Raw genomic sequence first — 44,250 nt, 5'->3', positions numbered from 1 at the left:
CCCCCCCCCCGACACCCTGGTGCACGGACCCGACTTCCGCCTTGCCTGGTCGAGCGGATACGACCTCGGCTGGAAGGCCGCGGCCGTGAATCTGGCGGATGTCGCTGCGATGGGCGCACGTCCGACGGCACTCCTCGTCGCGTTGGCCGTGCCCGCCGATCTCCGACTCTCCTTCGTGGAAAGGCTCGCAGACGGCTTCCGGGACGCCTGTGACGCCCTCGCGCCCGGTTGTGCGGTCGTCGGAGGGGATCTGACGGTGTCGGATGTGCTGACGGTCGCTGTGACGGCGCTCGGAGATCTCGAAGGCAGGGCGCCGGTGACCCGCAGCGGGGCGCGTCCTGGCGACGTCGTCGCGGTGGCGGGAGAACTCGGCCACGCCGCGCACGGACTGGCGGTGCTGTTCGGACGCTTTCGTGACGGAGACGTACCGGTGGCGGTCGACCCGGCGATGCTCGCCGCAGGGGAGAGCGCGGCGGTGGCCGCGCAATTGCGCCCCTCTCCGCCGATCGGACTCGGTGCGGTCGCCGCAGCGGCCGGCGCCAGCGCGATGATGGATGTGTCGGACGGGCTCGCCCTCGACGCCCGGCGGATGGCTGCGGCCTCCGAGGTCACCATCGCGCTCGACCGCGAGACGCTCGGTGATGACCCCGAGCGTGCGATCGCCGGTGGCGAGGACCATGCGCTGCTCGCGACTTTCCCCGCGGATGCGCTTCCGCCGGGCTTCCGTGCGATCGGACGGGTGCTTCCGCGCGGCGAGGAGGACCTGCTGTGCGACGGTTCGCCGGTCGAGGTCAGCGGGTGGGACCCCTATCGCGACTGGGACTCGGTCTCGGGCTGAGCGTCGGACGTCTTCGGCTCGTCGTCCGCCCGGGGCTCGGCCCACCAGAGGGCGGTGTCGCCGTAGGTCTTCTCCCGGAACAGGTCGAGGCCGGCGGCGGGAAAGTCCGGTGGCGTGGATCGGCGTGCACGTTCGACCACGACGACGGCATCGGGGGACAGGAGCGGCGCGAGCGCGACGAGATCCGCTGTCATCGCGGCATCGTCGAGGTCGTACGGCGGATCGCTGAAGACCAGATCGAAGGGGCCGGTCGCCCGCTGCAGGAACGTGCGGACCGCGCCCTCGTGCACACGGCCCGGCGCCATGCCGCCGGCCTTCGCCACGGCCGCGGCATTGCGGCGCACGATCGCGGCAGCCTGCCGTCCGCGCTCCACGAACTCCGCCGACGCCGCGCCCCGGCTCAGCGACTCGAGGCCGAGAGCACCGGAACCTGCATACAGGTCGAGGACCCGGGCTCCGTCGATGGCACTCAGTGACTCGAGCGCGCCGAAGAGCGACTCACGCACACGGTCGCTTGTGGGGCGCGTTCCCGCACCGGGTACGTCGAGTCGAGTGCCCCTGGCTCTGCCCGCGATGATCCTCGTCACCCGTTCACGATACGACAGCAGCGGTACGGCCGGTGTCGGTCGGGTTCCCTAGACTCGGAGCATGTCGCTCTCGCTCGATTCCTCGCTGGAGGACGCGCTCGGCGCGGCGTCTGCCAAGACGCTCGGTCGTGCGTTCGCCATGCGGAGCGTCGGTGACCTCCTGGCGCACTACCCGCGCCGGTACGCCGACCCGGGTGAGCTCACCCCGATCCGTGATCTGCCGCTCGGGGAGACGGTGACCATCGTGGCAGAGGTGCTCTCATCGAGCTTCCGGCGCATGCGCAACCGTCCGGGAGCCATGGTCGACGTGGTGATCGGAGACGGCATCGGACGCATGTCGCTCACGTTCTTCGCGAAGAACGTCGGGGCCGCGGAATGGCGCTCCAAAGATCTCGCCGTCGGACGGCGGGGAGTGTTCTCCGGAAAGGTCGGAGAGTTCAACGGAGTGACGCAGTTCGCGCATCCGGAGTACGAGCTCTTCGACGATGAAGACTCCGCGCGGCGGAGCGCAGACGCGCGTGCGGCTGTTCCCATCCCGATCTATCCGGCCACCTCGACGATCCAGACCTGGCAGATCGCCCGGCTCATCGGACGGGTGCTGGACGACCTCGCCGAGGTGCCCGACCCGCTGACGAAGGACATCCGCGAGAGCGAAGAGCTGCTCACGGCCGGCGAGGCGCTCGAACGTATCCACCGCCCGCGGACGCGCAACGACATCGATCCGGCGGTCCGCACTCTCCGGATGCATGAGGCTCTCATTTTGCAGACGGCGCTCCTGCAGCAGCGGGATGCGGTCCGGGCGCTCTCGGCGACGGCTCGTCCAGCCGGTCCCGGCGGACTCCTGGAGCGCTTCGACGCGGCGATGCCCTACACGCTGACGCCCGATCAGGAGACGGTCGGCGCGCAGATCGCGGCCGACCTGATGGGATCCTGGCCGATGAACCGGCTCGTCCAGGGTGAGGTCGGTTCGGGTAAGACCCTCGTCGCGCTGCGGGCGATGCTGCAGGTCGCCGAGAGCGGAGGCCAGGCCGCTCTGATCGCCCCCACTGAAGTTCTGGCCGGCCAACATCTGCGTTCGATCGCGAAGATGCTGGGCCCGGAACTGGCGCCGCTGCTGATGCCCACGCTGCTGACCGGGCAGCTTCCCGCTGCCGAGAGACGCAAGGCCGCCCTCCGGGTCGCCTCGGGTCAGGCGCTCATCGTGGTCGGCACGCACGCCTTGCTGGGGGAGAAGACCACCTTCGCCGATCTCGGCCTCGTGGTGGTGGACGAGCAGCACCGCTTCGGCGTCGAACAGCGTGAGGCACTTCGCGCCAAGGGGTCGAGTCCGCACGCACTGGTCCTCACGGCGACGCCGATCCCGCGAACGGTGGCGATGACGGTGTTCGGCGACCTCGACACCTCGGTCATCCGGACGATGCCGGCCGGCCGTGCAGGCATCGAGTCCTTCGTGGCACCGCTGGCCGAGCACCCGGGATGGTTCAACCGGGTCTGGGAGCGCGCGGCAGAGGAGATCGCACAGGGCCGCCAGGTCTTCGCCGTGTGCGCCGCGATCGATACCGCCAAGAAGACCGCGGAGGCCGGTGAGCAGCCGCCTCTCGCCCCCGATGGGGCCTCCGGCCCCCGGTGGGGGGTGGTGCAGCTCGACGAGGCGCTGGCGACGCATCCGACGCTCGGCGGGATCCGTCGTGCCGTGCTCCACGGCCGGATGCCTTCGGAAGAGAAGGATGCGGTGATGCAGGCGTTCGCGCGCGGTGACATCGATCTGCTCCTGGCGACCACGGTCATCGAGGTCGGCGTCGATGTGCCGAATGCATCGACGATGATCGTGCTCGATGCCGACAGGTTCGGTGTGTCCCAGCTGCATCAGCTGCGAGGGCGCGTCGGCCGTGGCGGCGTGCCTGGTCTCTGCTTGCTGGTCACCGAAGCGGAATCCGGCTCCCTCGCGCGGGATCGCGTCGACGCGGTCGCGGCGACGCTCGACGGGTTCGCACTGGCAGAGGTCGACCTGGAATTGCGCGGCGAGGGCGATGTGCTCGGCGCGGCGCAAGCCGGGGTGCGTTCCTCGCTGAAGCTCCTCCGTGTCGTGAAGGATGCGGGTCTCATCACCCGAGCGCGTGAACTGGCCGAGACGATCCTCGTGGCCGATCCTGCTCTCGACGCGCATCCGGGCCTGCGTGAGGCCATCGCCCGCCGCGTGAGTGACGAGGACCGTGCGGCGCTCGCGAAGAACTGAGGTGCGCGCGAGGTGCCCTAGGCTGGTGGCATGAGCAGCAGGATCGCCGTCGTCCCGGGTTCCTTCGATCCGCCGACCCTGGGTCATCTCGATGTGATCCGTCGGGCCGCGGCCCTGTACGACGAGCTCCACGTGCTCGTGGTGCACAACCCGGGCAAGGAGGCGATGCTCCCGATCGCACAGCGCCTGTCGCTGCTGGAGCGTTCGATCGCCGACGACGGGATGTCGGGGAACATCGTGATCGGGTCATGGACCATGGGTCTGCTGGTCGACTATGCGCGCGATGTCGGCGCCGGTGTGCTCGTGAAGGGCATCCGCTCCCAGATCGACGTCGCGTACGAGTCTCCGATGGCGATCGTGAATCGGCACCTTGCCGGCATCGAGACCGTGTTCCTGCTGCCCGATCCCTCGCATGCGATGGTCTCGAGCTCCCTGGTGCGTCAGGTCGCTTCGCTTGGCGGCGACGTCGCACCGTTCGTTCCGCCGGCGGTTGCCGACTTCCTCGACACGGGCGCCCGCGGAATCTGACCGCCGTTCCTGAGTACGGGCTCGGCGCGACCCTGGGGCGACCCGAGTAGCATGGCGGAGTGCGCTCTCGAATGAACGGTCCCTTCGTGCTCCCCGTCCGCGACATCGTCCGGCGACCGGGGGAGATGCGTGAACACGAGTTCTCCGTGGCTCTCAAAGAGGCATGGGGAGAGGGCATCGTGACGTTCGAAGCCGGCTCCGAGATGGCCCTCGACGTGCGGCTGGAGTCCGTTCACGAGGGGATTCTCGTGTCCGGAACGGCCGATGCAGAATACGTCGGCGTCTGCGGCAGATGCCTGATCGACATCGCCCGGCCCGTCGAAGTCGAGTTCCAGGAGCTTTTCGCGTATCCTGGTGAGGAAGAAACTGACTTCGAGGTTCAAGACGACCACGTGGATCTTGAAACTCTCGTCAGGGATGCGGCCGTATTGTCGCTTCCTTTTCAGCCGGTGTGTCAGCCGGATTGCCCGGGTCTCGACCCGAAAACGGGTGAGCGACTGGCCGTGAGCACCGGAACGGAGCAGGTGGCTCCCATCGATCCTCGATGGAGTGCGCTCCAGAACATCACAGACCAAGACGGCGCGGAAGAATCTCGCGCCGCCGAGAAAGAAGAGAGCTAGTCATGGCTGGTAACCCCCCGAAGCGCAAGGTTTCCCGTTCGAACACCCGCTCGCGCCGCGCGCAGTGGAAGGCGGCTCCCGTCGCCCTCGTCAAGACCATCGAGAACGGTCAGGTCGTCTACAGCCGTCCGCACCAGGCGAAGGTCGTCACGGACTCGCAGGGCACCGAGCTCTTCCTGGAGTACAAGGGCCGCAAGGTCGCCGACGTCTGAGTCGCGAACCGTGACGGAGGTCCCCGGGGGGACGAGACCTCTCCCAGATAAGCTCCGCGTCGAGATCGACGCGGAGCTTCTGGGGTTGGCCCTCACCCACCGCTCCTACGCGTATGAGCACGGCGGGATACCGCACAACGAGCGCCTGGAGTTCCTCGGCGACTCGGTGCTCGGGCAGGCGGTGACCGTCATGCTGTTCACCACGCACCCGGACCTCGACGAGGGTGAACTGGCGAAGCGACGTGCGAGCGTCGTCTCGACCGTCGCACTTGCAGAGGTGGCGCGGGGGATCGATCTCGGCAGTCACCTGTTGCTCGGACGCGGAGAAGAGCAGACCGGTGGTCGCGACAAGGATTCGATCCTCGCCGACACCATGGAAGCGGTGATCGGGGCCACCTATCTCTCCGCAGGACCGGATGCGGCCACGGAACTCGTGCTGCGTCTCACGAAGCCGCTGCTCGCCGACCCGGAGCGCTACGGCGCGGCGATGGATCCCAAGACGAGTCTGCAGGAACTCGCCGCCCGCGTCGGTGCGACGCCGCCCCAGTACTCGATCGAGGCGAGCGGTCCCGATCATGACCGTCGTTTCACGGCGACCGTCGTGGTCGGTGACGTGACCATGACCGGCACCGGCAGCAGCAAGAAGACCGCGGAGATGGCGGCTGCCCTCAGCGCCTGGCGCACGCTCAGCGCGCGTGCCTGAGCTCCCTGAAGTCGAGGTCGTCCGCGCCGGCCTCGCGCCGGCCGCTGTCGGATCCCTGATCACCTCGGTGAGCGTGCTCGATGAACGCGCGCTCACGCGGCACTCCGCCGGCGCCGAGGATTTCGTCGTCCGGCTCGAGGGGCGACATTTCGCCGCGGCCTCTCGCCGGGGGAAGTTCCTCTGGCTTCCGCTCGATGATGACGACTCCGCGTTGATCGCGCACCTGGGGATGAGTGGGCAGATGCTCCTGCGCGCGCCGGAGGCTACCGCGGAGCGACACGAACGTGTGCGCATCGGCATCGAGCATCCCGAACATGGCGAACTCGCTATCGTGTTCGCAGACCAGCGCACCTTCGGCTCGCTCGCGGTCGACGCCCTGGTGGACGACGGCGGTTCGAGGATTCCGACCCAAGTCGTCCACATCGCCCGCGACCCGCTCGATCGCCGCTTCGACGACGACGCCTTCCGCGCGGCGCTCGCCCGGCGTGGCAGCGCGATCAAGCGGGTCCTCCTCGATCAGGGCGTGGTGAGCGGTATCGGCAACATCTACGCCGACGAGTCCCTCTGGGCGGCGCGCATCCACCCCGAGACCCCCGCGGCCCGCCTGTCGACGCCGTCGGTGCGCAGACTGCTGGCCGAAGTGCGCAGCGTGCTGGAGAAGGCACTTGCCGAGGGCGGGACGAGTTTCGACGCCCAGTACGTCAACGTCAACGGGCAGGCGGGTTATTTTGCTCACTCCCTCAACGCCTACGGGCGACAGGGAGAACCCTGCGCACGATGCGGCACGAGTATCCGTCGTGTGTCGTTCATGAACCGCTCATCGCATTTCTGCCCGTCCTGCCAGCGTCGGCGCTGAACTCTTCGCGTCACGCGGTCCGGAACGCCTTTCGCAGAAGCGGACGGGTCGCCCAGGTGCTGGCCCACACGAGGGCGATGCCGACACCGACCACAGCGCTGATCGTCAGCACCGACACGGGCGCGGTGATCACGGCGATCCCGACGAGCGGGAACACCAGGAGCGCCGCGACCAGAGCCGAGCCGATCGCCGTGACGAGCAGGGGAGACATGATCGCGCGACGGCGGGCACGATCCACCGTCTCCACCGGCATGCCCAGGTGATGGAGGCTGCGATGCAGCTCCCGCTGGTCGAGCACGTCCGATGCCTGATTGACCCCGACGGAGGCGGCGACCATGAGGAAAGAGCCGATCAACGTGATGATGAGACCCGTGCGGATATCACGGGCGAGGGCGAAGTCGGCGGCGGATGCATCCGCGCTCGTCATCACATTCATCAGCGCGACGCCGGTGCCTGCGAACACGGCCATGAAGCTCGCCATCGCGATGCCGCCGACCTGACGCCAGGCCGCTTTCGGTGAGTCGAGAACGATGCGTGCCGCGAGCAACCGCTCGGGCTGTTCGGCACGACGCAGCTGGCGGGACGCCGAGACCTTGAGAACCCAGGGGCCGATCACGTTGAGGACGGCCAGGGCGGCGCCGAACAGTCCGGCGAGGACGACGACGGTGATGACGAAGCCGCCGATCGACGGGAACACCGAGATCAGCACGAAGGCGATGGCGATGGCGCCGGCAGCGAGAAGGGCGCGGATCCAGTGCACGCTCGACACGGTCGTGCGGGTCCGGACACCGAGTGGTGAGATCACGACGCGACGGAGGCCGATGACCGCACTCGCGGACGCGAGCACGAGCACACCGGCGAAGACGAGGGCGATCAGTGGCGGTGGAAGGATGACCGCGCCGAACCCGAGCGGTTCGCCCCGGAAGGGGATGAGCCCGATCAGAGGGCTGATCGCGAGGTGCCCGAGGACACCGGCGAGTGCTCCGGCGGCGGCGACGAGGGCAGACTCGGCGACCGTGACCACGGTGACGCCACCGGGAGTGACCCCCAGCAGGCGAAGTGTCGAGAGTCGTTCGTCACGGCGCCGCGCCGACAGGCGTGCCGCCGCGCCGCCGAGCGAAATCAGCGGGACGACGAGAAGCACGAGGGCGATCGCGGCGAGCGCCTGATACAGAGGGGCGTAGTCATCGGACCACCCCCAGAACGACTGGGCTCCACCGATCACCGTCAGGACGAGCGTCGTCACGACACCGAACGCGATGACCGGGAGCGCGAGCACGCTGTTCTGCCCGGGAGCAGGGCGCAGCAGCATGGACAGGACGTTACCGTTCACGCGGCCACCGCCGAGGGGATGATGCGACCGTCGCGGACGGCGATCGTCCGGGTGCAGCGCGCGGCGACATCGGGGTCGTGGGTCACGACGACGAGTGTCCGCCCTTGACCTGTCGTCGACCACAGGAGTGCGTCCATCACCTCGGACGACGTCTGCGAGTCGAGGGCGCCGGTCGGTTCGTCGGCGAAGACCAGCTCTGCACCGGTGGCCTGCGCACGGGCGATGGCCACCCGCTGGGCCTGCCCGCCCGACAGCTCGCCGATCCGACGCTCCTCCATCCCGGCGAGCCCGAGCGCGGCGAGCCAGGAGGCCGCGTGCGGGACGGCATCCCGTCGCCGGACACCGTTGATCATGGAGGCGAGGGCGACGTTCTCCACGGCGGTGAGCTCCGGGATGAGGAGTCCCTGCTGGAAGACGAAGCCGAACCGCTCGCGCCGGAGCCGGGAACGGGCGGACTCCCCGAGGGCGGTGACCTCGATCGGCGCGCCTTCGGCCGGACGGAAGACGACACTTCCCGCATCGGGCGCGGTGATACCTGCCAGAACGTGCAGGAGCGTTGTCTTGCCGGAACCGGAGGCACCCATGATCGCGACGGACTCGCCGCGACCGATCGCGAGGTCGACACCGGCGAGTGCGCGGGTCATCCCGAAGGTCTTGCTGAGGGCGTGGGCTTCGATCACAGGAACATTCATGATCCCAGCCTCTCCGCAGCCCCGCCCTGGGTCGTCGGCCTGGCGGATGACGATGCGGACCCGAGGTCATCCCGTCGAATGAGATCGGGCCCGCACGTGTCTCAGAGAGCGCGCTGCCAGCCGCCGGCGTAGGACACCGGGACGAAGCCGATCGCCTCATTGATGTTCAGCATCGGCCGGTTCTCCTCCGCGTTGAAGGTGGAGACCACGGTGGAATCCGGCATCAGCTCCCGCCAGCGGAGCAGATTCGCACACTTCACGATCGTGCCGAGACGATGCCCCCGGTGGTCCTTACTGACCAGAGTGCCGAACTGGTGCGTGACCCCGGTGCGGTCGGCCGCGATGAGAAGCTCGTTGTAGGCGACGAGCTCTCCGGTGGACACGTGTTCGACGGCGACGACCGAGACGGCCTGACCTGCACCGAGGAGACGCGCTTCGCGGCGCACGACGCGCTCCGCGTCCCAGGCCTCCTCCGGGAAGTCCATGTCGCCGCTCGGCGCATCCGTCGACAGCCGCGCGAGGACCCCGGCGAAGCCGTCCCGCAGCTCCGGCGGGGTCGGCATGTTCCACTCGATGACGCGATAGTCGGCTCCGGCCACTGCGAGCGCGTCGTCCAGCGCGGTGCGCAAGGGGGCAGGGTCGCTCCGGAGGTCGAACTCGCTGTTGCGCTCGACCTGCTCCAGGACGAACCCGTTCGCCTCGGCCAGGTCGGAGAGCGGGGTCGCCGGGATGCGACCCCACCCGGTGCGCGGAACGAGCATCCGGTCGGCTTCCTTCGGCCGGTGGAGGCTCCAGAGCTGCAGAAGACTCCGACCACGCGCACGCGCTTCCGCTTCGGCGCGGGCGAGCAGGGCATCCTCGACGCCCCGGCCCCAGTGCGCTTCCGGCACCAGCAGGTCGAGCTCCGCGGCATGCGCCTCGGCCTCCTGCGCGAAGGAGACCGTGATCATCCCGACGATCTCGTCGTCCACGCGGGCGACGAAACCGAGGTCGAGTGAATCGGTGTCGTCCTGCCAGTCCGGGAGCATCTGCGCGGCGTCCGGAGCGAGATCGGGCAGACCGACCTGCTCGTCGCAGATTCGCCGGTTGAGTTCGCCGTATGCGCGGAAGTCCGCGGCGTCGTCATCGTCCAGGGAGACCGGCACCACCAGGGGGGTGATCGTCGGTTCGATGGTCGTCATGTCTTTTCCTTCGAGTGGGGCTTCCGAGGGAGCCGGTGTGTGGAGCGGGTGCCCGCATCCGCCCGTGACGAGCACGGGCGGATGCGGCGCGGGGGATGGGGGAGCTGTCACAGCCGGACGTCCGTCAGCGCATCCCCCGCTGCATGTCGAACGTCAGCAGGGCGGACGACTCGGCGGCGGAGCGGTGGCGCTGCTCTCCGAGGAGGAACAGCTCGGACGGGTCGATGTACAGGCCGCGGCGGTGTCGCTGCGGGCGCTGCGCCCTCTGGAACAGCCAGAGGCCGATCCGGAGGGAGAGACGATCCGCGAGCGAGAGGCGGCGCAGTTCGTCGGGACGGGGGATCTGGAGGACCTCACGGTCCTCGATATCGGGCGGGTGGGAGACGCTGCGGTGCAACGTGGTGTTCACGGTGATTCCTTCGTGAGTGACGGTGAGATGGGGTGCGGAAGCACCGACGCGCGACCGCCGAAGCAGTCGGGGACGGTGCGGAGGGATGCGGCTCCTCGGGTCTGCGAAGACGCAGATGCCGAAGGCGGCGGAAGATCCGTGATCTGGAGCAGATCAGAGGGTGGGGCGCGGAAGGACCGACCGGAGACGGCCCACTACGGGCCGGGATTCTCGGGGTGCGGTTCTAGCAGAGCGCGCTCGAGCGGACGCCGGCGGTTACCGAGAACGCAGGGCGCGGCGCGAAATGCGCGGGCGCGGCGAGGCCAGTGGCCTGTGCGTTGAGCTGAATCATCATCGGTAACCTCCTTTCGTGTGGCGATCCGCACGCCACCGTAGCGAACGCGCGCCGGAGACGTCAAGCATCTCGTCTCGGACTCGGCGTGTCGCGCCGCCATCCGGTTCCGTGGGCATCCGCGCGGGATCACCGTTCCGGCCCGGAATTCCGGTAGCGTAGCCGCGTGATTCTCCCCGGACGAGCGGTGCCCGCATGCATCTGAAGAGCCTGACGCTCAAAGGGTTCAAGTCGTTCGCGCAGCCGACGAGTTTCGTGTTCGAGCCCGGTGTGACCTGCATCGTCGGTCCGAACGGCTCCGGAAAGTCCAATGTCGTCGACGCCCTCGCCTGGGTGATGGGGGAGCAGGGGGCGAAGACCCTGCGCGGCGGCAAGATGGAGGACGTGATCTTTGCGGGCACCTCGACCCGCGGTCCGCTCGGGCGCGCCGAGGTGCAGCTCACCATCGACAATGCCGACGGCGCTCTGCCGATCGAGTACGCCGAGGTGACGATCAGCCGCACGCTGTTCCGGAACGGTTCGAGCGAGTATGCGATCAACGGCGAGGGCTGCCGTCTTCTCGACCTGCAGGAGCTCTTGAGCGACTCAGGTCTGGGGCGCGAGATGCACGTGATCGTGGGTCAAGGACGTCTGGACACGGTGTTGCAGGCCTCTCCGGAAGATCGACGGGGCTTCATCGAGGAGGCCGCCGGAATCCTCAAGCATCGGCGACGCAAGGAGAAGACCCTCCGCAAGCTCGACGCCATGCAGACCAATCTCACTCGTCTGAGCGACCTCGCCGGAGAGATCCGGCGCCAACTCAAACCCCTGGGGCGCCAGGCGGAGATCGCGCGGGAGGCGCAGACCATCGCCGCCGTGGTCCGTGATGCCAAGGCGAGGATCTTCGCCGACGACGTGGTCGCTCTGCGTACCGCTCTGGCCGACCACACGCGCACCGAGCACGAACGCCACACCGAACGCCTGGTGCTGTCGGACCAGGCGGAGACGGTGCGGGCGAGCATCGCGCGCCTCGAGCACGAGCAGAACTCGGTCGCCGTCGACGAGGCGCGCAGCGTCGCCTTCGGGCTGGAGCAGGTGCAGGAGCGGATGCGCGGCCTCTACACGCTGGCGAATCAGCGCCTCGCCTTGCTCGGATCGGAGGAGGACGACGCCGCCGTCACCACGGTCACCGTCACTCAGGCCACGATCGACGAGGCGAAGGAAGAGATCGACGTGATCTCCGCGGGGCTGGGGGATGCGCAGGACGCGGCCGCGTCGGCGAGCCGCGAAGTGGTGCAGGCCCGCGCAGAACTGGACACGCTCGACGTGGACATCGCCGAGCAGAGCGCACTCGTCTCCGAGTACGACATGCGCATCTCCGCGCTGCGTGGCACGGCCGACGCGGCCTCCTCCGCCCTCGCCGCGGTGCGTGGGGCCGTTCTCCGGCAGGAGAATGCGCTCGAAGCGGCGAACATGCGTCGTCGGGAGGCCGCGGAGGCGCTCGAGGCGATCGACGATGCCGAGGCGCCCGAGGGCACCGCCGTCGAGTACGCCGCCGCGTACGACAGTGCCCAACGCGCCTCCACGGCGGCGGAAGCGGAACGGGAGACCCTGCGCGAGCGCCTGCACACCGCTGAGCGTGAGGTCGATGCTCTGACGGCGAAGGCCGCCGCGCTGAGCAGTGCACTGGCGCTGTCCGGTGGAGCGGCAGAGGTCGTCGAAGCCGGCGGGCGGGGCGTGCGCGGGCTCGTCGGTGACTCCGTGCAGGTCCGCGCCGGCTTCGAAGCAGCGATCGCGGCGGTGCTGGGCCCGCTCGCCGAGGGCGTGCTCATCGATACCGCCGCCGATGCCTTCGCGCAGGCCGAGCAGGCGGCCGAGCATCGCCGGGGAGTGGTCGACTTCGTCGTCGCGGACGTACCTGCCCCCCGGTCCGTGGTCGTCGCACCCATCGACGGTGTCACGCCTGCGGTGGAGACCGTCACCGCCCCCGATGGTGTTCTCGGCATCCTGTCCCATGTCCTCATCGCGAACGACCTGGATGCGGCTCGTGCTGCGCGCACAGCGCTCGACACGGCGGGTGACACGTCCACGACGATCGTGACTGTCGGTGGCGATGTGATCACGGCGCACACCCTGCGAACCGGGTCCGGAGGCGAGCGCTCACGGCTCGAGCTCGCCGCGGAGCGGGATGCCGCAGCGGAACGCCTCGCCGAGGTCCAGATCGTGGTCGACTCCCTCCGTGAGGCTCGGGAGGATGCGAACGAAGCGGTGGAGACGGCCCGGCGCCAGGCGAAGGATGCGCTGCGGGCTCTCCGCGAACACGACGCCGCTCTCGCCACGCATGCGGAGCAGCTGAACCGGGTCACGGTGCGGCACGAGTCCGCGGTCGCCGAATGCGAACGACTCGAGACGGGGCTCGCCCAGGCGCAGACCGCCGTTGCCGACGCCGAGGCGAAGGCCACCGATGCGAAAGCCGCACTGGACGAGGCGATCGCCACACCGCGCCCGGTACTCGACGCTTCCGCTCGCGACGGACTCCTGGAGGCGCTCGAACTCGCCCGGGAGGGAGAACTGCGCTCACGTCTCGAGATCGAGACTCTGCGTGAGCGGGTGCGCGCCGCCCAGGCGAGGGTGGCGAGTCTCGAACGGCAACGCGAACAGGAGCGGGATGCCGCGGCGGAAGCCGCACGCCGTGCCGTGATCCGTCGCGCTCAGCGCGAGGCAGCCTCCGGGGTGGCCGACGAACTCCCGCGCATCCTCGACTCGCTCGACCGATCGGTCACCGAAGCCCGTGTCGCTCTCGCCGAAGCCGAGGCGGCGCGGTCGGCGCAGAACCAGGAACTCGTTGCCCTGCGTGCCCAGGAGACGTCGCTCCGGGAACGCCTGGCGGGGCTGACGGAGAGCGTGCACGGGCTCGAACTGCAGATCCACGAGAAGAAGCTGCACCTGAGCAGCCTGCTCGAGCGGGTGTCGTCCGAGCTGTCACTCGACGAAGATATTCTTGTAGCGGAATATGGTCCCGATCAGCTGGTTCCTCGTGATCCGGGGACGGAACAGGCCGCCGAGGACGCGCACGACGACACCGCCATCCCGTTCGATCGTCGCATCCAGCAGCGTCGTCTGGCCGAGGCGGAGCGGAAGCTCGCGCAACTCGGCCGGGTGAACCCTCTGGCGCTCGAGGAGTTCGCTGCGCTCGAACAGCGCCATGCCTTCCTCACGGAGCAGCTCGCCGACCTGACGCAGACGCGGGAGGACCTCCTGACGATCATCGCCGACCTCGACGAGCGGATGGAGACGATCTTCGCGAGCGCCTTCGAAGACACCAAGGAGGCCTTCGGCCAGGTCTTCCCGCTGCTCTTCCCGGGCGGGACCGGGAGCATCTCGCTGACCGATCCCGACAACTTGCTGACGACCGGCATCGAGGTGTCGGTGCGTCCGGTCGGGAAGAAGATCGAGAGGCTGTCGCTCCTCTCCGGCGGTGAGCGTTCGCTGGCCGCCGTCGCGCTGCTCGTGGCGATCTTCAAGGCGCGACCGAGCCCGTTCTACATCCTCGACGAGGTCGAGGCCGCGCTGGACGACGCGAACCTCGGGCGGTTGCTCACGGTGTTCGAGCAGCTGCGGGAGAGCTCCCAGCTGCTCATCATCACCCACCAGAAGCGCACGATGGAGATCGCGGATGCGCTCTACGGTGTCTCGATGCGTCAGGACGGCGTGTCTGCGGTCGTCGGGCAGCGGGTCGGAGACAGGGCGGCCGCCGCCGTCTGACCGATCGAGGTCGGCTTCGCGGTCGATTCGCCCGCGCTACCCGTAGGCTGGAGGGATGGCGGAGAAGTCTTGGTCACTCGGTCGCGCACTGCGCGGCATGTTCGTCAAACCCACGATCGATGAGACCACGTGGGAGGACCTCGAGACAGCGCTGATCACCGCGGACTTCGGTCCCGACATCAGTGAGCGCGTCGTCGAGGAACTGCGTGCGAAGGTCGACAAGTACCGCACCACCGATCCTCAGGACCTGCAGCGGATGCTGCGGGAGACCCTGGAGGAGCACTTCGCGAAGTTCGACACCACCCTCAAGCTCACCGAGCGTCCTGCCGTCGTGCTGGTCGTCGGGGTCAACGGCGTCGGCAAGACCACGACCATCGGCAAATTCACGAAGTTCCTCCGCGGCTACCAGCGCAGTGTCGTGGTCGGTGCGGCGGACACGTTCCGTGCTGCTGCGGTCGATCAGCTCGCCACGTGGGCGCAGCGCGGGGGTGCAGCGATCGTCCGCCCGCAGCAGGAAGGTCAGGATCCCGCCTCCGTCGCCTTCCAGACTGTCGAGTACGCCAAGCGCGAAGGCATCGAGATCGCGATCATCGACACCGCCGGGCGTCTGCACACCAAGGGCGGTCTCATGGACGAGCTCACCAAGGTGCGGCGGGTGATCGAGAAGCAGGCGCCCATCAGCGAGGTCCTTCTCGTCCTCGACGCGACCACCGGGCAGAACGGCGTGATGCAGGCAGAGGCTTTCCTCGAGCACGCGGGCGTCACGGGGCTCGTCCTCACCAAGCTCGACGGCTCGGCCAAGGGCGGGTTCGTGCTGGCCGTTCAAGAGCGCACCGGTATCCCGGTCAAGCTCCTCGGGCAGGGGGAGGGGATCGACGATCTCACCGGTTTCACGCCTCATGTCTTCGTCCAATCCCTGGTCGGCTGAGGACGGGACTACCGCCGTGAGCACGAGGCTGGTTTCATAGCGTTATGGCGATCGAACACGACTACTTCGGACTCCTGTCCTCGGGTCCCGACGGCTCGATCTTCTGGTCGGAGACCGTGGAGCTCGGTGACCAGAGCGTCACCGTCGATCTGACCGCTCCGGACCAGGACGATGTGTCCGCCGACGCGCTCGACATCGCCGCCGGCCTCATCGCCGGCCTCGAGAACGTGGACGGGACGGCACGTCGCGGCATGCTGGCCGAGGTGGACGACCGCACCAGCGAGGTGACCGAGTACATCCTGCAGCAGCAGGAGGCCTACGGCGACGACCTCCCTGACGTCCTCGTCGATGTGTCGGGCGACGCCGCGGTGGACATCATCCGCTCGCTCCGACTGATGAGCATGACGATCCTGGCCGACGAGCACGGCGGTTCGGAACCCTTCGCCGTGCTCGAGTACGCCCTGGACGACAGCTCGTCCGACGATGTCCTGCTCGTCAACCTCGGCTCGGACGGTTCCGTCCAGTCGGTGATGAGCGCCGACTGAGGCGCCACCGCCGCGGGTGGCGCCTGCGACCCGGGCGTGGTCAGACGGCCTGTGCGAAACCGAGGTCCGCGCTGTCCGCGATATGCGCGAGGTGCTCGGGGATCTCCCGTCCCTTCGACACCATCGACTGTGCCCACAGACGACCCGCACGGTAAGACGAGCGCACGAGGGGGCCGGCGAGGACGCCGAGGAAGCCGATGCGCTCGGCCTCTTCCTTGAACTCCACGAACTCGGCCGGCTTCACCCAGCGCGCGACGGGGTGATGGCGCGGTGACGGACGCAGGTACTGCGTGATCGTGATGATGTCGCAGCCGGCGTCATGGAGGTCGTGCAACGCCTGGACGACCTCCTCCGGTTCCTCGCCCATCCCCAGGATCAGGTTCGACTTCGTGATCAGACCGGCGTCGCGGGCCTGCGTGAGCACATCGAGTGAGCGCTCGTAGCGGAACGCCGGACGGATGCGCTTGAAGATGCGGGGCACGGTCTCGACATTGTGCGCGAACACCTCAGGGCGGGCATCGAAGATCTGCCCGAGGAAGGCCGGATCGGCGTTGTGCTCGTTCGCGAGCAGTTCGACGCCGGTGTTCGGATTGAGCTCGTGGATCTTCCGGACGGTCTCGGCGTTGAGCCAGGCGCCCGTGTCGGGGAGGTCGTCCCGCGCGACGCTCGTCACCGTGGCGTAGCGGAGGTTCATGCGCACGACGCTCTCGGCGACGCGGCGGGGCTCGTCGGTGTCGTAGGCGTCGGGCTTGCCGGTGTCGATCTGGCAGAAGTCGCAGCGGCGGGTGCACTGCGAGCCCCCGATGAGGAACGTCGCCTCCCGGTCCTCCCAGCACTCGTAGATGTTCGGGCAGCCGGCTTCCTGACACACCGTGTGCAGGTCCTCGCTCTTCACGAGAGAGTGCAGCGCCGTGTATTCGGGGCCCATCTTCGCTTTGGTCTTGATCCACTCGGGCTTGCGCTCGATGGGGGTCTCGGCGTTGCGGACCTCCAATCGGAGGAGCTTGCGTCCTTCGGGGGCGGCGGTCATGCGGGAACTCCTGCGTACTCGGTGAGGAAGGCGGTCGTGACGTGATCGATGACGTCGGCGGGGGAGATGTCGGCTCCGACGATCTCGCTCACGGTGGTGACTCCGGCATCGGTGATGCCGCACGGGATGATCCCGCGGAACCCCACGAGGCTGTTGTCGCAGTTGATCGCGAAACCGTGCATCGTGACGCCCTGCTGCACTCGCACGCCGATGGCCGCGACCTTGTCCTCCGAGAGCGGGCGACGAACCCAGACGCCGCTCCGTCCGTCGACCTGGTACCCGTCCACTCCGAGAGGGCGGAGCACGTCGATCAAGATGCGTTCCAGTCGCCGCACGTGAGCGACGACGTCCATCGGTTCGGGGAGCCGGACGATGGGATACCCGACGAGCTGGCCGGGTCCGTGCCAGGTGATCTTCCCCCCGCGGTCGACGTCGATGACGGGTGTTCCGTCCTGAGGGCGTTCGTGCGGCTCGGTGCGCTTGCCGGCGGTGTAGACCGCCTCGTGCTCGAGCAGGATCAGCGTGTCCGGTCGACTTCCGTCCACCACCTCGGTGTGAACGCGGCGCTGCAGCTCCCACCCGTCGGCGTACGGCACGAGGTCCGGAGCCAGTCCCGGAGCGAGGATGTCCAGCATGAACGTCTCCCATCAACGATTAGTTGGATCGGGTCTAACAATACTCCCGATGAGGCGTATCGGATGCATGACGGTCGCGCGCGGTAGCGTGAGGGGATGAGTTCCATCGGTCGTGCAGGGCGCCCCAAGGCGTCGTCGCGCGAGACGCTCGCGGAGGCCGCGTGCGAGCTCTTCCTTGAGCGCGGCTATGAAGGAACCTCCGTCGCCGACATCACTCAGCGGGCAGGCGTGAGCCGATCGAGCTTCTTCAATTACTTCACTTCGAAGAGCGACGTCCTGTGGTCGGGCGTCGACGAGCGGATCGGACACGCGATCGAGTCCCTCGACGAGCTGGGGAGACGGGCGACGGGCGACGCCGTCCGGGACATCCTCCTGCTCGTCGTCCGAGACTTCGCGCCCGATGCATTGGCTCTCGCGCTCCGTAACGCGGCAGCCATGGGGCTCGAGGACGAACTCGTTCGCGACACCGGTCTGCGTCTGGCGAAGCTTTCTGCAGGGGTGTCGCGCGCGGCTCGCGGTTCCGGGGTCGACGCGGTGCGTGCCGACATCCTCGGCGCCGCGCACGCCGCGGCCGTCTTCTCATCGCTGCGGGTCTGGGCCGAGCAGGGGGCCGGCCGGGGTACTCCGGAAGCCCTGCTCGCCGATGCGCTGGGGACGATCCACGACCTTCCCTGGTCGGACTGACCCCGCGAGGCGGCCGAGCTCCGTGCCGCGCTGAGCGTGGAGGCTCCGCTCGCGTAGAATCGACAGCACCATGGCTACCTTTGGCACGCTCTCCGATCGGCTCACCGAGACCTTCCGCAACCTTCGCACGAAGGGAAAGCTCACCGCGGCCGACGTCGACGGCACCGTACGGGAGATCCGTCGCGCGCTGCTCGACGCCGACGTCGCGCTCGTCGTCGTCAAGGACTTCACCGCCAGAGTGCGTGAGCGCGCGCTCGGCGACGAGGTCAACAAGGCGCTGAACCCCGCGCAGCAGGTCGTGCAGATCGTCAACGAGGAGCTCGTCCAGATCCTCGGCGGCGAGCAGCGTCGGCTGCAGTTCGCGAAGACTGCTCCGACCGTGATCATGCTCGCGGGTCTGCAGGGTTCGGGTAAGACGACGTTCGCGGGCAAGCTTGCGAAGCAGCTCGAGGGCGAAGGGCACACGCCCCTCCTGGTCGCCGCCGACCTTCAGCGCCCGAACGCCGTCAACCAGCTCCAGGTCGTGGCGGAGCAGGCCGGCGCCACCATCTACGCGCCGGAGCCCGGCAACGGCGTCGGGGATCCGGTGAAGGTCTCGCGCGATGGTGTCGAGTATGCGCGACGTCAGCAGCACGACGTCGTGATCATCGACACGGCCGGCCGTCTCGGCGTCGACGCCGAGCTCATGAAGCAGGCCGCCGACATCCGCAAGGCGGTCACCCCCGACGAGGTCCTGTTCGTCATCGACGCGATGATCGGTCAGGATGCCGTCAACACGGCCAAGGCGTTCCAGGAGGGTGTCGACTTCACCGGCGTCGTGCTGTCGAAGCTCGACGGCGACGCGCGTGGTGGCGCGGCTCTCTCCGTGGCCTCCGTGACCGGCCGTCCGATCATCTTCGCGTCGACGGGCGAGCGCCTCGAAGACCTCGAGCCGTTCCACCCCGACCGTATGGCGAGCCGGATCCTCGACCTCGGCGACATCCTGACCCTCATCGAGCAGGCCCAGCAGGCCTTCGACGAGGAAGAGGCCATGAAGATGGCCGAGAAGCTTGCGACCGAGGCCTTCACCCTCGAGGACTTCCTCGACCAGCTTCAGCAGATGAAGAAGATGGGTTCGATGAAGAAGATGCTCGGGATGCTTCCGGGCATGGGGCAGATGAAGCAGCAGCTCGAGGACTTCGACGAGCGTGAGATCGATCGCACCGAAGCCATCATCCGTTCGATGACGCCGGGGGAGCGGCGAAACCCGAAGGTGCTCAACGGCTCGCGCCGTCTGCGCATCGCCCGTGGTGCCGGCATGACGGTCACCGACGTGAACCAGCTCGTGCAGCGCTTCGAGCAGGCCGCGAAGATGATGAAGACGGTGGCCCGAGGGGGCACGCCCAACATCCCCGGTATGGGTGCGGTGCCCGGCATGGGACGTCCCGGTGCTTCCTCGAAGCGGGGGAAGGGCAAGAAGGGCAAGTCTTCCGGCGGTTCTCGTTCGGGCAACCCGGCCAAGCGCGCTGCGGAGAACGCGGGCATCACCTCCTCGGCCGCACCCACGGGGTCGGGCTTCGGGCTGGGCAATGCCCCCCAGGCTCCCAGCGAGGCCGATCTCGCGGAGATCCAGAAGCTCTTCGGCAAGGGCTGAGCCTGGTCAGCGCGGTGCGGTGAGCACGGGCGCGACCGCCGAGGCGGCGGGACGTCCCGGTCCTGCTGCCGGACGCGCAACGATCTGGCCCAGCACCAACGCGCCGAGCGTCAGCACGAACCCGATGGCCTGGAGTGGCGTGAACCACTCGCCCGCGACGAGCGCACCGAGCAGGGTCGCGACGATCGGGGAGAGCAGCGCGAGGAGCCCCGGCACGATCACCGGCAGTTGCTGGACCCCGCGGAACCAGAGCGAGTAGGCGACGATCCCGCCCACCGTGCCGAGCCACAGGTACCCCAGCGTGGCTTCACCGTCGATCCGCGATGGCACCCCTTCGACGAGCAGAGTGACCGGTAGCAGCAGAAGCCCTCCGGCGCCGAGCTGCCAGCCGGCGTAGGCCACCGGCCCGACCCCGCTCGGCCTGCCCCAGCGCTTGGTGAGGATCATCCCCATTCCGGTCGCGGTGACACCGCCCAGCGCGGCGAGGACTCCCCAGAGATCGAGATCCGCCGCAGGGCCGAGGACGACCAGGGCGACACCGCCTGCTCCGACGACGGCGGCAGCCGCGGTGAGCGGTCGGATGCGCTCCTGCAGCACGAGCGAACCGAGAGCCAGCACGATGACCGGTTGAGCACCGGCAACCGCTGCCGCCACCCCGCCGGGGAGGCGTTCGGCAGCGAGGAACAGGAGAGGGAAGAACGCGCCGATGTTGAGTGCGCCGAGTGCCATCGACTTCCACCACCACGAACCGTGCGGAAGCCGTCGGCTCAGGACGACGGCGAGAAGCCCGGCGGGGAGGGAGCGCAGGAGCGCGGCGAACAGAGGGTGCCCGGGCGGGAGGAGTTCTGTCGTCACGAGATAGGTGGTCCCCCAGGAGATCGGTGCGAGGGCGGTGAGGAGCACGAGCATCACGCGGTTCATACCCCCAGCGTGCGCGCCGTGCGCCAATGAGTCCAACGCATGTTTGTCACCGCTTGCATGAGGGTTCATCATGGATACATGGAACTCCAACAGCTCCGGTACGTGGTGGAGGTGGCTGCCACCTCCAGCTTCACCAGGGCCGCCGAGCATTGCTTCGTGACTCAATCGGCTCTCAGCCACCAGATCGCTGCACTGGAGCGGGAACTCGGCCTGCGACTGTTCATCAGGTCGAGTCGGAGCGTTCGATTGAGCGAGGCCGGCGAAGCGTTCGTCGGGCACGCGCGTGCCGCGGTCCGGGCAGCGGAGCAGGCGCGGGAGGATGCCGCCGCCGTCGACGGCGCGGTGGTGGGGACTCTCCGCATCGGTGTCATCCCGACCGTGACCGCAATCGATCTCCCCGCCGTGCTCGTGGCCTTTCGTGGACAACACCCACAAGCACGAGTCGAACTGCAGGTGGGGAACAGCGACACGCTCGTCGCCCGGCTTCGTCGCGGCGATCTCGATGTGGCGCTTCTGGGCCTGCGCGACGGCGTGGACCCGGTCGGCGTGGCATCACGTGTCCTGTCGCGTGACCGACTCGTGGCGGCGGTCCCTCGCGGGCACGCTCTTGCGGGCGCGGAAGCGATTCGGATCGAGGACCTGGCCGATCAGACCTTCGCGGACTTCCCGGCAGCGACCTCTGGCCGGGCGCAGAGCGACGCCGCGTTCACGTCCGCGGGAGTGACGAGGGATGTCGCGTTCGAAGCCGACTCGGCCACTCTCATCCTCGGGCTCGTCGAGGCGGGGCTGGCGGTCACGCTTCTCGCACGGGAGACGGTGGCGCGATCGGGCGCCGATGTCGTGACCATCGACGTGCTCGACGGTCCCCGGCGCGTCGAGTACGTGGTCTGGGACCAGGCTGCGCCCCGGACGGTGGCCAGGGCCTTCCTCGCGGTGCTGGCTGCGGTTCCGGGGGAGCACGGGGCCGAAGCCTCGTCCTCCTCGTGAGGATGCAGGAAGACGCGAGAAGCGGGTCCGGAGGTGAACTCCGACCCCGCTTCGCTTCACTCGACGCTGTTACTTGACGTCTTCGTCGACCCAGTCCATGGACTTCGTGACGGCCTTGCGCCACAACCGGAGCTGGCGGTCGCGCTCGGCTTCATCCATCGACGGCTCCCAGCGCTTGTCCTCCTGCCAGTTCGCGGAGAGGTCATCCAGACCGTTCCAGAAGCCGACGGCGAGACCGGCGGCGTAGGCGGCACCGAGCGCCGTGGTCTCGGCGACGACCGGGCGCACGACGGGGACACCGAGGACGTCCGCCTGGAACTGCATGAGCGCGTCGTTGGCGACCATGCCGCCGTCGACCTTGAGCTCCGTCAGATCCACACCGGCATCGGCGTTGACCGCATCCAGCACGTCGCGGGTCTGGAAGGCCACGGCCTCCAGCGCGGCGCGCGCGATGTGGTTCTTGTTCGCATACCGGGTGAGGCCGACGATCGCGCCCCGGGCGTCCGGACGCCAGTAGGGGGCGAACAGTCCCGAGAAAGCGGGGACGATGTAGACGCCGCCGTTGTCCTCGACCTGCTCCGCCAGCTTCTCGACCTCGGGGGCCGAGGAGATGATGCCGAGCTGGTCGCGCAGCCACTGGATGAGCGACCCGGTGACGGCGATCGATCCTTCGAGTGCGTAGTGGGTCGGTCCGTCGCCGAGCTTGTAGCCGACGGTGGTGAGCAGCCCGTTCTTCGAGTGGACGACTTCTTCGCCCGTGTTGAAGATCAGGAAGCAGCCCGTGCCGTAGGTGTTCTTGCTCTCGCCGGTCTGGAAGGCGGCCTGCCCGAACGTCGCGGCCTGCTGGTCGCCGAGGATGCCGGCGATCGGCGTCTCCCGCAGAAGCGAGGAGCTCTCCGCGGTGCCGTACACCTCGGACGAGGAACGGATCTCCGGCATCATCGAGCGCGGCACGCCGAACGCTTCGAGGATGTCATCGCGCCACTCGAGGGTTTCGAGGTCCATGAACATCGTGCGGGACGCGTTGGTGACGTCGGTCGCGTGCACGCCTCCGTCGGCGCCACCCGTGAGGTTCCAGAGAACCCAGCAGTCGGTGGTGCCGAAGAGCAGGTCGCCTGCTTCCGCCTTCTCGCGGGCCCCCTCGACGTTCTCCAGAATCCACGCGATCTTGGTCCCCGAGAAGTACGTCGCGAGGGGCAGACCGACGACCGGCTTGAACCGCTCGACACCGCCGTCGGCCGCCAGGCGGTCGACGATCTCCTGCGTGCGGGTGTCCTGCCAGACGATCGCGTTGTAGATCGGCTTGCCGGTGTTCTTGTCCCACACGACGGCGGTCTCGCGCTGGTTGGTGATACCGACGGCCGCGATGTCGTGGCGCGTCAGGTCGGCGCGGCCCAGGGCCAAGCCGATGACCTCTTGCACGTTGCGCCAGATCTCCGCCGCGTCGTGTTCGACCCAGCCGGCCTTCGGAAGGATCTGTTCGTGCTCCTTCTGTCCGGTCGCGACGATGCTGCCCTTCTTGTCGAAGATGATCGCGCGGCTCGACGTGGTTCCCTGGTCGATGGCGATGATGTAGTCAGCCACTTGTGCTCTCCTTTGAATTCCAGTGCGGATGGGGTGTCGATCAGCCGGCGAGGCCGAGCAGCACAGGCGCTGCGAGTGCGGCGATCACACCACCGATGAGCGGACCGACGACGGGAACCCACGAGTAGGACCAGTCGCTCGCGCCCTTGCCCTTGATCGGCAGGATCGCGTGAGCGATGCGCGGGCCGAGGTCACGGGCGGGGTTGATGGCGTAGCCGGTCGGACCACCGAGCGATGCGCCGATACCGACCACGAGCAGTGCGACCGGGAGCGCGGTGAGCGGTCCGAGGCCTCCGGGCGTGCCGACCTGGATGTCGCCGTAGTCCGCGAACGCGAAGATGACGAACACGAGGACGAACGTTCCGATGATCTCCGTGACGAGGTTCCACCCGTAGGAGCGGATCGCGGGACCGGTCGAGAAGACGCCGAGCTTGTTGGCGGCCTCCGGCTCCTCGTCGAAGTGCTGCTTGTAGGCGAGCCACACGACGATCGCACCGAGGATCGCGCCAAGGAGCTCAGCCGCCGTCGCGGTGAGGAACATCACGAACGAGATCTTGCCGGCGACGAAGAGTCCGATGCCGACAGCCGGGTTGATGATCGCACCGGAGTACGCGGAGACGAGCACACCGGCGAAGACCGCGAGGCCCCATCCCCAGTTGACCATCAGGAAGCCGCCGCCGAAGCCCTTGTTCTTCGCAAGGGCCACGTTGGCCACGACACCACATCCGAGGAGGACGAGCATCGCTGTGCCGACCAACTCCGAGAGGAAGTAGAGACCGAGATTCACATCAGCCATGTCTTCTTTGACCTTTCTTGTGTGTCGAGGCCCCTCTGCCCCGACACGTTATGGGGGTTGCGCCGCGAGGAGGGCGGCTGTCCGAAGTCCAGTCAGCCGCGGGTGCGGGACTGGATATCGAGTCCGTGCCGCTCGTTGAGCAGCTGACGTGTCTGGTCGAGCTCGGCGTCGTGACGCGAGCGATCCCAGCCGAGCATCGGTGCGAGCGCATCGGCGATCTCATCGAGGACCTCGGCGTCCGCGTTTCCGGTGAAGGCGATGCTGGTGCGCCGCAGCACGACGTCCTCGAGTCGACTCACCATCTCGTTGTGCACCATCCATTCGAGTTCACGGGTCGAGAGGTCGCCCTTCGCGAGCGGCTCGTCGGTACCCTGCTCGACATACTCCCAGACCTGGGCCGAGCGGGTGCCGTAGCGTGCGATCAGGCGGTCGGCACGTGCGCCGGCGCCGGCGAGGTTCTCCTGGACCCAGAGGCGCTTCGCCTTCTCCGTACGCGGGAACTCGCGGCCGCCGCCGATTGCGCGCCCGGCCGTCGAGACGGTCCTGGTACGACCGAGCAGGCCGAGCACGACATCAGAGAGCGACTCGCCGAGCGCGCGGAACGTCGTCCACTTGCCGCCGACGAGGCTCACGAGCGGTACCGCGCCCTTCTGGTCGACTTCGATGCGGTAGTCGCGGGAGACGAAGCCCGGTGCCGTGTCCTCATGACGCGGCAGCGGGCGGATACCCGAGAACTTGTAGACGATCTGGTCACGCGCCACCGGGATCGTCGGGAAGACGTGGTGGATCAGGTCGAAGAAGTAGTCGACCTCCTCCTCGGTGCACACCGGCACTTCGCGCGGGTCGGCGTCGATGTCGGTCGTGCCGACCAGGACCCGCCCCTTGAGCGGGTAGATCAGGACGATACGGCCGTCGGAGTGCTCGAAGAAGATCTCACGGCCCTGCGTGGCCTCGAGCAGCTCGGGGTGGTCGAGCACGATGTGCGACCCCTTGGTGCCGCCCATGTACTTCGTGTCCTCGCCGAGCGCATCGTTCGTCAAGTCCGTCCAGGGGCCCGAGGCGTTCACCACGACATCGGCCTGCACGGAGAACTCGGTTCCGCTCTCTCGGTCGCGGAGGATCACCTTGTCGCCGTCGCGGGCGATCGCTTCGACGTAGTTGAGCGCATGCGCGCCCGGGTGAGCTGCGCGTCCGTCCTGGAGCACGTCGAGAGCGAGACGCTCCGGGTCATGCATGGAGGCGTCGTAGTACGTCGCCGTGTACTTGATCCGCGGGTCGAGCGAAGGCAGTTCGGCCAACGACTTCTTCCGACCGAGGAAGCGGTGCCGCGGGACCATTCCGCCGTCGCGCGAGAACGTGTCATAGATCGTGAGGCCGACCTTGATGAGGAATGCGCCGCGCTCCTGCGGCTTGCCGCTCTTGTGCGTGAGGAACCGCAGGGGAGCGGAGAGGATGCCGGAGAAGGTGGAGTAGATCGGGATCGTCGTCTGCAGCGGCTTGACGTAGTGCGGGGCGATCTTGAGTAGGCCGTTGCGCTCTTCGACGGACTCGCGCACGAGGCGGAACTCACCGTTCTCGAGGTACCGGATCCCACCGTGGATCATGTGGCTCGATGCGGAGGACGCGCCGGAGGCGAAGTCGCCGCGCTCGACGAGGACGACGTCCACTCCCTGCAGTGCCAGATCGCGGAACGTGGAGATCCCGTTGATCCCGCCACCGATGACGAGGACGCTCGTACGTCCGGACTCACGGACGGTGCTGACCTCTGCGCGCTCCGCAGACGAGTGTGTGGAATCGATCATCGTCGACCCTCTCTTCCTTACTTGCCAACCAGCATCGACCTGTGTGGCATCTCGCGCAAGCCCACTGCACATATGTGCAAGGATCGGGGGTGAGGAGGTCACGATGGTCGGTCAGGCCGCGGAAACGCGCGACAGCAAGCTGATCGCGGCGCTCACCGCCGCGCAGCTCTACTACATGCAGGACAAGACGATGGAAGTCATCGCGCAGGAACTCGGCACCTCCCGATCCTCCGTGTCCCGCCTGCTGAGCTTCGCCAGGGAAAGCGGCCTGGTCGACATCCGGATCAATTCGCCGCTCGAACGTCTCGGGATGCTCGAGCAGCGCATCCGTGACCGGCACCGTGTGGCCGCGCACGTGGTGCCGATGCCGGAGATCCTCAGCGAAGTCGAACGTCTCGAGCGCGTGGCGCTCACGGCGGGTCGTCTGCTGTCACAGTTCGTCGATTCGAACATGGTCATCGGAGTCGCGTGGGGCTCGACGATCAGTGCGGTGAGCCGTGGACTCACACAGAAGGAGACGCACAACACCACGTTCGTGCAGCTCAACGGTGCCGGGAACACCCAGACGACCGGCGTCGAATACTCCAGCGACATCCTGCAGCGGTTCGGCAGTGCCTTCGGCGCGCAGGTGCAGCAGTTCCCCGTCCCTGCTTTCTTCGATGACCCGGCCACCCGGGAGGCGATGTGGAGGGAGCGGAGCACGCGGCGTGTGCTCGACCTTCAGGCCAAGATGGACGTCGCCGTCTTCAGCCTGGGTTCCCCTGCGGCGGAGGTGCCGAGCCGTGTCTACGTCGGCGGCTACCTCGGGCGGGACGACTACCGCAGCCTGCGCGAGGACCACGCGATCGGCGATGTCGCCACGGTCTTCTTCCGATCAGATGGTTCCTGGCGGGACATCCGCGTCAACGCGAGGGCGACCGGCCCCGGGCTCGATCGTCTGCGCCGTGTCCCTCGCCGGGTCTGCGTTGTCTCCGGTATCCCGAAGTTGGTGAGTCTCCGGGCTGCTCTGGCGGCCGGACTCATCACCGACGTGGTCCTCGACGAAGGTCTCGCACGCCGTCTCGTGGAGGACTGAACGGCGCCGGGAGTGTCAGTCCTCGTCGGTCGACGACTCCGGACCGGAACGGAACTCGCGGATCAGGTGCTGCACCACGGCGGTGAGATCGCCGCCCGCGGCATCGGCGACGGCGAGCTGTCGCGCGTAGCTGGCGCCGCCCTCCAGGATCGTCCCCACGCCGCCGAACTCGCGTCCGCACCCCAACTCCACCGCGACGGGGGCGAGCGACTCGAGCGTGTCGGTCAGGTGCTCCCGTACGGGGCGCTGGGTGCCTGTGGCGTCGACGATGACGCGGGCGTCGAGTCCGTAGCGTGCCGCCCGCCACTTGTTCTCGCGGTGGAACCAGGCGGGAAGTTCAGGGAGAGTCCTGCCTTCGTCGAGTTGCCGCGAGAAGTGCTCGACGAGCACCTGCACGAGTGCGGCGACGGATGCCAGCTCCGGGAGGGTGGACAGGCCGTCGCAGGCGCGTACCTCGATCGTGCCCCAGCGTGGGGCGGGGCGGATGTCCCAGCGCACCTCGGTGGCATCTTCCATGACGCCGGTCCGGACCATGTCCTCGAGGTACGACTCGTACTGCGACCAGTCGTGCAAAGGCCACGGGAGTCCTGCTGTGGGCAGCTGCTGGAAGACCAGCGCACGGTTCGACGCGTAGCCCGTGCGTTCGCCGGCCCAGAACGGGCTCGACGCCGCCAGGGCCTGCAGGTGGGGGAGGTAGCCGGCGAGTGCGTTGATGAGGGGGAAGACCTTGCGGTGGTCTTCGACTCCGATGTGCACATGGATGCCCCAGATCATCATGTTGCGTCCCCACCACTGAGTGCGCTCGATCAGGGTGTGATACCGCGACTTGTCCGAGACCTGCTGATCGAACCACTGGGCGAACGGGTGGCTTCCGGCGGACAGCAGCTCGATCCCGGCGGGGTCCGTCGCCGAACGCACGGAGGTGATCGCGTTGGCGATGTCGTCGACGGCGTGCGCCACGGAGTCGCCGATTCCACTCGTCACCTCGATCGTGTTGGTGAGAAGCTCACCCGTGACCGTGTGGCGCTCATCCGCGCTCTCCATCTCCAGCGCGGCGAGCAGTTCCGGGGCGCGCCCGACGAGGTCACCGCTGGCGGGGTCCGCCAGCATGATCTCCCATTCGAGGCCGACGGTGGAGCGGGCCGAAGAGGCGAACTCGAGTTTCACCCGCACAGTCTGGCACGGGCGCGACGCGACACGGCAACAGCAGTTTCGTCGCGTTTCGCGCCAGGCGCGTGCATCTGGCAGAATAGAGGGCTGGACCACCTGCTCGACCCTCTATCCAGCAGGTACCACTCATTTGAGCTTCCGCCGGGTGTGCACCCCACTCTCCAGGCGATCAGTTCGTTTCCTTCCACACAATTCAGGAGAATCGTGGCTGTCAAGATTCGTCTCAAGCGCCTGGGCAAGATCCGTGCGCCGTACTACCGCATCGTCGTCGCCGACTCGAAGACCAAGCGCGATGGTCGCGTGATCGAGGAGATCGGCAAGTACCACCCCACCGAGGAGCCCTCGTTCATCGAGGTCGACTCCGAGCGTGCGCAGTACTGGCTCTCCGTCGGCGCGCAGCCGACCGAGCAGGTCGCCGCCATCCTCAAGATCACGGGCGACTGGGGCAAGTTCAAGGGCGACAAGGACGCGAAGTCCACGCTCAAGGTCGCCGAGCCGAAGGCTCCCTTCGAGGTCGACGCGTCCAAGAAGTCCGTCGTCAAGCCCAAGGCCGAGAAGAAGGCGGAGGCTCCCGCTGAGGAGGCTCCCGCCGCCGCCGACGCGGAGGCCGCTGAGGCTCCCGCCGCAGACGCGGAGTAATCCGTCGTGCTCGCCGCCGCGCTCGAACACATCGTCAAGGGGATCGTCGATCACCCGGAGGATGTCCGCATCAACGAATCCACATCGCCGCGAGGCGATCTCCTCGAGGTGCGCGTGCACCCCGACGACCGTGGACGCGTGATCGGGCGCGGCGGCCGCACTGCGAAGGCCCTTCGCACGCTGGTCAGCGCTCTTGCTGACGGGCGTCGGGTCCGCGTCGATGTCGCGGACGACTGACGTGGTGTCGAAGGACCGCAATCAGGGCAAGAACCAGCTGCGCGTCGGACGTCTCGTCAAGGCGCACGGCCTGAAGGGTGGGCTCAAGCTCGAGCTCTACACCGACAACCCCGAGGGGCGATTCGTCCCCGGTGCCGGTTTCACGTTGCAGGTGCCCGAGGCATCTCCGTGGCACGGCAAGGACATCACGGTACGTGAGTATCGAGTGATGAACGGCAACCCGGTCGTTTTCTTCGAAGACGTCGACGACCGTGACGCGGCCGAGAGCCTCGTCAAGGCGATCCTCTGGATCGACCAGAACGTCGACGAGGTCGAGGACGACGCGTGGTTCGACCATCAGCTCGTGGGGCTCGATGTCGTCCGTGATGACGCCGTCATCGGTCGGGTCGTCCGTGTCGAGCACTTTCCCGCCCAGGATCTCCTCATCGTCAAGGCCGGTGAGAGCGAGGTCATGGTGCCTTTCGTCTCGGCGATCGTGCCGACCGTCGATGTCGCCGCAGGGCGTGTCGTCGTGACTCCTCCTGCGGGGCTCTTCGAGGAGCTTCCCGACGCCTCCGACACCGATCCGCAGGCGGATTCGGGCGCCGAAGCGGCCGAGTGACCGCTGATACGGTTCACCCGTGCGCATCGATGTCGTCTCCATCTTCCCGTCGTATTTCGACGGACTGACGCTCTCCCTGCTCGGTAAGGCTCAGGCGTCCGGCCTCATCGACCTCCGTGTTCGGGATCTGCGGGACTGGACCTCGGATCGCCACCGTACCGTCGATGACACACCGTACGGCGGCGGCGCCGGCATGGTGATGAAGCCCGAACCGTGGGGGCTCGCACTCGATGAGCTGACCGATGCGTCGGCATCGCATGTCGATGAGCGCCCCACCATCATCTTCCCGTCTCCCGCCGGCGAGGTGTTCACGCAGAAGACGGCCAGACAGCTCGCGACGCGTCAGCATCTCGTGTTCGGGTGCGGGCGCTATGAAGGCATCGACGAGCGCGTTTTCGAGTACGCCGCAGACCTCGGCGAGGTGCGTCTGATCAGCCTCGGCGATTACGTGCTGAACGGGGGAGAGGTCGCCGTGATGGCGATGATCGAGGCGGTCGGACGACTCATCCCCGGAGTGGTCGGCAATCCGGAGAGTCTCGTCGAGGAGTCGCACGAGGACGGCCTGCTGGAGTACCCGTCGTACACGAAGCCCGCGTCATGGCGTGAACGATCGGTGCCCGATGTCCTGCTGAGCGGTAATCATGCCGCCATCGCGGCCTGGCGTCGCGAGCAGCAGTGGGAGCGCACGCGCCGGCGTCGACCCGACCTCCTGCCACGCGACGAGACCTCGGCATCCTGACGGCGATCCCGGTCAGAGGATGCCTTCCGAGAATCGGGTGATCTCGAAGACGACTCCGTGAGGATGTCGCAGTGCCAGCGCGTTCGTCGGGTCGAGTCCTCGCAACTCCGCGCGCAGCATCCGTCCGATCATCTCGTGGCTCACCAGCAGCGGCGCGCCGGTGGCAGCCCACCCGCAGGAGCTGAGCGCCTTTCGGGCGCGCACGCGCGCCTGAGCGTAGCTCTCCCCACCGGGGAACGCCCATCCGTAGCGGTTCGCAGCCCGCTCCTCCCGGAGCGTGGGATAGAGCTCGTCGATCTCGTCCCAGGTCATCCCCGCGAGTTCGCCGTGGTCGATCTCCGCGAGTTCGGGGACCTCGATCATCTCGGCGCCGATCCGCTCCGCGATGATGGCCGCGGTCTGCGTGGCTCGTCCCAACGGGCTCGTGCACACTGTCAGGACTCCGGCGTCCCGGAGGCGCTCGGCGACGGCGTGCGCCTGCGCCACCCCTTCATCCGTCAACGGCGAATCCCGTTGTCCCTGCAGCCGGTGCTCGAGATTCCAGGTCGTCCGCCCGTGCCGAGCGAGGAAGAGACGCTCGGGGACGTGACGATCCTGCGGAATCATGGACTCAGGATGGCACACGGGCTCCCGGTCAGTCGACGCCGAGGAAAGACCTGTCCGTCAGCACGATCGGTCCGTCCGCGGTCACCGCGATGGTGTGCTCGGAGTGCGCACCTCGGGACCCGTCCGCGCTGCGCAGGGTCCATCCGTCCGGGTCGGTCACCAGCTCGTCGGTCGTCGCGAGGAACCAGGGTTCCAGGGCGAGGACGAGTCCTGCGCGCAGGGGGAAGCCGCGGCCTGCACGACCGTCGTTCGGCACATGCGGATCCCCGTGCATGGTGCGACCGACGCCGTGTCCACCGAAATCGGTGTTGATCGAGTACCCCTCGCCGTGTGCGACGGCCGCCACGGCCGCCGAGATGTCGCCGATGCGATTGCCGACGGTGGCGGTCTCGATGGCTGCTGCCAGTGCGCGCTCCGTCGTGTCGATGAGGCGCAGATCTTCGTCGCGCGCGGCGCCCACGACGAAGGAGACGGCGGAGTCGGCGACCCAGCCGTCGACGGCCACCGCGAAGTCGAGGGTCACGAGGTCACCGTCGCGCAGGGCATAGTCATGGGGGAGCCCGTGCAGCACGGCGTCGTTGACCGAGGTGCAGATGACCTTGCCGAACGGGCTCGCGCCGAAGGACGGGTGGTAGTCGATGTAGCAGGACTCCGCGCCTGCCTTGCGGATCATGTCGTGCGCGCGACGGTCGATCGAGAGGAGGTTGGTCCCGACCTTGGTCTCATCGCGCAGCGTCGCCAGCGTCTCGGCGACGAAGCGTCCTGCGGCGCGCATCTCGTCGATCTCGGCAGGGGTGCGCAGTTCGATCATCGGTTGTCCTCTCGTCATCTCCATTCTCCCTGATCCGACGCCCCGGGTTCTCCGACCGCTCTCAGCGAACATCGGGTCACGGGCACGTGTCCCGTCGTACGATCTGAGCATGTGGTTGCGACGGGCGTTCTTCCGCTGGCTTCTTCCGGCGGCGTTCCTGCTGCCGCTGTGGCTTCTGATCGGGTGGGGAGTCTTCCAGGGCGGCTGGGCGATCCTCTGGGTGTTGCTCATCGCGATGCCGTCCGTCTTCCTCGGACAGCTCCTGCTGACGCTCCTCACGCGCTCGCGTCCCTCCGTTCGCATCGAGCGCGCGGTCTCCTGGTGGGATGTGGCCGGCTTCACGCTCTGGCACGGTCTGACGATCGCGGTCGGTTTCTTCATCGACGGGGTGTTCCCGTGGGTGCTCACCGGCGCGATCGTCGTCGGCATCGCGCTCGTCTGGCTCCAGGTGTGGCAGTTGTGGCAGGAGGCCAGGGGGAGTGGCTCGCGGCTGCGCGAGACCATCACCTGGTCGACGATCCCGACCGCCGACGAGCAGGCCCCTCCGACCAGAGCGCACGAGGTCATCGTGGTGCGGGAGACCGACGGCCGCGACTGAGGTCACGGTTTTGGCCGAGCACGCCTTCCATGGCAGAATGAGTGTTTGTGCTGTGACCGGCTCTGCCACAGGGGAGCCCGCGGACGCATCAGCTCCGTACAGTTCATCCCTTTTCTTGTTCCTTTGAATACATGCATGCGACCTGTGGCGGGTGCAGAGAGAGACGATCATGCAGATCCTCGACGCCGTCGACGCGGCTTCCCTCCGTTCGGACATTCCGGACTTCTTCCCCGGTGACACCGTCAAGGTGCACGTCAACATCACCGAGGGCAACCGCTCCCGCATCCAGGTCTTCCAGGGCGTCGTCATCGGCCGCCAGGGCGACAGCGTGCGCGAGACCTTCACGGTCCGCAAGATCAGCTTCCAGGTCGGCGTCGAGCGTACCTTCCCGGTGCACTCCCCGGTGATCGACCACATCGAGGTCGTCACCCGCGGTGACGTGCGTCGCGCGAAGCTCTACTACCTCCGCCAGCTGCGTGGCAAGAAGGCGAAGATCAAGGAGAAGCGCGACCGCTGAGTCGCAGCATCTCCACAGCACCCCGGGACACGATGTCCCGGGGTGCTTCGTTCTCTCCCCGGTGTGCGAACCTAGATAGCGTCGCCGCACGACGGTGCATGATCGTGAAGGAACCTGATGACTGAATCCTCGTCCGCGCGCACGGCCAGACGTCGCCGCGGGTTCCTGGTCTTCCTCCGTGACGTCCTGGTGATCATCGTCATCGCCGCACTGGTGTCGTTCGTCGTCAAGACGTTCGTCGTGCGGTCTTTCTACATCCCCTCGGCGTCGATGGAGCGGACGCTCCTCGTGAAGGACCGGATCCTCGTCGATGAGCTCACCCCGCGATGGGCGGCGTACGAGCGCGGTGACGTCGTCGTGTTCAAGGACCCGGGCGGGTGGCTCGATCCCCAGCCGCAGACGCCTGCTCAGCCCCCTCTCGTCCAGGCGGTCGACTGGGTGCTGAACTTCGTCGGCATCTCCGCGACCGACTCGCAGGACCATCTCGTGAAGCGGTTGATCGGCCTTCCGGGAGATCACGTCGTCTGCTGCAACGCACTGGGTCAGATCACGATCAACGGCGCTCCGATCGACGAATTGAGCTACCTCAACCTGCCCGAAGGCGACACCGCCGCCTCCAATGAGCCGTTCGATGTCGTGGTGCCGGAGGATTCGGTCTGGCTGCTCGGCGACAATCGCGATCGTTCCCGCGACGCGCGGGCGCATCAGGACCTTCCCAGCGGAGGTTTCGTGCCCATGGAGAACATCGTGGGCAAGGCATTCCTGACCACGTGGCCGTTGAACCGGATCGGACCCATCGACGGGCATCACGACATCTTCACCGGGGTTCCGGATCCCGAATGACCGTCATCACCCCGAAACTGACTCTCGAGCGCCGGCTCCTGAGGGAGTGCGAGCTGATCATCTCGCTCGATGAGGTCGGTCGGGGCGCACTCGCGGGGCCGGTCGCCGTCGGCGCCGCCATGATGGATGCCACAGGTGCTCGTCGGCGTGTCCCCGATGGGCTTCGCGATTCGAAGCTCGTGACCGAGAGAAGGCGTCCGGAGGTGGCGGAGCGAGCGGCCGCGTGGGTGCAGGCATCAGCGGTCGGATGGGCGACCGCGCAGGAAGTCGATGACATCGGCATCATGTCCGCCCTCGGTCTCGCCGCCTCGCGGGCGGTGCAGTCGATCGCCGATCAGGGTGCGACCGTCGAAGACGCGCTCATCCTGCTCGACGGCAACCATGACTACGTCTCGAGGATCCATCCCGTACCGCTGCATGTCCGGCCGGTGATCAAGGCCGACCGTGACTGCGCGTCGGTGTCCGCCGCGTCCGTGATCGCGAAGGTCGCCCGCGACGGGTACATGGCCGAGCTTCACGAGACTCATTCCGCGTACCAGTGGAACCGGAACAAGGGGTATGCGAGCCCGGAGCACCGCGAGGCCATCCGCAGCCACGGACTGTCCCCGTTCCATCGGGCCTCGTGGGCGATCGCCGACGTACCCACGCTGTTCTGAGCGGTGCGATGCCGCGCCCAGCGGCCTGCGACTCTAGGATGGACTCATCATGGATGAGGAAGCCTTCGACGATTACGACCGCGAACTCGAGCTGGCCCTGTTCCGGGAGTACCGGGACGTGGTCTCGCAGTTCCAGTACGTCGTCGAGACCGAGCGCCGCTTCTACCTGGCGAACGAGGTCAACGTCGTGCGTCGCGACAGCGAGCACGACTTCTACTTCGAGATTTCGATGACGGACGTGTGGGTGTGGGACATCTATCGTGCCGACCGGTTCGTGAAGGCCGTGCGTGTCCTCACCTTCAAGGACGTGAACGTCGAGGAACTGCAGCGTCGCGAGTTCGAGCTCCCGCAGGAGCTGTCGCTCGACGGTGAGTAACTCTCTCCACACTCCACCCCACGGGTGAGTTCTCCCCAGGGCCCGCGCCGACGACGTCGAATCGAGCCGTGCGACGTGAGTGCCGCGTGATGCTGAGTCCATGGCAGCGAAGGATGAACTCGGCAGAGCCGGAGAAGAGCGCGCCGCGCAGCACCTGACGGGGAACGGGTACACCGTTCTCGCGAGGAACTGGCGGTGCGCGCAGGGAGAGATCGACATCGTCGCCACGCTCGGAGAGCACGTGGCGATCGTGGAGGTGAAGACGCGGCGGACGGTCGCGTTCGGGCACCCGTTCGAAGCGATCGATGCACGGAAGCGCCGTCGACTGTGGCAACTCGCGCACGCCTGGGCCCGCGAGAATCCCGAGGCGGCACGGGGGAGGGCCGTGCGACTCGAAGTCATCGGGATCGTGGGAGCCGACCCGGCACGCGGGACGCTCGAGCATCTCGTGGACATCGGATGAGTACCGCGCGCACCTGGGCGGTGGCGCTCACCGGTGTCGACGGGCATCTCGTCGAAGTCGAGGCCGACCTGTCGAATCAGACGCCCGAATTCCGCATCATCGGGTTGCCGGACAAGTCCCTCGGCGAGGCCGTGCAGCGGGTCCACAACGCCTGCAAGAACGCGGGTCTCGATCTCCCTCGACGCCGGCTCACCGTGAACCTCTCCCCGGCGAGTCTTCCCAAGCACGGCGCAGGTTTCGACCTCGGCATCGCCATGGCGGCGCTGGCGGCAGGAGGGGCGATCGGGTCTCGGTCGATCGCGTCAACGGTTCACATCGGCGAACTCGGACTCGACGGGCGGATCCGCCCCGTCCCGGGCGTCCTTCCCGCGGTCTTCGCCGCCGCACGCGCCGGGTTCGAGACCGTGATCGTCCCGCGCGGCAACGAGTCGGAGGCTCGGCTCGTGCCGGGGGTCGAGGTGCGCGCTGCGAGCTCACTCGCAGAGGTCGCGGTCTGGCACGGCGCCGACGTCGAGGTGCCGGACGTCGACGTCGTCGAATCGGCGTCGGTGCCGGTGGCCGATCACCCGAGACTCGATCTGTGCGACGTCGTCGGTCAGGGTGAGGCGGTGGAGGCGCTCCTGGTGGCGGCGGCCGGCGGACACCACATGCTGCTGAGCGGTCCTCCGGGAGCAGGCAAGACGATGCTCGCTCGGAGGGTGCCCGGGATCATGCCGTTGCTCGACGAACAGGAAGCACTCGAGGTTGCGTCCATCCGATCGCTCAGCGGCGAAGCCGTCGGCGCACTCGATCGCGTGCCGCCGCTGGAGGCTCCGCACCACAGCGCCTCGGTCGCTGCTCTGGTCGGCGGCGGCTCGCGGACGGCACGACCTGGGGCGATCGCGAGGGCGCACGGCGGGGTGCTCTTCCTCGACGAGGCAGCGGAATTCTCGCGGGTGGCGCTCGACGCCCTGCGCCAGCCGCTGGAGTCAGGCGCGATCGAGGTCCACCGCGCGGGCTTCACGGCGAGGTTCCCGGCGAAGTTCCAGCTGCTGCTCGCGATGAACCCGTGCCCGTGCGGCAATTACGGCGTGAGAGGGTCCGAATGCATCTGTCCGCCGATGTCGATCCGCCGGTACTCCACGCGATTGTCCGGCCCACTACGTGACCGCGTCGACATCGATCTCCAGGTCAGTCGTGTCGCGGCATCCCGGGCGATGGGTGAGGCCGGCGGGGAGACGACGACGGCTCAGGCGCGGGTCCGGGTGCAAGCCGCCAGGGAGCGGGCCGCACATCGGTGGCGGAGCAGTCCGTGGAGACGCAATGCGGATGTACCGGGGACCTGGCTGCGTCAGGGCGCTCAGCGTCTTCCGGCGGCCACGCGATCTCCGCTCGACCGGGCGCTGGAGCGCGGTCTGCTCACCCTGAGGGGATACGACCGAGTGCTGAGGGTGGCGTGGACGATGGCGGACCTGGCCGAGATCGAACAACCCGGTGTCGAGGAGATCGGGCGTGCGTTGCACCTGCGGAGAGGATTGCCGAGATGATGCGGCTACTGCTGGGAGACACCGAACTGATGGCTGCCGCCCGCCGCATCCACGGGGGTGAAGCGGTGGCGGACTGCGTGGCGCGAGCGGCGTGGACGGTGATCGCCGAACCCGGAGATGCGGTCGCCGGCGCACTGATCGGCGCCCTCGGCGCGGAGGAGGCCCTCTCCGTGGCAGCAGGAGGTCGAAGCAGGTCGCCGTTCACCGATGACACAGGCGACGTAGGCTTCCGCGCGCTTCAGGAAGCCCAAGCGCGATGGCGTCCTCGGCTGCAGCAGGAGGCCGTGCGATCAGCCTTTCTCGGAGCACTCGAGATCGGCGCGCGGTTGGTGATCCCCGGCGATCCGCAGTGGCCGGAAGCCCTCGACGACCTCGGACCCCACGCGCCGAGCGCGCTCTGGGTGCGCGGGCGCGTGGAACTGCTCACAGCGTCCCCACGCGTGTCGATGGTCGGCGCCCGCGCCTCGAGCGGTTACGGGGAGCAGGTGGCCGCTGAGCTGGCCGGTGAACTCGCCTCGACAGGGGCCGTGGTGGTGTCCGGCGGTGCCTACGGCATCGATGGGGCGGTGCATCGGGCGGCGCTCGGCGTCGGTGGGGCGACCATCGCGTTCCTCGCCGGGGGAGTGGACCGCGCGTATCCGGTCGGTCATCAGCGATTGCTGCAGCAGATCTCCGAGCACGGGGCGGTGGTGAGCGAGCCGCCGTGCGGCACCGCCCCGACGAAGTGGCGCTTCCTCGCACGGAACCGCCTCATCGCCGCACTCGGACAGGCGACGGTCGTCGTTGAGGCCGGGTGGCGCAGCGGCTCTCTGAACACCGCGGGTCACGCCGCGACGCTCGGTCGTCCGCTCGGTGCTGTACCAGGGCCGGTGACCTCGGCGTCGTCCGCGGGATGCCATCGTCTGTTGCGCGAGTATGACGCGCAGTGCGTCACTTCGGCAGCGGAGGTGCGGGAGCTGTGGGGGCAACTCGACGGCGTGCTGACAGCCGGTGCACTCGAGGATCCGAACAGGACGCGCGTGCTCGATGCGCTGACCACGCGGTCGGTGCTCTCCGTCGATGAGATCGCCCGGCGCTCCGGCCTGTCTGCCGAGCGGGTGAGGTCCCTTCTCGGGCTGTTGCACCTGGAGGGCGATGTCGATGCCGACGGAACGGGCTGGCGTCGGGCACCACGCCCGCGAGGCGGGTGACCGTCAGGCCGACACCGCGGCGAGGCTCCGGATCACGGTCCCCCGACCGGGGCAGAGTGGAAGGTATGGAACTCACGGCGGCCGCCGAAGCGTTCGTCGATCACCTGGAACGGGTGCGTCGGCTGTCGCCGGCGACCGTGAAGGCCTACCGTTCCGACCTTCGGGACCTCGCCGCGTCCACGGGCAGTGTCCAGCTCGAAGACGTCGACCTCGACGCGCTCCGGGACTGGCTCTGGCACGCGACGCAACGCGGCGATGCACGCTCGACCCTCGCGCGGCGTTCTGCGGCGGCCCGGTCGTTCTTCCGGTGGGCGCACGAACAGGAGCTCGTCTCTCAGGATCCGAGCCTTCGTCTGGTCACTCCGAAGAGGGGGCGCACTCTCCCGACCGTCGCGTCGCGGGAGGCGATGACCGCGTTGCTCGATGAGTACCGTGACGATGCCGCCGCAGGGGACCCGGTCGACTTGCGAGATCACGCGATCCTCGAGCTCCTGTACGGGTCGGGTATGCGGGTCTCCGAGCTGTGCGGGCTCGACATCGACGACCTCGATCTCGACCGAGCGACGGCGCGGGTGCTCGGCAAAGGGGCGAAGGAACGAGTCGTCCCCTTCGGCGCTCCCGCGCGGGACGCGTTGGACGCCTACCTCCGACGCGGGCGACCCGTCCTGGTCGCCAGAGCACGCACCTTCAGTCCCGCGGTGATGCTGGGGAGTCGGGGCGCTCGGGTCGGACCGCGGACGGTGTACGAGCTCGTCGCACGCGTGCTGGCGCCGATCGTCGGTGCCGAGACCATAGGACCCCACGCGCTCCGTCACACGGCCGCGACGCACCTCCTCGATGGCGGTGCGGATCTGCGCGCCGTGCAAGAGATCCTCGGTCACGCGAGCCTCGGCACCACGCAGATCTACACGCACGTCTCTGCGGAGCGTCTGACGGCCACCTATCGGCTCGCCCACCCGCGTGCGTGATCGTCGCTCACGGAGGTGATCGTCTCCGCGCGTCAGAGCGGCGCACAGCAGGGGAGCAGGATCGACCGCGGGATATCACCGAAGAGCAGGAGCGGGTTGATGTAGGCGCCATCCCGTCTCACACCGATGTGGAGGGCCCCCGACGGCGTGTGCCCGCCGACATCGACCGCGCCGATCTCCTGGCCGGCCGACACCGCATCACCGGGATCGAGCGTCGAGCGTAGGGGTTCGAACGTCGTCACGAGACCGTCGGCATGCGTGATCGTCAACAGCGGGCGATCGACGACGGTTCCGCGGAACGCGATGACCCCGTCTGCCGGAGCGACCGCGATCGCCCCGACGGACGAGACCAGGTCGACGCCTCGATGCCCTGCGCCGTATTCGTGCGCAGGAGCGCGAAAGGGCTCGACCACGGCCCGCGTGCCCAGGAGGGGCCATCGCCATCGAGGGAGGTCCGCGGCTTCCGCAGTGCCGAACGAGCCCAGCGTTGCGAGCAGGACGAGAAGGAGGAGTCCGATCACGGAGCCGGACCTGGTGCGAGAGTGAAGGCTCATGCGGGGATCCTGTCGCGTGATTCCGGTCCGTGATCGGCGTTCCTGCGGTGTGGATGGCGACGGTGATCAACTCAGCGGGGACCGCCTCGGTGCAGAGGCAGTGAGGCCGCGGCATCCTGTATGCTGGAGGGGCACCTCGATATCGGGGTGACTACGCGTGCCCAGAGCGATCTCATCGCGGCATCGACACCCACAGGTCCTTCTTCCGAGGGGGAGGGTGCGTGCCGGGCACCAGGAAGTCCGGTCATCCGATCGGCTTGACAACCTCAACGGTACAGAAATGTGCCAGAACCAGGAGACGACCATGGCTGTGGTCACCATCCGCCAGCTGCTCGACAGCGGCGTGCACTTCGGACACCAGACCCGTCGGTGGAACCCGAAGGTCAAGCGCTTCATCCTCACGGAGCGCAGCGGCATCCACATCATCGATCTTCAGCAGTCGCTCGGCTACATCGACAAGGCCTACGACTTCGTCAAGGAGACGGTCGCCCACGGTGGCACCATCCTCTTCGTCGGCACGAAGAAGCAGGCGCAGGAGATCCTCGCCGAGCAGGCGACCCGCGTGGGCCAGCCCTTCGTCAACCAGCGCTGGCTCGGTGGACTCCTCACGAACTTCTCCACGATCTCGAAGCGTCTCGCACGCATGAAGGAGCTCGAGGAGCTCGACTACGAGACGCCGGCGAACAGCGGCTTCACCAAGAAGGAGCTCCTGCTCAAGAAGCGCGAGCTCGACAAGTTGCACAAGTCGCTCGGTGGTATCCGCAACCTCACCAAGACGCCTTCGGCTCTGTGGGTCATCGACGCCAAGCGCGAGCACCTCGCGATCGACGAGGCCAAGAAGCTCGGCATCCCGGTGATCGGCATCCTCGACACCAACGCGGACCCGGACGACTTCCAGTACCCGATCCCCGGCAACGACGACGCGATCCGTTCCGTCTCGCTGCTGACCCGCATCATCGCCGACGCCGCGGCCGAGGGCCTGCAGCAGAAGCACAACCCGGAGACGGGTGACGCTGAGCCGCTCGCCGACTGGGAGAAGGAGCTCCTCGAAGCTCCGGCCCAGGAGGTTCAGGAGTCCGCTGACGCCGCTGAGGTCGTGACCGCTGCCGACGAGGCCGCTGTCGTCGAGACCCCCGCTGCCGACGAGACCGCAGCCGACGAGGCCGGTGCCGAGGCTCACGACGAGGCGATCGCCGCTGCTTCCGGTGAGGAGACCGCTGAGGTCGCCGCCGAGGCCGCAGACGCCAAGTAATCCCTCGTACACACCTACCTAACGAAGCAAGGAGCCACCACACATGGCCAACTTCACCATCGCTGACCTCAAGGCTCTGCGCGAGCAGCTCGGCACGGGCATGGTCGACACCAAGAAGGCGCTCGAGGAGGCCGACGGAGACGTCGCGAAGGCCACCGAGATCCTGCGCCTCAAGGGTGCGAAGGGCAACGCGAAGCGTGCTGACCGTTCCACCAGCGAGGGACTGATCGTCGCTCGTGAGCAGGACGGCGCCGTCACCCTGCTCGAGCTCGCCTGCGAGACCGACTTCGTCGCCAAGAACGAGCGTTTCATCACGCTGGCCGACAAGGTCGCCGATGCGGCCGCTGCGGTCAAGGCGGACTCGATCGAGGCAGCTCTCGCCGCCCCCGCGGGCGACAAGAGCGTCGAGCAGCTGATCTCCGAGGAAGCCGCGATCATCGGCGAGAAGGTCGAACTGCGTCGCGTGCGCACGATCTCGGGCGACAAGGTCGAGGTCTACCTGCACCGCACCAGCAAGGACCTGCCGCCGCAGATCGGTGTCGTCGTCGCGTACTCGGGCGACAACGCCGAGACCGCGCGCAGCATCGCGCAGCACATCTCGTTCGCCAACCCGTCGTACCTGTCCCGCGAGGACGTGCCGGCGGACGCCGTCGACAAGGAGCGTGAGATCGTCACCGAGATCTCCCGCAACGAGGGCAAGCCGGAAGCGGCTCTGCCGAAGATCGTCGAGGGTCGCGTGTCCGCCTTCATCAAGCAGGTCGCCCTGCTCGAGCAGGACTACGCGAAGGACAACAAGCTCTCTGTCGCCCAGGTGGCGAAGGACGCCGGTATCACCGTGACGGACTTCGCGCGCTTCAAGGTCGGCGCGTAGCGACGTCGAAGGGGTTCGGATCATCATGATCCGAACCCCTTCTTCATGCCCACGAGGCACTATCTTGAATCGGGACGAGAGGACACCCACCCATGACTGAACGCACCGGACGCCGTCGCGTCCTTCTCAAACTCTCCGGCGAGGCCTTCGGAGCGGGACAGCTGGGTGTCAGCCCCGACGTGGTGTCCCAGATCGCCCGGGACATCGCCGCGGCCGTCGACCGGGTGGAGGTCGCGATCGTCGTCGGCGGCGGCAACTTCTTCCGCGGCGCCGAGCTCAGCCAGCGCGGCATGGACCGCGGACGTGCCGACTACATGGGAATGCTGGGCACCGTGATGAACGCCCTCGCCCTGCAGGACTTCCTCGAGCAGGCCGGAGCCGCGACCCGCGTGCAGTCGGCGATCTCGATGACCCAGGTCGCCGAGCCCTACATCCCTCGTCGCGCGGAGCGCCACCTCGAGAAGGGGCGGGTCGTCATCTTCGGTGCTGGCGCTGGTCTCCCGTACTTCTCCACCGATACCGTGGCGGCCCAGCGCGCGCTCGAGATCGGAGCCGATGAGGTGCTCGTCGCCAAGAACGGGGTGGACGCGATCTACACCGCCGATCCCCACAAGCACGCCGACGCCGAGCGCATCGAACAGGTCACCTACCGTGACGCACTCCAGCGCGGGCTCAAGGTCGTCGACTCGACCGCATTCAGCCTGTGCATGGACAACAGCATGGACATGCGTGTGTTCGGGATGGAGCCGGCGGGCAACGTGACGCGCGCCCTGCTGGGAGAGGCCATCGGCACCCTCGTCACCGCGTGAGCGTGTGACACGGCGGAGCCGCCTCCGCCCGATAGAATTTCCAGAACACCCCGACGATAGGAGTCACCGTGATCGCGGACGTCCTCGCTGAAACCACCACTCGTATGAACCGGGCGGTCGAAGCTGCCAAGGAGGACTTCTCCACGGTGCGCACCGGTCGTGCGAACCCGCAGATGTTCCAGAAGGTCCTCGTGGACTACTACGGCACGCCGACCCCCATCGCGCAGCTCGCATCGCTGGCGAACCAGGAGGCGCGCACCCTCATCATCACGCCGTACGACAAGTCGGCGCTCAAGGCCATCGAGCAGGCCATCCGGGACATGCCCAACCTCGGCGTCAATCCCACCAACGACGGCAACCTCGTCCGCGTCACGATGCCCGAGCTCACGGCTGAGCGCCGCAAGGAGTACGTCAAGCTGGTCAAGACCAAGGCTGAAGACGCAAAGGTGCATGTCCGCGGTATCCGTCGTAAGGCGAAGGACGAGCTGGACGCGCTCAAGAGCGAACTCGGAGAGGACGAGATCGCCCGCGGTGAGAAGGAGCTCGACGGTCTGACGCGTCAGCACGTCGAACTCATCGACGACGCGCTGAAGCGCAAAGAGGCCGAACTCCTCGAGGTGTAGTCGGGATGTCTGACGAAACGCGAGATGCCGATGACAGCACGCCATCGACGCGCCGGGATGCGCGTGGTGGTGCGCCGGCCGACGGCATCCCGCTCGTGGACGCGGCGTTTCCGTCCTTCGACGCGGACGCGATTCCGCCGCGTCCGCCGCTCCCGGTGACCCCGGAGAACACGTCGCAGGTCCCCCTCGGGCCGCTGGACACAGCTGACCACAACGCGATCCGTGAACAGTGGCGAGCCGCACGGGATGAGCTCGGCAGCCACGTCTCACACGCACGGGATCAGCTCGATCAGGCCAACGAGCGGATCAAGCAGCGCACGGGCCGCGACCTCATCCTCGCGATCCTGATCGGCCTTGCGTTCGGCGCTGCTCTGCTGGCATCCTTGCTGTTCATCAAGGCGCTCTTCGTGCCGTTCGCTCTCGCCGCCGCGCTGTTGGGCGTGTACGAGCTCTCCCGCGCGCTGCGGGCGTCCGGAAGACGGATCGACGTCGTGCCCCAGCTGATCGCCGCGGCGTTCCTGGTTCTCTCCGCGTACTTCGCCGAACCCTGGCTGTGCTGGGTGATGCTGTTCGTCGCGGTCGCCTTCGTGGTCGTCTGGCGCCTGATCGCGCAGATGGTGGTGAAAGACGGTCGTACCTACGGCGACGTGCTGACCGATGCCGTGATCAGCGGATTCGTGCAGATCTACGTGCCGTTCCTCGCCGGCGTCGCCCTCATCCTGCTGGAGCAGGAGGGCGGTCAGTGGTGGGTGCTCAGCTTCATCGCCATCGCCGTGGCCGCCGACACGGGGGCGTATGCCGCGGGGCTGGCGTTCGGGCGTCATCCGATGGCCCCGAAGATCAGTCCGAAGAAGACGTGGGAAGGGTTCGGTGGCGCCGTCGCCGCGTCCCTGATCGCAGGGGTGCTGCTCGCGATCTTCCTGCTGGAGCTGCCCTGGTGGGCGGGCCTGATCTTCGGCGCATCCATCCTCCTCTCCGCGACGCTCGGTGATCTCGGCGAGTCCATGCTCAAGCGTGACCTCGGTATCAAGGACATGAGCTCCTGGCTGCCCGGTCACGGCGGACTGCTCGATCGGCTGGACAGCATCCTGCCGTCGACCATTCCCGCGCTCTGCCTGTATTTCCTCCTTTCTCCCTGGGTGGTCATGTGATGAGTGACGGACAGCTCGAAGAACAGACGACGACGACACCGCCGGCGTTCGCGCTGACGACCGGGCGTGAGCGCGGCTACCATCGCGCGGCGGTCGACACCTTCCTCGCCTCTGCTCGTCGTGCCTTCGAGTCCGGGGGTGACGAGCTGAGTGCGGAAGA

48 protein-coding genes (1 of these 48 only partly in view) are annotated in these 44,250 nt (G+C 67.8%); 33 read left to right on the top strand and 15 right to left on the bottom strand.

Going from position 1 to position 44,250, the window contains the following annotated elements; genetic code table 11:
- The coding region (gene thiL / locus ACLF6J_RS03095; RefSeq protein WP_421076824.1) for a thiamine-phosphate kinase at nt 1-838 on the top strand (838 nt) is incomplete at its 5' end.
- Here the strand turns inward: thiL and rsmD are convergent.
- Nucleotides 808-1,425: a 16S rRNA (guanine(966)-N(2))-methyltransferase RsmD gene (rsmD, locus tag ACLF6J_RS03090; RefSeq protein ID WP_134353638.1), complete on the bottom strand. Its 618-nt coding sequence runs from the start codon at nt 1,423-1,425 to the stop codon at nt 808-810. The two genes, thiL and rsmD, sit on opposite strands and share 31 nt — an antisense overlap.
- Nucleotides 1,426-1,486: 61 nt before the next feature.
- Here rsmD and ACLF6J_RS03085 point away from each other — a divergent pair, with 61 nt between their 5' ends.
- From ACLF6J_RS03085 to mutM, 6 genes are all read left to right on the top strand, one after another.
- The gene (locus tag ACLF6J_RS03085; RefSeq protein WP_134353639.1) at nt 1,487-3,661 is read left to right on the top strand and encodes an ATP-dependent DNA helicase RecG; all 2,175 of its coding nucleotides are present in this window, start codon (nt 1,487-1,489) and stop codon (nt 3,659-3,661) included.
- Between the two features lie 30 nt (nt 3,662-3,691).
- Entirely contained in the window at nt 3,692-4,189 is a 498-nt protein-coding gene (gene coaD, locus ACLF6J_RS03080) for a pantetheine-phosphate adenylyltransferase (RefSeq protein WP_047523955.1), read from the top strand.
- Nucleotides 4,190-4,260: 71 nt separating this feature from the next.
- Nucleotides 4,261-4,809, top strand: a complete 549-nt coding sequence (locus ACLF6J_RS03075; protein WP_134353640.1) for a YceD family protein — start codon at nt 4,261-4,263, stop codon at nt 4,807-4,809.
- Between the two features lie 2 nt (nt 4,810-4,811).
- Nucleotides 4,812-5,021 (top strand): 50S ribosomal protein L32, encoded by a 210-nt coding sequence (gene rpmF, locus ACLF6J_RS03070; RefSeq protein WP_017830754.1) that lies wholly within the window; start codon nt 4,812-4,814, stop codon nt 5,019-5,021.
- 10 nt (nt 5,022-5,031) lie between these two features.
- Entirely contained in the window at nt 5,032-5,724 is a 693-nt protein-coding gene (gene rnc, locus ACLF6J_RS03065; RefSeq protein ID WP_047523957.1) for a ribonuclease III, read from the top strand.
- Nucleotides 5,717-6,580, top strand: coding sequence for a bifunctional DNA-formamidopyrimidine glycosylase/DNA-(apurinic or apyrimidinic site) lyase (gene mutM / locus ACLF6J_RS03060; protein ID WP_134353641.1), 864 nt, complete (start codon nt 5,717-5,719; stop codon nt 6,578-6,580). Before rnc ends, mutM begins: the two co-directional genes overlap by 8 nt.
- Nucleotides 6,581-6,590: 10 nt before the next feature.
- On the opposite strand, the gene ACLF6J_RS03055 is transcribed toward mutM, so the two are convergent.
- From ACLF6J_RS03055 to ACLF6J_RS03040, 4 genes are all read right to left on the bottom strand, one after another.
- Nucleotides 6,591-7,913: an FtsX-like permease family protein gene (locus ACLF6J_RS03055; protein ID WP_421076823.1), complete on the bottom strand. Its 1,323-nt coding sequence runs from the start codon at nt 7,911-7,913 to the stop codon at nt 6,591-6,593.
- Nucleotides 7,910-8,605, bottom strand: a complete 696-nt coding sequence (locus ACLF6J_RS03050; protein ID WP_131490931.1) for an ABC transporter ATP-binding protein — start codon at nt 8,603-8,605, stop codon at nt 7,910-7,912. Before ACLF6J_RS03050 ends, ACLF6J_RS03055 begins: the two co-directional genes overlap by 4 nt.
- A 101-nt stretch (nt 8,606-8,706) precedes the next feature.
- On the bottom strand, nt 8,707-9,786 hold the full coding sequence (locus tag ACLF6J_RS03045; RefSeq protein ID WP_134353643.1) for a GNAT family N-acetyltransferase: 1,080 nt from the start codon (nt 9,784-9,786) through the stop codon (nt 8,707-8,709).
- Between the two features lie 124 nt (nt 9,787-9,910).
- Entirely contained in the window at nt 9,911-10,195 is a 285-nt protein-coding gene (locus ACLF6J_RS03040; RefSeq protein ID WP_047523395.1) for a hypothetical protein, read from the bottom strand.
- Between the two features lie 526 nt (nt 10,196-10,721).
- Between ACLF6J_RS03040 and smc the strand changes: the two genes are divergently transcribed.
- The 3 genes from smc to ACLF6J_RS03025 are packed head-to-tail and all read left to right on the top strand — an operon-like array spanning nt 10,722 to nt 15,743.
- Nucleotides 10,722-14,270: a chromosome segregation protein SMC gene (gene smc, locus ACLF6J_RS03035; RefSeq protein ID WP_134353644.1), complete on the top strand. Its 3,549-nt coding sequence runs from the start codon at nt 10,722-10,724 to the stop codon at nt 14,268-14,270.
- Nucleotides 14,271-14,325: 55 nt separating this feature from the next.
- Nucleotides 14,326-15,198, top strand: a complete 873-nt coding sequence (ftsY, locus tag ACLF6J_RS03030; RefSeq protein WP_047523393.1) for a signal recognition particle-docking protein FtsY — start codon at nt 14,326-14,328, stop codon at nt 15,196-15,198.
- A gap of 44 nt (nt 15,199-15,242) precedes the next feature.
- Nucleotides 15,243-15,743, top strand: a complete 501-nt coding sequence (locus ACLF6J_RS03025; RefSeq protein WP_047523392.1) for a DUF2004 domain-containing protein — start codon at nt 15,243-15,245, stop codon at nt 15,741-15,743.
- Nucleotides 15,744-15,783: 40 nt separating this feature from the next.
- Here ACLF6J_RS03025 and lipA read toward each other — a convergent pair whose 3' ends face one another.
- Nucleotides 15,784-16,773, bottom strand: a complete 990-nt coding sequence (gene lipA / locus ACLF6J_RS03020) for a lipoyl synthase (protein ID WP_047523391.1) — start codon at nt 16,771-16,773, stop codon at nt 15,784-15,786.
- Nucleotides 16,770-17,408 carry a lipoyl(octanoyl) transferase LipB gene (gene lipB / locus ACLF6J_RS03015; RefSeq protein ID WP_134353645.1) on the bottom strand — a complete coding sequence of 213 codons (639 nt, stop codon included), beginning with the start codon at nt 17,406-17,408 and terminating at the stop codon, nt 16,770-16,772. The genes lipA and lipB overlap by 4 nt, the downstream gene beginning before the upstream one ends.
- A 96-nt stretch (nt 17,409-17,504) precedes the next feature.
- Between lipB and ACLF6J_RS03010 the strand changes: the two genes are divergently transcribed.
- Nucleotides 17,505-18,092: a TetR/AcrR family transcriptional regulator gene (locus ACLF6J_RS03010; RefSeq protein WP_134353646.1), complete on the top strand. Its 588-nt coding sequence runs from the start codon at nt 17,505-17,507 to the stop codon at nt 18,090-18,092.
- 70 nt (nt 18,093-18,162) lie between these two features.
- Nucleotides 18,163-19,725: a signal recognition particle protein gene (gene ffh, locus ACLF6J_RS03005; protein WP_047523388.1), complete on the top strand. Its 1,563-nt coding sequence runs from the start codon at nt 18,163-18,165 to the stop codon at nt 19,723-19,725.
- Between the two features lie 6 nt (nt 19,726-19,731).
- Here the strand turns inward: ffh and ACLF6J_RS03000 are convergent, their stop codons facing one another.
- Nucleotides 19,732-20,646 (bottom strand): EamA family transporter, encoded by a 915-nt coding sequence (locus ACLF6J_RS03000; protein WP_421076822.1) that lies wholly within the window; start codon nt 20,644-20,646, stop codon nt 19,732-19,734.
- Nucleotides 20,647-20,724: 78 nt separating this feature from the next.
- On the opposite strand from ACLF6J_RS03000, the gene ACLF6J_RS02995 reads away from it, so the two are divergent.
- Complete coding sequence (locus ACLF6J_RS02995) at nt 20,725-21,633, top strand: LysR family transcriptional regulator (protein ID WP_134353649.1); 909 nt, start codon at nt 20,725-20,727, stop codon at nt 21,631-21,633.
- 69 nt (nt 21,634-21,702) lie between these two features.
- Here the strand turns inward: ACLF6J_RS02995 and glpK are convergent, their stop codons facing one another.
- The 3 genes from glpK to ACLF6J_RS02980 all read right to left on the bottom strand — a co-directional run bounded on the left by glpK (nt 21,703) and on the right by ACLF6J_RS02980 (nt 25,815).
- Nucleotides 21,703-23,217 (bottom strand): glycerol kinase GlpK, encoded by a 1,515-nt coding sequence (gene glpK / locus ACLF6J_RS02990; RefSeq protein WP_131490940.1) that lies wholly within the window; start codon nt 23,215-23,217, stop codon nt 21,703-21,705.
- Between the two features lie 40 nt (nt 23,218-23,257).
- Nucleotides 23,258-24,013 (bottom strand): MIP/aquaporin family protein, encoded by a 756-nt coding sequence (locus ACLF6J_RS02985; protein ID WP_047523385.1) that lies wholly within the window; start codon nt 24,011-24,013, stop codon nt 23,258-23,260.
- Nucleotides 24,014-24,105: 92 nt separating this feature from the next.
- Nucleotides 24,106-25,815, bottom strand: a complete 1,710-nt coding sequence (locus ACLF6J_RS02980) for a glycerol-3-phosphate dehydrogenase/oxidase (protein WP_134353650.1) — start codon at nt 25,813-25,815, stop codon at nt 24,106-24,108.
- Between the two features lie 103 nt (nt 25,816-25,918).
- Between ACLF6J_RS02980 and ACLF6J_RS02975 the strand changes: the two genes are divergently transcribed.
- Nucleotides 25,919-26,890 carry a sugar-binding transcriptional regulator gene (locus tag ACLF6J_RS02975; protein ID WP_047523383.1) on the top strand — a complete coding sequence of 324 codons (972 nt, stop codon included), beginning with the start codon at nt 25,919-25,921 and terminating at the stop codon, nt 26,888-26,890.
- Between the two features lie 15 nt (nt 26,891-26,905).
- On the opposite strand, the gene ACLF6J_RS02970 is transcribed toward ACLF6J_RS02975, so the two are convergent.
- Nucleotides 26,906-28,057, bottom strand: a complete 1,152-nt coding sequence (locus tag ACLF6J_RS02970; protein WP_134353651.1) for a glutamate--cysteine ligase — start codon at nt 28,055-28,057, stop codon at nt 26,906-26,908.
- Nucleotides 28,058-28,264: 207 nt separating this feature from the next.
- Here ACLF6J_RS02970 and rpsP point away from each other — a divergent pair, with 207 nt between their 5' ends.
- From rpsP to trmD, 4 genes are read left to right on the top strand one after another with little or no spacing between them, the layout of a single operon-like run.
- The gene (gene rpsP, locus ACLF6J_RS02965) at nt 28,265-28,699 is read left to right on the top strand and encodes a 30S ribosomal protein S16 (protein ID WP_047523381.1); all 435 of its coding nucleotides are present in this window, start codon (nt 28,265-28,267) and stop codon (nt 28,697-28,699) included.
- A gap of 6 nt (nt 28,700-28,705) precedes the next feature.
- Nucleotides 28,706-28,936 (top strand): RNA-binding protein, encoded by a 231-nt coding sequence (locus ACLF6J_RS02960; protein WP_017830729.1) that lies wholly within the window; start codon nt 28,706-28,708, stop codon nt 28,934-28,936.
- A complete protein-coding gene (rimM, locus tag ACLF6J_RS02955; RefSeq protein ID WP_134353652.1) occupies nt 28,920-29,537 on the top strand; it encodes a ribosome maturation factor RimM in 618 nt (205 codons plus the stop codon). The genes ACLF6J_RS02960 and rimM overlap by 17 nt, the downstream gene beginning before the upstream one ends.
- Before the next feature lie 19 nt (nt 29,538-29,556).
- Nucleotides 29,557-30,276 carry a tRNA (guanosine(37)-N1)-methyltransferase TrmD gene (trmD, locus tag ACLF6J_RS02950; RefSeq protein WP_047523379.1) on the top strand — a complete coding sequence of 240 codons (720 nt, stop codon included), beginning with the start codon at nt 29,557-29,559 and terminating at the stop codon, nt 30,274-30,276.
- Nucleotides 30,277-30,288: 12 nt separating this feature from the next.
- Here trmD and ACLF6J_RS02945 read toward each other — a convergent pair whose 3' ends face one another.
- Nucleotides 30,289-30,882: a histidine phosphatase family protein gene (locus ACLF6J_RS02945; protein WP_134353653.1), complete on the bottom strand. Its 594-nt coding sequence runs from the start codon at nt 30,880-30,882 to the stop codon at nt 30,289-30,291.
- 28 nt (nt 30,883-30,910) lie between these two features.
- On the bottom strand, nt 30,911-31,693 hold the full coding sequence (gene map, locus ACLF6J_RS02940) for a type I methionyl aminopeptidase (RefSeq protein ID WP_047523377.1): 783 nt from the start codon (nt 31,691-31,693) through the stop codon (nt 30,911-30,913).
- A gap of 109 nt (nt 31,694-31,802) precedes the next feature.
- Here map and ACLF6J_RS02935 point away from each other — a divergent pair, with 109 nt between their 5' ends.
- The 9 genes from ACLF6J_RS02935 to ACLF6J_RS02895 all read left to right on the top strand — a co-directional run bounded on the left by ACLF6J_RS02935 (nt 31,803) and on the right by ACLF6J_RS02895 (nt 38,830).
- A complete protein-coding gene (locus ACLF6J_RS02935) occupies nt 31,803-32,291 on the top strand; it encodes a hypothetical protein (RefSeq protein ID WP_047523376.1) in 489 nt (162 codons plus the stop codon).
- A 169-nt stretch (nt 32,292-32,460) separates the two neighbouring features.
- Nucleotides 32,461-32,808, top strand: a complete 348-nt coding sequence (gene rplS / locus ACLF6J_RS02930) for a 50S ribosomal protein L19 (RefSeq protein WP_045265383.1) — start codon at nt 32,461-32,463, stop codon at nt 32,806-32,808.
- A 117-nt stretch (nt 32,809-32,925) separates the two neighbouring features.
- Nucleotides 32,926-33,651, top strand: a complete 726-nt coding sequence (lepB, locus tag ACLF6J_RS02925) for a signal peptidase I (protein ID WP_134353654.1) — start codon at nt 32,926-32,928, stop codon at nt 33,649-33,651.
- A complete protein-coding gene (locus ACLF6J_RS02920) occupies nt 33,648-34,307 on the top strand; it encodes a ribonuclease HII (RefSeq protein WP_134353655.1) in 660 nt (219 codons plus the stop codon). Before lepB ends, ACLF6J_RS02920 begins: the two co-directional genes overlap by 4 nt.
- Before the next feature lie 49 nt (nt 34,308-34,356).
- Nucleotides 34,357-34,683: a DUF2469 family protein gene (locus ACLF6J_RS02915; protein WP_047523373.1), complete on the top strand. Its 327-nt coding sequence runs from the start codon at nt 34,357-34,359 to the stop codon at nt 34,681-34,683.
- A 100-nt stretch (nt 34,684-34,783) separates the two neighbouring features.
- On the top strand, nt 34,784-35,146 hold the full coding sequence (locus tag ACLF6J_RS02910) for a YraN family protein (RefSeq protein ID WP_134353656.1): 363 nt from the start codon (nt 34,784-34,786) through the stop codon (nt 35,144-35,146).
- Nucleotides 35,143-36,672 carry a YifB family Mg chelatase-like AAA ATPase gene (locus tag ACLF6J_RS02905; RefSeq protein WP_134353657.1) on the top strand — a complete coding sequence of 510 codons (1,530 nt, stop codon included), beginning with the start codon at nt 35,143-35,145 and terminating at the stop codon, nt 36,670-36,672. The genes ACLF6J_RS02910 and ACLF6J_RS02905 overlap by 4 nt, the downstream gene beginning before the upstream one ends.
- Nucleotides 36,669-37,862, top strand: coding sequence for a DNA-processing protein DprA (dprA, locus tag ACLF6J_RS02900; RefSeq protein WP_421076821.1), 1,194 nt, complete (start codon nt 36,669-36,671; stop codon nt 37,860-37,862). The genes ACLF6J_RS02905 and dprA overlap by 4 nt, the downstream gene beginning before the upstream one ends.
- 65 nt (nt 37,863-37,927) lie before the next feature.
- A complete protein-coding gene (locus tag ACLF6J_RS02895) occupies nt 37,928-38,830 on the top strand; it encodes a tyrosine recombinase XerC (RefSeq protein ID WP_047523369.1) in 903 nt (300 codons plus the stop codon).
- Nucleotides 38,831-38,862: 32 nt separating this feature from the next.
- Here ACLF6J_RS02895 and ACLF6J_RS02890 read toward each other — a convergent pair whose 3' ends face one another.
- Nucleotides 38,863-39,384, bottom strand: a complete 522-nt coding sequence (locus ACLF6J_RS02890) for a murein hydrolase activator EnvC family protein (protein WP_134353659.1) — start codon at nt 39,382-39,384, stop codon at nt 38,863-38,865.
- A 304-nt stretch (nt 39,385-39,688) separates the two neighbouring features.
- Here ACLF6J_RS02890 and rpsB point away from each other — a divergent pair, with 304 nt between their 5' ends.
- The 6 genes from rpsB to ACLF6J_RS02860 form a co-directional block, all read left to right on the top strand.
- The gene (gene rpsB / locus ACLF6J_RS02885; protein ID WP_134353660.1) at nt 39,689-40,636 is read left to right on the top strand and encodes a 30S ribosomal protein S2; all 948 of its coding nucleotides are present in this window, start codon (nt 39,689-39,691) and stop codon (nt 40,634-40,636) included.
- A gap of 43 nt (nt 40,637-40,679) precedes the next feature.
- Nucleotides 40,680-41,507 (top strand): translation elongation factor Ts, encoded by an 828-nt coding sequence (tsf, locus tag ACLF6J_RS02880; RefSeq protein ID WP_047523367.1) that lies wholly within the window; start codon nt 40,680-40,682, stop codon nt 41,505-41,507.
- Between the two features lie 92 nt (nt 41,508-41,599).
- Nucleotides 41,600-42,316 (top strand): UMP kinase, encoded by a 717-nt coding sequence (gene pyrH, locus ACLF6J_RS02875; RefSeq protein WP_047523364.1) that lies wholly within the window; start codon nt 41,600-41,602, stop codon nt 42,314-42,316.
- A 68-nt stretch (nt 42,317-42,384) separates the two neighbouring features.
- Entirely contained in the window at nt 42,385-42,939 is a 555-nt protein-coding gene (gene frr / locus ACLF6J_RS02870) for a ribosome recycling factor (protein ID WP_047523362.1), read from the top strand.
- A gap of 5 nt (nt 42,940-42,944) precedes the next feature.
- The gene (locus ACLF6J_RS02865) at nt 42,945-44,090 is read left to right on the top strand and encodes a phosphatidate cytidylyltransferase (RefSeq protein ID WP_134353661.1); all 1,146 of its coding nucleotides are present in this window, start codon (nt 42,945-42,947) and stop codon (nt 44,088-44,090) included.
- Nucleotides 44,090-44,250: the start of a DivIVA domain-containing protein gene (locus ACLF6J_RS02860; RefSeq protein WP_134353662.1), read on the top strand. The gene runs 418 nt beyond the window's last position; the window shows 161 of its 579 coding nt (coding positions 1-161); it begins with the start codon at nt 44,090-44,092; the stop codon falls past the right edge of the window. Before ACLF6J_RS02865 ends, ACLF6J_RS02860 begins: the two co-directional genes overlap by 1 nt.

This window comes from Microbacterium sp. IO18 (assembly GCF_049099505.1).
GTDB classification, from domain to species: domain Bacteria; phylum Actinomycetota; class Actinomycetes; order Actinomycetales; family Microbacteriaceae; genus Microbacterium; species Microbacterium aurugineum.
Note: the sequence above shows the minus strand (reverse complement) of the source record. Positions and strands in the feature narration are given on the sequence as shown.

Bases quoted from the DNA above. Each gene is read 5' to 3' on its own strand.
- ACLF6J_RS02935 (WP_047523376.1), top strand. From the start codon at position 31,803: ATGTGGTTGCGACGGGCGTTCTTCCGCTGGCTTCTTCCGGCGGCGTTC.
- ftsY (WP_047523393.1), top strand. From the start codon at position 14,326: ATGGCGGAGAAGTCTTGGTCACTCGGTCGCGCACTGCGCGGCATGTTC.
- pyrH (WP_047523364.1), top strand. From the start codon at position 41,600: ATGACTGAACGCACCGGACGCCGTCGCGTCCTTCTCAAACTCTCCGGC.
- dprA (WP_421076821.1), top strand. From the start codon at position 36,669: ATGATGCGGCTACTGCTGGGAGACACCGAACTGATGGCTGCCGCCCGC.
- ffh (WP_047523388.1), top strand. From the start codon at position 18,163: ATGGCTACCTTTGGCACGCTCTCCGATCGGCTCACCGAGACCTTCCGC.
- rpsB (WP_134353660.1), top strand. From the start codon at position 39,689: ATGGCTGTGGTCACCATCCGCCAGCTGCTCGACAGCGGCGTGCACTTC.
- lipA (WP_047523391.1), bottom strand. From the start codon at position 16,773: ATGACCGCCGCCCCCGAAGGACGCAAGCTCCTCCGATTGGAGGTCCGC.
- ACLF6J_RS02985 (WP_047523385.1), bottom strand. From the start codon at position 24,013: ATGGCTGATGTGAATCTCGGTCTCTACTTCCTCTCGGAGTTGGTCGGC.
- ACLF6J_RS02945 (WP_134353653.1), bottom strand. From the start codon at position 30,882: ATGATTCCGCAGGATCGTCACGTCCCCGAGCGTCTCTTCCTCGCTCGG.
- ACLF6J_RS03010 (WP_134353646.1), top strand. From the start codon at position 17,505: ATGAGTTCCATCGGTCGTGCAGGGCGCCCCAAGGCGTCGTCGCGCGAG.
- ACLF6J_RS03025 (WP_047523392.1), top strand. From the start codon at position 15,243: ATGGCGATCGAACACGACTACTTCGGACTCCTGTCCTCGGGTCCCGAC.
- rplS (WP_045265383.1), top strand. From the start codon at position 32,461: ATGCAGATCCTCGACGCCGTCGACGCGGCTTCCCTCCGTTCGGACATT.
- tsf (WP_047523367.1), top strand. From the start codon at position 40,680: ATGGCCAACTTCACCATCGCTGACCTCAAGGCTCTGCGCGAGCAGCTC.
- ACLF6J_RS03050 (WP_131490931.1), bottom strand. From the start codon at position 8,605: ATGAATGTTCCTGTGATCGAAGCCCACGCCCTCAGCAAGACCTTCGGG.
- ACLF6J_RS02995 (WP_134353649.1), top strand. From the start codon at position 20,725: ATGGAACTCCAACAGCTCCGGTACGTGGTGGAGGTGGCTGCCACCTCC.
- ACLF6J_RS03075 (WP_134353640.1), top strand. From the start codon at position 4,261: ATGAACGGTCCCTTCGTGCTCCCCGTCCGCGACATCGTCCGGCGACCG.
- smc (WP_134353644.1), top strand. From the start codon at position 10,722: ATGCATCTGAAGAGCCTGACGCTCAAAGGGTTCAAGTCGTTCGCGCAG.
- ACLF6J_RS02920 (WP_134353655.1), top strand. From the start codon at position 33,648: ATGACCGTCATCACCCCGAAACTGACTCTCGAGCGCCGGCTCCTGAGG.
- ACLF6J_RS02905 (WP_134353657.1), top strand. From the start codon at position 35,143: ATGAGTACCGCGCGCACCTGGGCGGTGGCGCTCACCGGTGTCGACGGG.
- ACLF6J_RS02890 (WP_134353659.1), bottom strand. From the start codon at position 39,384: ATGAGCCTTCACTCTCGCACCAGGTCCGGCTCCGTGATCGGACTCCTC.
- rimM (WP_134353652.1), top strand. From the start codon at position 28,920: ATGTCGCGGACGACTGACGTGGTGTCGAAGGACCGCAATCAGGGCAAG.
- lipB (WP_134353645.1), bottom strand. From the start codon at position 17,408: ATGCTGGACATCCTCGCTCCGGGACTGGCTCCGGACCTCGTGCCGTAC.
- ACLF6J_RS03000 (WP_421076822.1), bottom strand. From the start codon at position 20,646: ATGAACCGCGTGATGCTCGTGCTCCTCACCGCCCTCGCACCGATCTCC.
- ACLF6J_RS02895 (WP_047523369.1), top strand. From the start codon at position 37,928: ATGGAACTCACGGCGGCCGCCGAAGCGTTCGTCGATCACCTGGAACGG.
- coaD (WP_047523955.1), top strand. From the start codon at position 3,692: ATGAGCAGCAGGATCGCCGTCGTCCCGGGTTCCTTCGATCCGCCGACC.
- ACLF6J_RS02910 (WP_134353656.1), top strand. From the start codon at position 34,784: ATGGCAGCGAAGGATGAACTCGGCAGAGCCGGAGAAGAGCGCGCCGCG.
- lepB (WP_134353654.1), top strand. From the start codon at position 32,926: ATGACTGAATCCTCGTCCGCGCGCACGGCCAGACGTCGCCGCGGGTTC.
- ACLF6J_RS02975 (WP_047523383.1), top strand. From the start codon at position 25,919: ATGGTCGGTCAGGCCGCGGAAACGCGCGACAGCAAGCTGATCGCGGCG.
- ACLF6J_RS02980 (WP_134353650.1), bottom strand. From the start codon at position 25,815: ATGATCGATTCCACACACTCGTCTGCGGAGCGCGCAGAGGTCAGCACC.
- rpmF (WP_017830754.1), top strand. From the start codon at position 4,812: ATGGCTGGTAACCCCCCGAAGCGCAAGGTTTCCCGTTCGAACACCCGC.
- ACLF6J_RS02915 (WP_047523373.1), top strand. From the start codon at position 34,357: ATGGATGAGGAAGCCTTCGACGATTACGACCGCGAACTCGAGCTGGCC.
- ACLF6J_RS03085 (WP_134353639.1), top strand. From the start codon at position 1,487: ATGTCGCTCTCGCTCGATTCCTCGCTGGAGGACGCGCTCGGCGCGGCG.
- ACLF6J_RS03045 (WP_134353643.1), bottom strand. From the start codon at position 9,786: ATGACGACCATCGAACCGACGATCACCCCCCTGGTGGTGCCGGTCTCC.
- map (WP_047523377.1), bottom strand. From the start codon at position 31,693: ATGATCGAACTGCGCACCCCTGCCGAGATCGACGAGATGCGCGCCGCA.
- ACLF6J_RS02865 (WP_134353661.1), top strand. From the start codon at position 42,945: ATGTCTGACGAAACGCGAGATGCCGATGACAGCACGCCATCGACGCGC.